The organism is Cutibacterium equinum (assembly GCF_028021195.1).
Classification (GTDB): domain Bacteria; phylum Actinomycetota; class Actinomycetes; order Propionibacteriales; family Propionibacteriaceae; genus Cutibacterium; species Cutibacterium equinum.
The window spans coordinates 2,415,925-2,473,595 of the sequence record NZ_CP115668.1; the positions used below are offsets into that span (position 1 = coordinate 2,415,925).

Here is a 57,671-nt window from a genome sequence, read left to right on the forward strand (position 1 = left end):
CTCTCGCACTCACCCCTATCTGGTTCGCCCTTCTGGGGGTCGGCTGGTTCTTCGACCACCACCGCGCCATCCGCGACGACACAGGAGACGACGTCCCGATTCGAAGGAGAACGGCTGAGCGATGAAAATAGACACCTTCCATTGGGATCACACCAGCCACTGGCTGGCGGATAATCAACCCCGGGCCCAAGGCACGATGGCACACCGATCCATACGTCTCGCAATGAAGTGCCTGGGATCAGGTCGTCCACCAGCCACGAAGATGTGGCCAGTCTCATCAGTCCGCCATACTTACCGACGCTGCTCTCCCCAGTCCGTTGACCACATCGCAATTTCTGACAGTTCGAAGGAGTTATGACACATGTCAAGATGTCCGTCGCCCTCACATGCCACCGTTGATCTGTCTGCCATCGCTGCGAACCTCGCCGTCGTCAGGAAACGAGCTGGCGACCGGAAGGTCCTCTTCACCGTCAAGGCCGACGCTTACGGACACGGCGCTGTCGAAGTCTCTCGCTATGTCGAAAAACATCACTGCGCTGATTGGTTGGCCGTCGCCACTGTCGCAGAAGGCCAAGAGCTGGTGGAAGCCGGCATCACACTGCCCATCCTCAAGCTCTCCCCCGCTGACCCCCGGAACCTCGATGCCGCTATCGCATCCGGCATGCGACTCACGGTGGTGGATTTCGACACCCTGGATGCAGTCAACTCTGCCGCTGGGAAGCGGGGAGTTACCGTCAAGATCCACATTGCCGTCGACAGCGGTATGGGGCGTATTGGATTGCGACCAGAACGACTGGGCGAGCTTACAGCCGCTGCGGATCGTGCCGAGAACACCGAGGTCGAGGGAGTTTTCACTCACCTGCCGATCAGTGACGTCCCCGAGGGAGCAGACTTCACGCGGCGGGAGATAGACACCTTCATGGAAGCCGTGTCCAAGGCGGAGGCAGAGCGGGGACCGTTCCCGCTGGTACACCTTGCCAATTCCGGCGCCATCCTTGGGCATGACCTGGGGAGAACGTCAATGGTGCGCGCAGGCATCGCCGGGTACGGATACGACCCCGACCCACACGCCGACCGCGCCGAATTGCACCCTGCCTTGTCGTGGGTGAGTCACGTCACCTTCGTCAAAACCGTCAATCCAGGCGACACCATTGGCTACGGAAGGACTTGGACCGCCAGCGAGACGACAAGAATTGCCACCATACCTGTCGGATACGCCGACGGGCTGTCCAGGGCGTTGTCGAACAAGGGGAGCGTAATCATCGGAGGCGCCATCCATCCCATCGTCGGGCGGGTGTGCATGGACCAGTCCATGGTCGACCTCGGCCCCAATTCAACTGTCTCCGTAGGTGATGAAGTGGTTCTCATCGGAACCCAGGGTGATGCAGTTCTGACCGCCGACGACATGGCCGAGCAGCTCGGAACCATCAGTTACGAGATCACCTGTGACATTTCGAAGCGGGTGGATCGTCTTTGGATCGGCGAATGATGGGCTGATCGTCGTTGGGCTGTATGGGTAGCGACGAGGCACATCCTCTCCTCATCTGAGCGCCCCGTTTGCCCCTTCTGCTCTCCGAGCCCCACGGCGAGCAAAATCCCCGCTTGGTGAGTGGTCGCGTCACATCTGGGCGCAAACACACCACCAAGCGGGGAAAATCATCACGGGGCCAGTCGCAGGTCTCCTGGCTCAAACCTGTGGCGCGACGAAGGTCAACCCGTCACTCAAAGTGATAATGCTGGACGACCTTGTCGACGCACGCGCGAGCCTGAGCTGCGTCGGGCATCTCGCAGAACACCCGTAGCAGGGGCTCGGTACCCGAGAACCGAATGATGATCCACCCACCGTTGGCGAAGTACACCTTGACTCCGTCCAGGTCGCTGATGTGATCAACCTCGAGGCCAAAATCAGGCAGGTCCTTGTCCTCGTAGATGCGCTTCTTGAGGGTCTCCTTGACCTCGGGGGCGAAGGAGAAATCATCCTCCACCATCTCGAGGCGACCGTAACGCTCCTCGATGTCGGCGTAGATCTGGGAAAGCTTCTTGCCGCGCTTGGCGATCATTTCCACCAGCAGGGTGCCCGCGTAGACACCATCCTTGCCCGCGATGTGCCCCTTGACGGTCAAACCACCGGAAGACTCGCCGCCGATCACAGCGCCGGTCTCAGCCATCTTCGACGACACCCACTTGAACCCCACTGGGACCTCGTAGCACGTCTGTCCATGGGCCTCGGCAACGCGATCAAGCAGGTGCGTGGTCGCGAGGTTGCGCACGCACGGGCCTTCCCAGCCCTTGTCCTCCAGCAGATACGTGTACAGCAGAACCAAGATCTGGTTGGGGTGCAGGAAATCTCCCTGATCATCGATGATGCCGAGCCGGTCAGCGTCACCATCGGTGGCGATGCCAATGTCGGCTCCCCGCTCGACAACCTCCTGGGTCAAGGCTTGCAGGGTCTTGGAGTTCGGGGAGGGCAAACGCCCGCCGAAAAGTGTGTCGCGACGCTCGTGAATCGTGTCGACATCGCAGCGAGCCGTCATGAGGATCGTCTGCAGGCACGTGCGGGAAACGCCGAACATCGGGTCGAGGACGACCTTGAGGTGAGCGTGTCGGATCGCGTCGAGGTCGACGTGGTCAAGGATCGCGTCGATGTACCAGTTCATCGAAGTCTGCACCTCAATTAACCCATCACGAAGGGCGTCAGAGCGGTGCATGCGTTTGATGTCGGCCGCGCCGAGGGAATTGGCACGACGCTGGATGGGTTCGGTGATCTCCACCTTGGCGTCGCGGCCGCCTTCCGTGAACACCTTGAGGCCGTTGTACGTCGCGGGGTTGTGGGAAGCCGTGACCGCAAGGCCGTAGGCGCAATCCAAGTCGCGGACAGTCCACATGATCATCGGGGTCGGAGCAGGCCGATCGATGATCCGGACGGTGAGCCCATTGGCCGCGAGTACTTCTGCCGCCCACCATGCGAACTCTGGGGAAAGGAAGCGCTGGTCATACCCGATGACGACCGGACGCTGTTGCTGATTCTCGTCGCGTATACGGTCTGAAAGCGCCTGAGCGACTCGCTCGACATTAAAGCGAGTGAAGGTATCCGCGATAATCGCTCGCCATCCGCCAGTTCCAAATTCGATCTCGTCCGCCATGATTCAAGCGTATGGTGGAACGCTGTGGATGCGTCGAGAGCGGCCTCAGTCGGCGGGATCCGCTCACCACACCTGCGCGATGACGGGATGGTAGTGAGCGGACCCCCTGTCGGTCAGTCCAGACGCCGGGCAGCAGAGCCCGGGCGGGTGACGATAGTCGACGCCTGGGAACCTTCCTCTGGGTATTCGTCGCGATACGCGGCGAGCCACTTATCGGCGAACTCCTTCGCCTCGGCGGACGAAACCAGCGCCCACACTGAGCCACCAAAACCAGCACCAAAGGAGGTCGATCCGACCGCCCCGAGATCTTGTGCGATGCGTGCCAACGCACTGGTCTGCGGAACCTGGTTGCCAAGAAGCTCCTCGGCTGCCAGCTGAGATTCATGGGCCATTCGGCCAAATCCCTCGAGGTCGCCACTCGCTAGCGCCTCGGACGCTCCCGGAATGATCCTTTCGGACTCAGTCAGGAAGTGGTCGAGCCGTCGAGTGAGATCCTCCCGATCCCGCACCACCTCATACAGCTTCTCGGCATCGGGATCGACCACAAGGGTATCACCGATGACCGCGTCATGCCGGCCAGTGCTCGAATTCCATCGACTGACAATCTCTCGAGTTGCCAAGGACGCCGCGTTGTAAAGGTGCCGGGCAGCTCCAGTCTTCTCAGCGGCCACCCCCGACACCATGACGACGAACGACATGTCCTCAGGGAACGGAACTCGTCTCTCCAATCGGATGGGGCAGAAGCGGAATTGCCCCAGCTGGCCGGCCTCACTGCACACCATTGCGGTGTGATCCTCTGAGCCGCCAAAAGTTCCCACGCCAGCGTCGCCAGCAAGGCCCTTGAAGGTCATACCGTTCTCGTGGCATGCCAAGTACCCCGCCAGGTCAACGTCATCGGTGATGTTGTCTTGCCAAGCAGTGGTGCCAGGCAACCCGTTGAAATCGGCGAGGCCAAGCACAATCGCGCTGACCAGAGCCGACGAAGAGCTCATTCCGCTGGCAAGTGGTAGGTCAGAGGTCAACCGGATCCTCGCTGGGGCCAGTTCGCCAAAATTGGCCGTCAGACGATCGAGCACGGCCTGGGCGTACCTTCCCCAGTGTCCTGCCGGCAGTTTTGGATCGCAGCCCGCCTTCAACGACAACTCACCAGGGGCCGCATCGGTCGATGCCGTGAGCCCCATGTCCCCTGACTCCACCGAAATCGTCACGCCGCGATCCACTGCGGCAACCAAGGTGGACCCACCGGCGTAATCAGTGTGTTTTCCGAGGACCTCGATCCGCCCGGGAACGAACCAACGCGTCACAGTCTCACCTCACGACCGCTGAGCGCGTCGACCACTGAAGCGATGTCCCCACGGTTCGACATGTCGAGAACCCCCGCTTCGACGGGAACAACCGCAAACCGCTCGCCATGCTCGACCATCCACCGCACCGCATCAACGATCTCGTACTCCCCACGCGCAGACTTCTCGATGGAGCGGCAGGCTTCGAAGATTCTCGGGGTGAGCAGGAAACAGTTCATCGAGACCAGCGCAGCTTCTCCGGCAGCGTCAACAACTTCGGGGGCCGGCTTCTCGATGATGTCAGTGAGCTGACCAGAATCGTCGGAATCCAGCAGTGCGAAGGCACGAATACGCTCCGGATCGATGTTGGACTGCTCGATCATGGCACGCTTCGTGAATCCGAGCGTCGCCGATGCGGGTACATCGCGGAGCCTGGCAACGGCGTCCTCGGGGTAGAAATTGTCCGAGTTCACAACGAGGACTCTGTCGTCCCCGGCGAAGTCCTCGGCGGCTGCAACAGCGTCAGCGGTACCGAGCGGCTGCTCTTGAATCGCGTATGTGATCTCGACTCGCGACTTCTCGCACGAGTCGTAGTAATCGCGAATCAGATCATGCTCCGGGCCGATCACCAGACAGAATTGGTCGAACCCAGCATCTGCGAGGGAAGAAATCACGTAGTCGAGGAACGGGCGCCCATCCAGGCTGATCATTGCCTTGACGCCGGCAGCTGCGGCGCTTGCCTGCTCTGCAGTGAGAGAGACCCCCTCGGCGGCCTTACGCATGCGGGTTCCTAGACCGCGCGCCATGATGACGACCTTGTGAGGAGCTTGCTGTGTCACGGGATCGTGTGTCATGTGGGCAATCCTAGGAACCGTCTCGTTCTGGCACGCAGCTGGGACGGCACACGGTCACCTCCGCTGATCTTTTCCATTTCTGTCCGCAGAGTACGCGCGACATCAATCACGTACCCTAGTGACATGGCTACCGGCAGCGAGGGCACCCCAGGCAAGGGCTCGTCATCGAGCAAGTACTCATCGGTAATAGCCGTGTTCATCATCCTGTTCTTCATCATGAAGAAGGACGGCGCCTTCAATGCGATCTTCGGTCTGGCGTTGTTCGGAATAGTCGTCATGTGGATCGTCCAGGCGCAGAAGGACAAGAAGAAACAACGCCCAACAGGTTGGGACTACGGGCACGAATCTGACACGGATGACCATGAACGGCCGATCCTGAGCCCCGACTCCTCGGAGCAGAAGGATGCCATTGAGCAGCGGCCCAGTCCTTCGGCGCAGACCGCTGACACGCTGTCGGATCTGTCAGATGACAGGTCGCTCAGTGATCACTTTTCCGCCCTGACCGCCGCGCTCTCGGGTAACTTCGACGGTTCCGAGGAACACGGCGAGTCCGTTCATCCTGACCACACTCGAGCCATGCCGGCACTAACAAATTCGCAGCCATCAGCGCCGACCACATCAGATCCCGACCAGGACGTCCCGAAATCGGTGGGGACATACGGTTACGAACCTCTCCCGTCCGACATCGCCGCCCCACGGTTCGATGCGGAGGGTCTCCCGGTTCCCGAAACTTCCTCCACCCCCCTTGTGCAGACCTCTCAGCCATCCGCGCCTCCCATGACCCCCGCAATCCAGCGGAAGTCCTCCTCTGCCACGGGCACGAAGCCCCCCAGCAGCTCCAGCCGGGCAAAAATCGTCGGGGATCATCGGTTCGGCGACATACTTTGCGGTTCGGCTGCCATTTCCCTGACCCATGAATCATCAACCATGCGCCCTCATGACGCCTCGGAGAACTACGGCTCGGGGCTGTGGACCTCGTCCCTCTTCTCTCAAGACTGATGGCCTCGACAAGCGACCGATCCTTCACCGTGGGGCACCCAGTATTCCCCCGGTCGCGAGGAGATCTGCGTGAATCTGTTGCGAGCCTTCCCGAGGTGACGGTTTTCGCACCCCGGTGAACCCATCCCGGTACCCTCCAAAGCTCCGGGATCACAGGCCGACAGCCACACATCACATCGGAGCGAGCACCCCTCGATGGCGCCGCCACAATGCCGACCTGATGGTGTCGAGAACAAGCTCTGGAGCCTCACGAATCATCGTTGGCGTCACGCGGATGACACGCCACCCGGCCCCGACCAGCAGGGCATGACGCCGAGCGGTCATCTCGTAATCTCGAGGCTTGCCATGAAAGGCGTAACCATCAACCTCGATGATGACCTTCTCCTGCTTGAACCAGAGGTCAGGGAACACCACGCGGCCGTTGATCCACAGTCTCTCGTTCGCTTTCCACCCGTTGACTCGGTACTGATGCAAGAGCGCATGAAGTTCGCGTTCCGCTACCGACCAGGGCCGATCGAGTAGCTGCCTCAGTACTTCTTTGGTGGTTCCAGGTGACGCCTTACGGGCCATACGGCGTCGGGCATCTCGGAGGTCCTCAGGATTCACCCATCCTGCGCGGAGGGTGGCCGTGGCTGCTTCCCAATCCCCTCGGAGGGCCAACCAGAAGCACGTGTAGGCATGACTCGTCCGGAACCCATTGTGATCGTCGATGATCGACTCGCACCCGGCCCGGTGGAACCGTAACCACCGTCTCCTTGGCAATCGAGGCATCGCATGCGGGATTATGACGTCGATCTGCGTGACGTCAAGGTCTCTCATACCCGCCAAGTAGAGAGCGGCACGCCCGGTAAAAACCGCATTCGGTCGCCACAACATGACGGCCCGAATCCAAGCGTCAGGTCGCCGCGCTGCCTCCATCGTCATGACGATTCTGGGCAGAGGTCTGACGACCCGCCCTTCTCGTGCAGCTTTCCGCGCCTGCCGCGCAACGCGGCCCACCGAACTGATTTTCGCTACGCCACCACTGGCCTCAAGAATGTCAACTAGCTCCATACTTACAGTTGTCGTCTCAGGTGGGCGTTTCCGTCACCCAATCTGAAATCTGTGGATAACTCCGTAAACACAATTGGGCGTTATCCACAGGGATCCTCACCAGTCGACACCCACTGGACTCATCCCCTCCTCGCCGAAAACCGTCGATCCGAGCGTGTCTCCCGCATTCCCATGCCAATGGCTCCAGCGTGACGACAGTTTTCATCCGAGTCCACGACAGAGCCGAGACCCTCCGGCAGATCACTTGCCCGGTGTTGCCGTCGTGCATCATTCCCGCCGGTCCTACTCGTTGACGAAAAATCCCGGCACCCCACCCAGTCCAGTCACGAGCCTGCAAAGTAGGCTTGCAACATGGCAGAGATGCGCATTGAGAAAGACAGCATGGGCGAGGTCGAAGTACCCGCCGAGCACTACTGGGGCGCCCAGACACAGCGTTCCCTTCACAACTTCGAGATCGGCCGTGACACCTTCGTCTGGGGCCGGGACATGATCCGTGCTCTCGGAACTCTCAAGAAGTCCGCGGCACTGGCCAACAAGGAACTGGGTGAGCTGCCGGGCGACGTCGCCGACCTCATCGTCAAGGCCGCTGACGAGGTCATCGCCGGACAGCTCGACGACGAGTTCCCGCTGGTCGTCTTCCAGACCGGTTCGGGCACCCAGTCCAACATGAACACCAACGAGGTCATCAGCAACCGTGCTATCGAGCTGGCCGGCGGCGAGCGCGGCTCGAAGAATCCGGTCCACCCGAACGACCACGTCAACCGCGGCCAGTCCTCCAACGACACCTTCCCGACGGCCATGCACATCGCCGTCGTGTGCGCCCTCAACGAGCGCCTCTACCCGGCTGTCCAGCAGCTTCGCGACACCCTCGACGAGAAGGCCAGGAAGTACGACGACGTCGTGATGGTCGGCCGCACGCACCTGCAGGACGCCACCCCGATCCGTCTTGGTCAGGTCATCAGCGGCTGGGTCGCCCAGATCGACTTCGCCCTGGACGGTATCCGTTACGCTGACTCCCGCGCTCGGGAGCTGGCCATCGGAGGCACCGCCGTCGGCACCGGCCTCAACGCCCACCCCGATTTTGGCCCGACCGTTGCCAGGTACGCGACCGAGGAGACCGGCATCGAGTTCAAACAGGCCGACAACCTTTTCGCCGCCCTGGGCGCCCACGACGCCTTGGTGCAAGTGTCCGGTTCGCTGCGGGTCCTCGCTGACGCCCTCATGAAGATCGCCAACGACGTCCGTTGGTACGCATCTGGTCCGCGTAACGGCATCGGCGAACTCCTCATCCCCGAGAACGAGCCCGGCTCCTCGATCATGCCTGGCAAGGTCAACCCGACCCAGTGTGAGGCCATGACGATGGTCGCCACCCGCGTCTTCGGCAACGACGCGACGGTCGGTTTCGCCGGTTCCCAGGGCAACTTCCAGCTCAACGTGTTCAAGCCCGTCATGGCTCATGCCTGCCTGGAGTCCATCCGCCTCATCGCCGATTCGTGCATCAGCTTCGACAAGCACTGCGCCTACGGCATCGAGCCGAACCCGGACAAGATCAAGGAGAACCTCGACAAAAACCTCATGCAGGTCACGGCCCTCAACCGTCACATCGGTTACGACCTGGCCTCGAAGATCGCCAAGAACGCGCACCACAAGGGCATCAGCCTGCGCGAGTCCGCTCTGACGGTTGGTGGCATGAGCGAAGAGGACTTCGACAAGTGGGTCGTCCCCGCTGACATGACTCACCCCAGCGCTGCCGAGTGATTTTCACTGACTGAACGGCTATCGAGCCGGTCACTGCATTGACAGTGGCCGGCTCGATGTTTTTGCTCCCACAACAGCACAAGCACCTCAGAAGCACGCTGAGCTCAGAAGCGAGGTCGCCCTTCACACGCCAGGGTGGGTTGCTCGTAATGGTGCGTGGCCTCTGGTCAAGTTAGATCGACGGGTGGGTTCCCGAAGAAGAACCCCCACCTGGGGTCTACGTGGCTGAGGCCCGGTCGGACCCCAACTGAAATCACCCCTTGACAGCGCCGGCGGCTAGTCCGGACTGCCAGTAGCGTTGCAGGATCAGGAACAAAACCACCAGCGGGATGACGCCGATGACAGAGGCCAGCATCACGGCACCCTTGTCCGGGGCGAAGTACGACATCATGCCGTAAAGGCCCTGGGTCACCGGTTGCAGACTCTCGTTGGTGATCATCATCAACGGCAGTAGGAAGTTGTTCCACGTGGCGACGAAAATGAACAGGAAGATCGTCACCATGGCAGGGGCTAGCAAGCGCAACACCATCGTGGAGAAGATCCGAAATTCGCCAGCTCCGTCGATGCGGGCAGCCTCCAGGAGCTCCGTGGGAACCGAAGAGTCGGCATAAACATTGCCGAGGAAGACGCCGAACGGGCTCACCATCGACGGGATGATCATCGCCCACACCGTGTTGACCAGGTGCATCTTGATGAACAACAGGTAGAGCGGGACGGTGAGCAGGGCGACCGGCATCAACAGACCAGTCATGATGACAACAAGCAGCACCCGGCGACCGGGGAACTGGAATTTGGCCATCGCGTACCCGCAAGCGACAGAAATGAACGTCCCCACGACGCCCGCGACGGTCGAGTACAACAGTGAATTGAGAACCCAACGTAGGAACATCCCCTTGGTCCAGGCCATGAGGGAATGCCAGTTGGCAGCCCAGTTGAACTCGCCAAAGGCAAACCCAGGGGTACTCACAAGGTCGGTGTTGTTCTTGGTCGAGGCAATGAGCAACCAGACGATGGGTAGCAAGAAATAGCAGGCTACGAAGGCCAGGATCACCTGCGTGATCGTCCGGGCCGTCTTGGAGGGAGCAATGGAGCGTGGCGGAAGCCCAGCCAGCGACGGGCGGTAACGGATGCCGTCTTTGGTGACGGCAGTCTTGTCGTGTGCCATGTCAGTCCGCCTTCCTCTGCACGAGGGCATAGATCATTGCGAGCACTCCGGCGACCAACGCCATCATGATGGATACCGCCGAAGCCGGTCCGGCTCCGCTCGGGCTGATGTTTCCGTTCATGGTGTTGTAAGCCATCATCATCGGGGTGTAGTCACGGGGCATCCAGGTGGCGACGGTGGCCAAAACAGTCGGCTCGTTGAACAGCTGGACAGTACCGATGATCGACAGCAGCACGGCCAACAGCGCTGCTCCGCGAACCATCGGAATCTTGATCTTCGTCATGATCTGCCACCCAGAAGCACCGTCGATGCGCGCGGCCTCGTAGAGTTCCGAGGGAACGGCCTGGAGGGCGGCCAAGAAGATCAGCATGTTGTAGCCGGTGAACGTCCACGTCGTCATGTTGGCCATTGACCCCAGGATGACGTGGGAACTCAGCAGGCTGAAGCTCAAATGTCCCGCGAACGGGGAGATTTCGGGCAGGTAGAGGTAGGTCCACATGATCGCGGCCACGAGGCCCGGAATCGCATAGGGGAGGAAGTAGGACAGGCGCCAGAATCCGGGGTGACGCACCAGATAGGAATCAATGACCAGAGCCAAAAACAAGGCCGCGAGGATCATGATCGGGATCTGGAAGACGCCAAAGAGCATGACGCGACCAATGCCGTGCCAGAAGGCCGGATTGGTGCACACTTCCTGGAAGTTCTGCAGGCCGACGAATTTCTCCACCATCCGGCCGCCACCGAACAAGCCTCCACCTTCGGCAACCTGCTTGTGGAAAGCCGCCCGGACACTCTCGATGATGGGGGCAACGAACACGATGATGAAGACGACGGTGAACGGCAACGCGAACAACCAGCCGGTCAGCGCCTCGTGTCTAGCCTTTCGACTGGCCATCGTGGATGAGGACATCGTGTCTCCTGTTGGGCAATCGTCACGGCGTGAATCGTCTCGCACCGTACATGAAGTGGTCGATGATCAACCACCAAGAACCACGTCTTCGCTGAACCAAAAACGTCAGAGAAGGCGGGGGCCGGGGCCTCCTGAACCTCAAGAGGCCCCGAGCTGACGAAAATCGTTATCCCGATCCGCCTTCGTCACGCGACGAATGGGATTTGGGGCCAGGGTCACTCCCGGCCCCAGTCGGCATCACTCGTTGACCGGCAAACCAGCATCCTTGAGTGCCTTGACCGAGGTGTCCTGGGCGGTCTGGAAGATATCGGCAACCTTGGCCTTACCGGCAGCGGCATCGGCGGCCTTCTCGCCCATCTTCGAACCCACCACGGCGAATCCTGGGATGTAGCCGAACTCAGGAGCAAGCTTCTCGTTGGCCTTGGCCAGCTCAGCCATCACATCCTGCCCGCCGAACTGCTTCTTCATCTTCTCGGGGGTGGTCACCTGACTCTTGGCAGCGGGGACCAAGCCCTGACTGGCGAGGTCTTTGACCTGGGTGTTGAACCAGTCGTTGAACTGCATCGCCTGGGCAGCGTACTTGCAGCCCTTGACGACGGCCACGCCGGAACCACCGTCAGGGCCCGTCAGGTCGGACCCACCGAAGGATGGTAGCTGAGCGACACGCCATTGGCCGGCGTAAGGTGTCTTGTCCAGCGGATCGAGCACGAAGCCGGTCTCCCAAGCAGCGGCAATGTTGCCGATGAGCTTTCCGCTGACGAGGTCCTTCGTGTAGGCGTCACTCCAACGGGGATCAGTCAAAGCGCTCTTGTCGTCTAGGGCCTGCTGCCAAAAATCGGCAACAACCTTGGTCTTGTCACCATTGGCGTCGACCTTCCACTTGTCGCCCTCAGCGGAGTACCAGACCGCTCCTGCGGCGGCACTCTGGGCGGACAGCATGCTCTGCGTCTCGTCAGGCTCGAACCCGAGGATGTACTTGCCCTTGGCTGCGGCCTTCTTGGCAGCAGCGAGCAACTCATCAGAGGTCTTCGGAACCTCGATGCCGAGCTTCTTGAACTCCGTCTCGTTGTAAACGTAAACCAGCGGGCCGGTGTCCTGGGGCAGACCCACAACCTTGCCGCCGACCGACATCTGTCCGTACGCACCGGAGAAGTGATCCTTGTACTTCTCGGCCTCGCCGGTGACATCTTCGACCAAACCCTTGACGTACATGTCCGGGACCTCGGCGTAACCGGCCTGCACCAAGCAGGGGGCGGTTCCGGCCTTGACGTCGGCCTCGAGCTTCGGCATCAACTCCTTGGCCTCGCCGGGGAATTTCGTCGTCTCAACCTTGATGTCAGGATGCTCGGAGTTCCACTTCTTGACGATGTCGGCAACCTTCGTCATACCTTCGCCGTCAGGCAGACGGTGCAGGTACTTGATGGTGACTGGGCCGGATGCGGCAGCAGACTGCGAGGAGCTCTGGCTCGGCGAACCGGAGCCCTCCGAAGGAGAGCCACAGGCACCGAGAACGAGCGTGCCTGCGACGATCGCAGCTACAGAAGCGATCCGACGAGTATGTCGTGTGATCATGTCAACCCTCTTCCTTGAGCGTCGGGACACGGTGGGCCCGCGTCCTCTGGGCGTTTACCGGCGTGGGTTGGAGACTGTCTTCGAGTGGGTCACCACGCCGTGTACACGTGTACAATACGGCATGTCGCTCCCTTCGACAAGTTGGGGGCACAATCGGAGCGTCACCGATGACGCCCCCGGGAACGAAGGAGAATTACCGATGCGCGAGGACACAGGTCGTCCCACGATGCACGACGTGGCGCGGGTGGCCGGAGTTTCTCACGCCACGGTGTCGCGGGTTCTCAACGGGTCCACCAAAGTGGCGCCCGCAACCGCCCGTGCTGTTGCTGACGCGATTGTCACGACTGGCTACGCGCCAAATCGCGCAGCCCGGTCGCTGCGGATCCAATCGACTGACACCGTGGTGCTGGTAGTGCGAGAAAACGTCAACGTCTTCTACACCGAGCCGACACTGTCTCCAATGGCATCCGGAGCGAACCTTCGCCTGTCAGAACACGGCTACCAAATGCTGCTGGCGCTCGTCGATTCTCCCCGCTCGGCGGAACGTGTCGGATCGTTGATTGCCGGGGGATCCTTCGACGCGGCAATTTTGGTCGCGATGACCAACGAAGATCCCCTGGTCACCCGTCTCATGACGACGAATATCCCCCTTGCAACAGCGTCCCTGCCCTGCCCCGGATCTGACATCCCATCGGTCGACACTGACAACGTCGGAGGGGCCCGGGCCATCACTGAACGGCTTGTGGCCACGGGTCGGTCGAAACTCGTCGCAATTGGTGGGCCGTCATGGGCCCCCGTCACCCAGATGCGTCTCGACGGCTTCCACCAAGGTGCGAAAAATACCGCCATGGGGCACACCACAGTCGACGGATGGACCCTTGCCGCAGGCAAGCGAGCAATGTCCGAACTCCTCGACCGCTATCCGGACCTCGACGGAGTGGTCGCGGCGTCCGATTTACTGGCCACCGGCGCAATTCGCGTCCTCAACGAGGCGGGTCGACGAGTGCCACAGGACGTGGGAGTCGTCGGATTTGATGATGCACCCGTCGCAGCGCTCAACGATCCTCCGCTGTCAACAGTGCGCACCGACGCCCGGGCCACAGGGGCTGCCCTGGCAGACATGGCCGTCGCGCAGATTCGCGGTCAAAAACTCCCGCAGCGCCACCTCGTGTTGCCCAACGATGTGGTCTGGCGGGAGTCCGCCTGACGGATCACACCACCGACGGACGCTGCAGATCGGTGTAATTGACCGCCTTCGCGTCAAGCAGCTCGACGAATGCGTCGAATCCATTCGCCTCCAACCAGTGACGCTCAGCCTCGGTGATTGGCACTCCCAACAGCCAGTGCACCTTGAGGTCACCGATTTCTACCCGGTCGAGCTGAGGGGTGGTGAATGGATGGCACCACATCAGGTGCGGGGTGGTGGAATTCGGCGCATACATCGACACGACGTCACCGAAGACGATGCCAGGGGCCATCGGCCAGTGGTCACGCAGTACCGCGAAAGCGCAGGATCCCAGAACCTTGCCCATGACATCGGAACCGGGAGCGCCCACCACCATGAGCTCGGCACGAATGTCACTACTGGTGCCGTCAGCGAGGGCGATGGCGTTCGGCTCGACGTGCAAGCTCACTGTCGACCAGGTCGACCATCCCGGCGCCGGCGCGTCCGCGAAGGACAGCACGTCGATGCGAACCTCCTCGGCGGCATCGACCATGCCGTCAGCGCGGGGAGTACCGCCGACTGCCTCGACGACAGCCTGGGCCACCTGAGGGCCGGTCGAGGGCATCTGCGTCGGTTCGGCCAAATGCTCAGGCAAGTCTTGTGGGTCAAGCGGTCGCTCTGCCGCCGGCTGGTCATCGCCAGGAAGGCGTGCTGCAGGGGAGACATTGTCGTCACTCATACCTCGATCCTGTCACGTTGAGAGCTCGAACGTATCCACGAAGGGGTTTTCTTGCCCGAAGTGGAAAGGTGGACGTGTTATCAAGGACACATCTGCCACCTGACCCCAGCCGCGAAGGGAGACCATGCCTCCGCTGAAATCCGACGTGTGGACATGGGACACTCTGATCCACATCCTCATCATCATCGCCCTTGCGATTGTTGCCCGGTGGTTGCTGCGCAAAGGCGTCGACTGGACGATTCGCTTCATGGTGTCGCGCTCCGAGAAGCGCGAGGCCACCATGCCCGGGCGCACCCGTCGTATCCTCGCCGAAGCGACCGGTGCAACCCTCGACAGACAGAATCAGCGCACCGCGACCGTTGGCGGGCTGCTGTCAAACGTCGGCGTCGCTGTCATCATCAGCGTCGCTCTGCTGTCGGGGTTCACCACCATCGGCATCAAAATCGCCCCGATCCTGACCTCAGCCGGAATCGTCGGCGTGGCGCTGGCCTTCGGCGCGCAGACCCTTGTCAAAGACATCCTGGCGGGACTTTTCATCATCTTCGAGGACCAGTACGGCGTCGGCGATGCTGTGAAGATCAACGAGGTGGAAGGCCTCGTCGAAGACGTTGGGCTGCGCGTCACCCGAATCCGCGACTGGAACGGCGCAGCCTGGTATCTGCGAAACGGGGAAATCACCAAGGTCGGCAATGTCACCCAGGGGTGGACGACCTCGTTCACCGACATCAAGGTCCATGCACTGGAGGATCCCAACCAGGTCATTCGCGTCATTCGAAAGGTTCTCGACGATCTCGCGGTCGAGTTCGAGGGCACCCTCCTCGACAAGCCCTTGGTCCTGGGCGTGGGAGACATCACCGGCGACACCATGACTTTCCAGGTGATGACGAAGTGCATCGCCAACCAGCATTACGACGTCCTGCGTGCCCTACGCCGCGAGTGCAAGGACGCCTTCGACACCGCGAGAATTCGCGGGGCCTTCTGATCTGACGGGCTATTTTCGTCAAAGCATGGCCCCCGTCGCCACCATCATGTGGCACCAACCACACAAACACCCTCGGACATGGTGTTGAACCTGCCCCGCGCCAGCAGTCCTTCCCGAGAGAACCCCACTCGCCGCGAGCGGCTCATGACGAAAAACCGCGTTCGACCGGCCAACAAGGGCGTGGCGAACTCCCTCCCCCTGCCCAACCGGGGAAATAGTTCACGCGACCAGGGACATGTCCGTCGTGGGCGTCCGTGTGGAGGTGGTTGCTTTCCTCGGCCCGAACGACGCCGGGAAGTCGACCATCATCGGCACGGCTCTGGCAGCTCAACCGCACACTGCCGACACGATGGACCCGGGTAGGGGAACTGTCCGCGGCTGTCCGTCAATGGTGATGTCGGAAGTCGAAGGGGCTCCTGTGTCGGCGCCGTGAACGAGGCCCAAAGGTGGCCCTGACGAGCCCGAATGCTCGCGGAGGGGAGGTCAGCGAACCAATCCCTCACGCACCGCCTGCTCCACCGCCGCACTCAACAAGGACCCGGCCTGAGCCATCGAAACCTCAGGATCTGCCTCGATGTCGGACAAGCAGATGATCCGTTGGAAGGCGCCACGCTTGTCCTCCGGCAGGTCACACTGGCCACACACTGCCCACACGGGGACTCCAGCGTCGAGAGCAATCTTGCGGATGGTGTCGGGAAGCTTCCCAAGAAGGGTCTGCTGATCGATCCGCCCCTCCCCTGTGATGACCAAGCCGGCGCCGGAGATTTTTGACACCGCCTTGGCCCATCCGAGCATTGCGGCTGCTCCTGGACGGTACTTCGCTCCCAAACAACGAAGCGCCCACCCCACTCCGCCAGCGGCACCGGAGCCAGGGTCGTCCCGGTAGGCGCTACCAATGGCCGCCTCCATGAGATCAGCGAGCCTGGTCAGGCCGGCTTCAGCGATCGCAATTCCTTCCTCGTCCAATCCCTTTTGCGGGCCGAAGACTGTGGCTGCACCATTCGGTCCCAGCAGCGGCGAAGTGACGTCGCACGCCACCGTCAGCTTCACGCCCGACAGTTTTCGATTCAGCCCGGACAGGTCGAGGCGCGATAGTTCTGTCAACCCCGCCGCACCGGGAGAAATGGGCGCCAACTTCTTGTCGAGCAAACGCACCCCGAGAGCTTCCAACATCCCCGCTCCGCCATCCGTGGACGCTGATCCCCCGACGCCGACGGTGATGTCGGTCGCGCCTCTGCGAAGTGCCGCCGCGATGACTTCCCCGAGCCCGCGGCTGGACGCCGCCAACCCGCGTCGTGGAGTCGGCGATCCAGAAACCCGGTCGGCTCGCTCCAAACCGCAACACGTGGCCATCTCGATGACGGCCTTGTCGTCACGCAGGGCATAGTCGACTTCAGCGAGATCTCCCGTCGCACCGTGGCACTTGACAGTGACGGCGTGAAACCCAGCTGCCAGGACGGCCTCCACGGTTCCCTCGCCGCCATCGGCAACCGGGATGGTCAGTACCTCGCGGTCCGGGTCGGCTGCTGAAAACCCTCGCTGTACCGCCCGACATGCCTTGCCGGAGCTCAAAGACCCCTTGAACGAGTCAACGGCCACCACCACGGGTGCATTCGGATCAGGACGCATGCCCTCAGCATGACACGTGAGCATGGAGTACTCCGAAGCCGGCTCCCTTAACCTTCGATGAACATTCCCCCACTTCGGCTCCACCCCCGTCACGAGATGTCAACGACACGCACGATGTCGGCACTTCTCGTCCCAACCCGTAAACTCGAAGGCATGGTGAATCGCGCCTACCTGTCCCTGAGCGTTCTTGCCCTCGTGCTGTGGGTGGCCGCGTACCGTCATTTACCCGGCTGGGCAGCTGGGTTGACGCTGGCGTGCGTTGTGCTTTTCTCCCTGTTCTGCGAGTGGTCTCGAGTACGCACCCTGGCCCGCATCGGTAAATCCCGCGGTACCAACCGCCAGAGCTCGCGCAGTCGTAACTTGTCCTGACCGGAGCGTTGATCAGCGCAACAGCACAGACTTTCGCGCCGGTTTCGGCGCATCCTTTCTCCACCACCGCCTTCGTGGCCCGCATGGTGGCCAATGTCGCGTAGGCTGTCTGCCGCCATGCCTGAAAAAAACGTCAACAGCCCCTCGGCGCTGCCCCCTGCCCTGCACCCAACCCCCGACGAGTCGGGGATGACCGTGCCGCAGTTACTCCAACACCGCATCGATGTGCTTTTTGAGCAGGTGCCGCTGGTCGCTGAGCTGGGCGAGGCCTTTACCCAGGCAGGGCACGATCTTTATCTTGTCGGCGGTTCTGTCCGTGACGCCCTCATGGGCCGTCTGGGACATGATCTTGACTTCACCACGGACGCTCGCCCTGACGAAACGGCGGCAATTCTTCGCAAACGCACCCATGCGACGTGGGACATCGGCCGAGCCTTCGGAACGATCGGCGCGCAAATAGACGACTGGGTGGTGGAGGTCACCACGTACCGCGCCGATGCGTACCACCCCGATTCCCGCAAACCCGAGATCGTCTACGGAGACACCCTGGAGGACGATCTCATTCGTCGAGACTTCACAGTCAACGCAATGGCGCTCCATGCCTCGACTCGAGCATTCTCCGATCCCTATGCCGGCCTTGCCGACATCGTGGCGGGAGTTTTGCGCACTCCCTTCCCGCCCGAGAGGTCATTCAGCGATGACCCGCTACGCATGATGCGAGCTGCTCGCTTCACCTCCCAACTTGGCTTCACCGTCACCGATGAGGTCCGTGCCGCCATGACTGCGATGGCCCCGCGCATCGAGATCATCTCAGCCGAACGCGTCCGTGACGAACTCTCCAAGACTCTCCTCACTGACCTCCCGCGAGAGGGTCTCGACCTCTTGGTCACCACTGGCATCGCCGACCATGTGCTTCCCGAGCTGCCTGCCTTGCGTCTGGAACGCGACGAGCATCATCGTCACAAGGACGTCTACGAGCATTCCCTCAAGGTTTTGGAACAGTCCATCGATCTCGAGAAACGCCGCGGTCACGAGCCCGACCTCACCGGTCGCCTGGCGGCCCTGTTGCACGACATCGGCAAGCCGCCGACGCGCCAATTCGAGCCCGGCGGCAAGGTGAGCTTCCACCATCACGACGTCGTCGGAGCGAAAATGGCCCGTAAACGTCTCAAAGCCCTCGCCTACCCCAGCCAGATCGTCAAGGACGTCTCAAAACTCGTCGAGCTGCACCTGCGCTTCCATGGATACGGCGACCAGGGATGGACGGACTCGGCAGTACGCCGTTATGTCCGTGATGCCGGCGACCAACTGGAGCGTTTGCACATTCTGACCCGCTCAGACTGCACGACCCGGAATCGTCGCAAGGCTGAGCGGCTGGAATTCGCCTATGACGACCTCGAGAGGCGTATCGCCGAACTCACTGCCAAGGAAGAGCTAGAAGCGATTCGTCCCGACCTCGACGGCGATCAGATCATGGCCATTCTGAACATCAAGCCTGGCCCCGAAGTCGGCAAGGCCTACAAGTTCCTCCTCAACCTCCGTCTCGACGAGGGTCCGCATACTCCTGACGAGGCAAAGGCCGCACTTCTGGCGTGGTGGGCCGAGAATGAGCACTGAACCTGACGAGGGCCACGGTTCAGCCCGGGCTGGCCAATTACCATGACAAACGTGTCACCTGCTTCCCGTTTTCGCCCAGTCGCATGGCTACTGGGGTTGTTGATGGTTCTTGCGACCGTCATCGCGGGACCTTCCCCTGCCCAGGCACGTACTGCGCCGGAATTGGTCAAGGTGGCGATTACTTCTGTCAGCCCACCGACCGGGGATCCCAAAACTCCCATCACCATCAAGGGAACGGTGACAAATACTTCCTCGGTGTCAATGACGTGGGTCCAAGCGTCGTTCTGGCGCTCCCAGGACCGCATCAGCGACACCCGGGACCTGTCCGACCTGCTGTCATCCCCCGCCACCGCCCCAGTCGGGATGCGGTGGTACCGGGAGCCCAACGAGGCGTCAATTTTCAACATCACCGATCCAGAGGCCAATCAGACCTTCAAACCAGGTGACAGCAAGTCGTTCACCGTGACTGGAACGCCCGCCCAGATGGGACTGACGTCACCCAACGCCGTGTACGCGATCGGTGTTCACGTGCAGGCGTCCCCTCAGAACCAATCGCGCCGAACTGTCGGTCGGGCGCGAATCCTGACGGTGCTCTCAGACACTCACACCAGCGCGAACCTCGCCCCCGTCATTGTGCTCTCGACCGTGCCGAGTCTCAGGATCGACGGCACCTTCGCCAACGAGTCGCTCGCGGATGACATCACCCATCGATTGAAGCCCCTTGCGGAGGCAGCACACACCCGTGACGCGACAGTTCTCGTCGATCCAAGTCTCATCGATGAGGTTCAGGCGATGGCCTCGGGATATCGCGTAGCTGGCAAAGGTTCAGCCACCGTCGAGGGCAAGGGTCAGCAAACAGCCAAGGAATGGCTCGACCTCGTCGAACCATTACTGACCACCAGTCAGGCATATCGCCTACCGTACGGAAATGCCGATGTCGTCGAAGCGATTCGGCAAGGCCACACGAACATCCTCCTGACGGTCAAACACGCTCTGAGCCCCTCGAATCCGGCCGCGAAGTTACCGTTGGCAGTCGTCGACCCAGCAGCTGAACTGGACCAGTCCTCGTTCAAAACTCTCTCCCGAGAACTGGCACCCGCCCTGGTCCTGACGTGTGCGGCGTCGGCTCGTGACGGCGTCGCCGAGAAGTCTGGCGTCAAGGTGATCGGTCTGGCCGACACCGCCCAAACTGACGGACATCCACAGTCCGGCAGCGATCCCCAGCGGCGCGGCATGTTGCTGTCCCAGGCGCTCCTCATGACTCACGAGTCGATCCCGACGGTCACCCTCGTCACCACCGTCGACGATGTCCAAGCCACCGCGCCGATCGCATGGCTGCATCTGCAAAACCTCTCGGCAGTCCTCACCGCAGCCAAGCCGGGCCTACATCTGTCGGGAACACGTGCCAAGAACGTCCCCCCGAAGGACCCTCGGTGGCGTGTCCAGCACGACATCGGGATCGATTCAGACGACTGGTCCGCCCTCGTGGGAGCCTCCCCCGAGGTGACGTCCTTGACCTCGGCGAAATTTGTCAGTAGGTCGTTGTCGTCGTCACTCCAGGATCGCCAGGCGTGGGCTACTGACGTCATGCGCCCGGCAGCAGACGCCATGGCCGGCAACGGTCTGGTCCTACATTCAGCCCCACAGTTCGTGATGTCTTCTTCGAGCAACGAATTTCCTCTGACGGTCACGAACTCGCTCGCACAGACGGTTCGCGTCAAGGTCGTCGTCTCGTCAGAAAACCCGCAGCGCATCGACATCCCGGACACCCAGGTCGTCACGATCGAGCCCAAGGAGACACAAACCATCAAGTTCGCCCCGAAAGCGAGTTCGAATGGCGTCGTCGAGATGCAGGCACACCTGTCGACCCCGTCCGGGCGCGCCTTGGGGTCCCAGACCACTTTCGTCGTCAAGGCGACTCAGATGGACGATGTCGGCTGGATCATCATTGTGGTCTCGGCCTTGGTGCTCATCATCGTCACGGGGCTGCGGATTCGTCAGGTGACCGCGAATTCTCGGCATCAGGGCCAAGACGACGGTGAATCCGACACCAGCGACCCCACCAGTGCGTCAACCTCCGATGACATTTTTGACGCCACGCCGTCCCCGTCGGCACCAGAGGATCGTGACGCTACCTCTGACGATGATTCTGAGCCTCACAGCCCCACCGATAAGGACAACCTCGCCGAGTGACAATCCCCGGGTTCGCGGCACGGATCGGTATCGTTGATGATGCCTATTCGGATCGGTCGGGCAGGAGGTGACAGTGTCTTTCGAGGACCCCGCAGATCGCGACGGCGATCCGTTTGACCCGGATACCCCTGCCGTAGATGACCTCCCCGACCTTCTCCCCGGATCCTTTCTGGGTGGGCGTTATCGCCTCGACCAAGAACTCTCCCACCCCGATTCCTCCCTCACGTGGCGAGCCTTCGACACCAAACTGCACCGCCCGGTCCTGATCCACGCCCTAGCCCCGCACGGTCGTCGCACCCCCGCCGTCCTGGACGCAGCCAGGCGAGCCGCTGTGGCCACCGATTCACGTTTCTTGCGGATCCTGGACGCCGTGGTCGCCGGACCAGATGAACCAGCATCCTGGGTCGTCAGCGAATACGCCCCGGGGAAGTCGGTCCAGGAGCTGCTGGAATCCGGACCCCTGTCGGCGTTGGAGGCGGCCTGGATTGCCCATGAAATCGCCGACGCGATGGCACCCTTGCATGCTCAGGGGGTCTTCCACGAACGCATCGACCCCGGAACGGTCCTCGTCACCTCGACCGGAAATCTCAAGATCAGTGGCTTGCTCATCGAGGCCGCGCTACATCCCCTGCCGGGCGACAATTCTCGTCCCTGGCCGGACCGCGAGGTCGCTGACGTGACAGATATCGGACGGGTTCTCTATGCCTGCCTGGTCTCACGCTGGCCAGTCGGCCGTGGACACCAACCATCCGCCAAGCCAACCTCGACGATGTCCTGGGGTCTGCCACCGGCCCCCACTGACCCTCATGGTTGGCTCACTCCGCGTGAGGTCCGCGCGGGAGTTTCCCCGGCCCTCGATGTCCTCTGCGACCAAATCCTGTCGCAAGTTCCGCGTTATGACGAAGTGCCATTACACACCGCGACGGAGATTGCGCGCTCCCTGCGCCGGACTCTCGGCTCTGCCGACGCTGCTGCGGACCTCGAGCGTCGCATCCGTTTCCCCGTGGGACCGGCTTCCCGTGCCGGACAGGACCCCCGTGCCGGACAAGAGCCGTGGCGGTCTGATGAACCCGTCGCGCCCGCATCGGGCCAGGATCAACCAGAACGAGCAGAAGAGTATGGACCCGATGACGAGGGGTACTGGTCCCCGGACGCAGCCGCCGGAGAATGGGGGCGACAGGCAAGACCCGTGCCGTGGTCGAGCAATGAAGAACCCCACACCACCCAGCTGCCCCCCGCAGGCCAGCAGCGGCCAACGGATTCCAGCGACGAGCCAGTATTGACCAAGCCACGCCCTCACAACCGACGATGGCCACCGGTGCTCATGGCTGTCGTTGGCGTGATCATGATCGTGTGTCTCATCGTTGCCGGGGTGCGTCATTCCGGCAGCACGGCTCCGGAGGCATCCAGCGAGCCGACGACCATCAAGGTGACCCACGTCCAAGAATTTGACCCAGCCGCGGATGGTGGCGACGCCAAGGAGAACCACGACGAGGTCGCATTCGCGATCGACGGCAACCCGTCGACGGTCTGGCACACGCTCGTCTATCACAACTCTGCCAAGCTCGGGAACCTCAAGCCCGGAGTCGGACTGGTCATCGATGTGGGCCGTGTCACCGAGATCGCGTCAGTGAACGTGCAGCTGCTCGGATCTGGCACGAACATTTCCTTGTGGCAACCGACGAGTGATGTCTCTTCCGGTGAGCCTCCCATGACGTCGATCAAGGAGTGGACCCAGGTTGCGGCGGTGCAGGGGGCCGGATCGACGGTCACGTTGAAGCCATCGGGCAAGACGAAGACCCGGCACCTTCTGATCTATCTGACCGAACTTCCTCCGAAATCTACCGCGCGGTTCCAGGGCGGGATCGCAGATATCACCGTCACTGGCTCCTGACGAGGTTTTTCGACGCCCCACGACCTGCCCCCACCCGGCCACTCTTCCGACGGGTGTGTTCTGGTCGCGACACCACGTGTCTGCCGACGGCCTTCCAACGGGACCGTCGTCGAGGGGTCATCTCCTGTCCCGGCATCCGCCACCTCAGTGACGAAAACACCCAGCCCGCCCCGCGACCGGTCCCAGGATTTCCCGACCTGGGCCCGAGCTGACATTTTTCGTCATGCGGTCTGGCAGGAGAGGCCAGTGGCGAAGGTCCGTGAGGGAAGGCCCACGAGGGAAGACGCGAGTGGGAAGGCCCACGAGGGAAGACGCGAGTGGGAAGGCAAATGATAGAAGGCTCGCGAGACAAGGCCCGTGAGACACAGGTCCGCTGCGAGAATCCCGGGCCAGGCAAGTTGCCAGGCCGCCGACAAAAGCGCGTGATCCCAAACGTGATGGTGCCCCGTGCTCGAAAGCACGGGGCACCATATGTCATCAGTCCTTCATAATCTACTCAGAGAATCACTCCTTGACGTCGTCGTCCATCCAGTCGAAGGTCTTGGTAACAGCCTTCTTCCAGTTGCGGAAGAGGCGCTCGCGCTCGTCGGCGTCCATCTTGGGCTCCCAGCGCTTGTCCTCGGCCCAGTTGGCGGTGACGTCCTTCTCGCCCTCCCAGAAGCCGACGGCGATACCAGCGGCGTAAGCGGCACCCAGAGCGGTGGTCTCGGCGACCACCGGGCGAACCACCGGCACGTTGACCTGGTCGGCCTGGAACTGCATGAGGGCCTCGTTGGCGGTCATGCCGCCGTCGACGCGCAGCTCGGTGAGCGGCACACCGGAGTCGGCGTTCATGGCCTCGAGGACCTCACGAGTCTGGTAGGCGGTCGACTCGAGCACGGCGCGGGCGATGTGACCGCGGTTGACGTAACGAGTCAGGCCGACGAGGGCGCCACGGGCGTCCGGCCGCCAGTACGGGGCGAACAGGCCGGAGAAGGCCGGGACGAAGTAGGCGCCGCCGTTGTCCTCGACAGTGTTGGCGAGAGCCTCAACCTCCGGGGCAGTCTCAAACATCTTGAGGTTGTCACGCAGCCACTGGACCAGGGATCCAGCAACGGCGATCGAGCCCTCAAGGGCGTACACGGCGGGCTGGTCGCCGATCTTGTAGCAGACGGTGGTCAGCAGGCCGTTCTCGGAGAAGATGGCCTCCTCGCCGGTGTTCATCAGCATGAAGCAGCCGGTGCCGTAGGTGTTCTTCGCCATGCCCTTCTCGAAGCAGGCCTGGCCGAAGGTGGCAGCCTGCTGGTCGCCGAGGATGCCGGAAATCGGGGTGTCGATCAGCAGGCCGTTCTTGCGGCCGTAGCCGTAAACCTCGGAGGAAGACTTGATCTCGGGGAGCATCGACTTCGGAATGCCCATGACCTCACACATCGAGTCGTCCCACTCGAGGGTCTTGACGTTCATGAGCATGGTGCGGGATGCGTTGGTCGGATCAGTGACGTGCACGCCGCCGTCGGTTCCACCGGTCAGGTTCCACAGCACCCAGGTGTCCATGTTGCCGAAGTAGAGGTCCCCGGCTTCGGCCTTCTCGCGAGCACCCTCGACGTTGTCGAGAATCCACTTGACCTTCGGGCCGGAGAAGTAGGAGGCGAGGCCCAGGCCACAGATCGGCTTGAAGCGGTCAGCGCCTTCGTCGCCAGCCAGCTCGTCACAGATCTTCTGGGTACGGGTGTCCTGCCACACGATGGCGTTGTAGATCGGCTCGCCGGTGTTCTTGTCCCACACCACAGCGGTCTCGCGCTGGTTGGTGATGCCAACGGCAGCCAGCTGGTGACGGTTGATGTTGGCCTTGGACAGCGCGGTGCCGACGACCTCACGGACGGCCTCCCAGATCTCAATCGGGTCGTGCTCGACCCATCCGGCACGCGGGAAGATCTGCTCGAATTCCTTCTGTCCGACGGCCACGATCTGGCCGGAGTGGTTGAAGACGATGGCGCGGGTCGAGGTGGTGCCCTCGTCAATGGCGAGTACGAACTTCTCGTCGCTCATGATTGTTGCCTTTCTTGTCTACGTTGACTTGTGAGGGGTTACAACTGATGTGACATCAGTTCTGGCGTGACGGTAGGAAACCGGCTCAGTGCCAGAAAATGTTGTAGGTGAGGGCAGCGAGAACGCCACCGATCATCGGGCCGACGACCGGAACCCAGGCGTAGCCCCAGTCGCTGCTGCCCTTGCCCTTGATCGGCAGGATGGCGTGGGCGATACGAGGAGCAAGGTCACGGGCCGGGTTGATGGCGTATCCGGTGGGGCCACCGAGGGAGGCACCGATGGAGACGATGAGCATGGCAACGGCGAGCGGGCCGATGCTCACACCGTTGGTGAAGCCGGAGATGAGGCACCAGAGGACCAGGACCCAGGTGCCGATGACCTCAGTGATGGTGTTCCACAGCGGGTTGCGGATGGCCGGGCCAGTGGCGAAGGTGCCGAGCTTGAGGGCCGGGTCGCAGTCCTCGTCGTAGTGCTGCTTGTAGGTGAGCCAGCAGAGGACTGCACCAACGAAAGCACCAGCGAACTGGGCGAGGATGTAGATCATGATGTTGGTGGCGCTGGCGGGGATTCCGTCGGCCAAGTCCATACCGGCCATGGCCTTGCCGACGGTGACGGCCGGGTTCAGGTGTCCACCGGTCTTGTAGGCCGCGTAGACACCGAACATCACGGCGAAGCCCCATCCCCAGTTGATCTGGAGGGAACCGGGACCGGGGTTGCCCTTGGACTTGGGAAGGAGGTTGTTGGCGACGACGCCACAACCCAGCAGAATGAGGATCATGGTGCCCAAGAACTCAGATCCAAAGATCGTCGCGGCGGGCACCGCGGTTTCGAGAAGCATGAGGACTCCTTCGTCGTGGTGTCATCCGTTGACACCGATTTACTCGCCGGTGGCGGTCAATCCCGTAAGATTCTGCAAACGGGGACCGTCGTCCCGGCCCTGTGGGGCTTGGACGTGGCTCAGTCAATCATCGACAGCGCCAGAGAATCGCAATTCTGCACTTACGTGCATGGCAAGGGGGCAGGCATGAACGAATTGTCCAATGACGTGTGGACAGCAGCGTCCATGTATTACATGCAGGGAGAGACCATGGATGCCATCGCCAGCCATCTTGGCACATCCCGCTCCACGGTCTCTCGCCTCCTCAAACAGGCACGCCAATCCGGAGTTGTCCGTATCACCTTGTCAGAGCCGACTGGGCTGCGTAGCGGCCTCGATTCCACCTTGACGAGGATGTTCGGAGTCAATACCACTGTCGTCCCGGTGAAATCAGGAACGACCGAGATTCACCGTTTGGATCAGGTAGCCAGGATAGCCGGCCAGATGGTCACCGACATCGTCGATGACAACTCCTCGATCGGAGTCGCCTGGGGAACAACCTTGGACGCCGTCACCCACTACGTCGTCCCCAAGGACGTCAAGGGAGTGCGGGTCGTCCAGATGAATGGGTCGGCCAACCCCGCCAATTCGGGGATCCCTTACGTTGGATCAATCCTTTCCAGGATGGCTGCCGCATTCGGTGGAGAGGTCGTTCATTTCCCGGTCCCGGCATTCTTCGACAACGCTTCGACAAAGGCTGCGATGTGGCAGGAGCGCTCCGTTCAGGCAGTACTCAAAGCACACCGGGAACTCGACCTCGCCGTATTCGGTGTGGGAGCACTTGACAGCCCGGTGCCATCCCACGTCTACTCCACCGGTTACATCACCGATGAGGAAAAGGCGAATTTGGTGCGTTCCGGAGTTGTCGGCGACGTCAACACCGTATTTCTCAAAGCAGACGGCGCCTATGACGTCGAGTTCAACAAGAGAGCAACCGGACTGGCTCCATTCCAGTTGCAGCGAATACCGCGTCGGCTCTGTGTCGTCGCTGGTCGCGCTAAGGCCATCGGACTGCTGGCCGCTCTGCGAGCCAGGGTGGCAACCGACCTCGTCGTCGACGATGCCACTGCTCGCGCGGTCCTCGATCTCATGTGAGTCGCCAATCCTGTGCCCATGAGACGACCCCTGCTTGCTGTGGGGCTCTTCCCCATGTGCGGGGTCGCCAGTATCAAGACCTCGCCGTCCCCAAGGTGACGTCGGCGGTGGCCTCTTGAGAACCACGAATGTAGCTGATCTTGACCTTCTGTCCCGGCTTGAACGACCTCACCAGACCAACCAGGGACTCGCCAGACGCGATATCGGTGTCGTCGATCTTCGTGATGACGTCGCCACGCTGCAGCCCGCCCTCGTCGGCTGGCGAACGGGGCGAGACCGTGGCAATTCCAGCTCCGAGAACTTGGACGCCATCCTTGCTGGCAGCGGCGTCACGCACGGAGATGCCCAGGAAGGCGTGAGTTGCCTTTCCGGTGTCGATGATCTGATCGGAAATCGATTTGGCGAGATTCGACGGGATGGCAAAACCGATTCCAATATTGCCCGACGACTCAGATCGGCTTGACGAGAGGCTGGCAATCGACGAGTTGATCCCGATGAGCTCACCGTTGGCATTGATGAGAGCACCACCTGAGTTACCCGGATTGATCGCTGCGCTGGTCTGGATGGCGTTCGTGACGACCACACCCGAAGACGAATCTCGAGATCCCTGTAAATCTCGTGGACTATGACGATTCGAGGTGGTAACCGGACGGTTGAGGGCACTGATGATTCCGGTCGTCACCGAACCCGACAAGCCAAGTGGATTGCCCACGGCCATCACAGGAGACCCGACGGTCAACGTGCTGGAATCAGCAAAGTTGATCGGCTTCATGGATGTCGGCGGGTTCTTCACCCGGATGACGGCCAGGTCCGTTGATGGATCGGTGCCAACCACTGTGGCCTCGTAGGTCCTATTTCCCGTGGAAACCGTCAGCTGACCGCCCGAGACAGCGTCGGCGACGACGTGATCATTGGTGACGATGTTGCCGTTCGTGTCGACGACAACCCCAGACCCCTGCCCACCGCCAGTACCCATCCTCACCGTGATGGCGACCACGGAATCCGACACGGCGGATGCGGTGGCCGTCCAGTCTGGAGCCGAGGGCGAGCCCTGAACCACCTTGGTGACGGTGTTGGGCGACGCAGAACTCGACGTCGCAGCCGGGGCGTCATTTTTGGTCAGGGAACGATCGACGAAAGCTCCGGACACGCCGCCAACCGCTGCCGCGAGCAGGGCGACGAGGACAATAGTCCCGCCACGGATACCTTTTCGGCCCGATCGCGGCGAGCCCTGGGACGAGTCGGGGTTTTTGTCACCAGCCCTCGGGTCCGGCTGCTCAGCAACGTCCCACGAAGCGTGGTGAGTGGTTTGCGAAGTCCCTTGGGGCGTCCAGGAATCGCCACTGCGCGACCAGTAGGACTCCTGCGACCAGTTCTGACGGTTGTCGTCGAAACGAGCCCCACCACCCTGGAAGGGATTGGGGTCACGCGGATCACGGGGACTATTCGTCGACTCACTCATGACTCCAGTTTCCACGACCCGCCAGGTAGTCGGCGCACTGTCCAGCAACGAGGTGCCGTCAACGGGGAAAAATCGTGGCTCAGTCTCACCTCCCCACAGGACGGATCCGACCTTGGTCAGGCATCACGTGGATTGCATCAACCCTCAGTCAGAGAAGTACCCACTGCACCTCTGTTCATGCCCATCCTCGGATGTCCAGCCCGATTCGTGGGTGAGAATCCCGCCCTGCGCACCTGATTCCCACCGGGAATGTCAGAAACCCTTTGTGCGCTGGATAGGTTGATCCTTGAACCAGTCACCGACCAGGAGGCGCCATGACCGCCCAGCCCCTTGTGCCCAATACCATCCTCGGCGATATCTCGCTGTCCGATTCCTCGGAGACCAACACCGTCCAGCCCTCCACCGAGAAGGTCGGCACCGATACCCGAGGCACCGACGAGCCCCGTGACGTCATCATCGTTGGTTCCGGTCCGGCTGGATACACCGCTGCTGTCTACACCGCGCGCGCTGGCCTGAACCCCCTTGTCTTCGAGGGATCGATGGACGCCGGCGGCGCCCTCATGCAGACCACCGAAGTCGAGAACTACCCCGGTTTCTCCGAGGGCATCATGGGCCCCGATCTCATGGCCCAGATGCGTGCCCAGGCCGAGAGGTTCGGGGCCGAGCTCGTCACCGACGACGTCACCGAGGTCGACCTCACCGGTGAGATCAAAAAGGTCGTTGACACCGATGGAAACACGCACCAGACCCGCGTCGTGATCCTCGCCATGGGATCGGCTTACCGCAAACTCGGTCTCGAGGACGAGACCCGACTGTCGGGTCGTGGCGTGTCTTGGTGCGCCACCTGTGACGGGTTCTTCTTCACCGGTAAGGACATCGCCGTTATCGGTGGCGGTGACTCTGCTGTCGAGGAGTCCACCTTCCTCACCCGCTTCGCCAACTCCGTGACCCTCGTCCACCGGCGTGACAAATTGCGCGCCTCCCAGATCATGGCCGACCGCGCCGAGGCCGATCCCAAGATCACCTTCGCGTGGGACAGCGAGATCGTCGCCATGCAGGGTGAGTCCAAGCTGGAGTCAGTGACCCTGCGCGACACCAAGACCGGTGAAGAGCGTCGGCTCGAGGTGGCGGGCGTCTTTGAAGCCATTGGACACGACCCGCGCTCCGAGCTGGTCCGAGGCCAGGTCGACCTGGACGACGCCGGCTACGTCGTATGCGCGGAGCCGTCCACCCGCACCAACCTGCCGGGAGTTTTTGCCTGCGGTGACCTGGTCGACTCCCATTACCAGCAGGCCATCACTGCGGCTGGGTCCGGGTGCCGTGCTGCCCTCGACGCCGAGAGGTTCCTGGCCGAGCTGGGACGCTGATGACTCGACGATTTTCGCCGCATTGCTTCGCGAGGGTACGAAGCAATGCGGCGAACTACTGTTCCTGGGGAGACCGAAGCGCGTGCTCTGACGGCGAAAAACACCGGTCGGGCACGGCGGAACGCACTGCTGCGAACCGAGCCTCCTTGAGATGACAGTTTTGGTCACCCGACCTCAGGACAGACCCTTGCCACTTACTGCCAGGCGACCAAACCCAACCTCGACGTGAAAACCCTTGGCTGACCGGAGACGGGATCGGTGAATCCCATCTGCCAAGCCTGTAGCTGCAACGGATGACTGAAGTCATCCACTGGGATGTCCAGAAGTACCGGGTAAAAGGGGTCATTGACGATAGGAGCGCCCAGACGCTGCATGTGGAGACGAATTTGGTGGGTGCGACCAGTCCTGGGCCTGGCCTCGTAGAGGCCCAGCCCGTCGTGTTGGGCCAGCAACGTGACGTCTGTGACAGCATTCGGCTCGCCCGGGATCTCACGAGCCTGCAGGATGCCTCGCTCCTTGATGATTCGCGACCTCACCTGCCAGCCGTTTTTCGTCACCACGACCCCATCCGCAGCACAATCGCGCACCACGGGGGCCACCAACCGGTACTTCTTGAACACCTCCCGGCGCGCGAACATCTCCTGGTAGGGCCTACGCCACTTCCGTTCCTTGGTCAGCAGCAGAACCCCCGCTGTAACCCGGTCCAGGCGGTGAGCCACGGTCAGTTCAGGTAACCCCATCTGGGTCCGCAGCCGGACAACCACCGACTCAAGAACGTGCTGTCCTCGCGGAATTGACGACAGGAAGTGCGGTTTGTCGACGACGAGGATTCGATCGTCGTCGTACAAGATCCCGATGCCAGCCGGGACGGGGGTTTCCACGGGAAGATCACGATGGAAGAACACAAATGTCTGTGGAGTGAAGGAGGAGCTCCTCGTGAAGGCAGATCCGGCTTCGTCGACGAATCTCCCCTCGCCGAGCATCTCGTCAACTCGGTGCTCACCTACCCTGACGAGCTTTTCCACCAGATAGTCGCGCATCATTGGCCAGGGCCAGCCATCAATCCCTCGTGTGGCAGCCACCCTGCGACATTCTCCGTGATCGGGAGTGCGAACCCACGCCGATTCCAGGCCGTGACGTTGCGGAAGAGGCGATCGAGGCACCGTGCCAGCCTACGGGTACAGCAACGCCGGCCCAAGATTCCCATCAGACTCGGTTCACAAAAATCCCGTCTCGGGGGATGCCAGCTCAACGCAGTGTTTCAAACGCCCGCGAGGCGCGATTTTTGGGTTCTCCAACGTGCGCCAGCGACCCCAGATGCCGACCACGGCGGGAACCCGACAGACCACACGATCGATATTCGGCCCGCGCAGTGCTGGGACATCGGCGGCGTCACCGTCATAGCCTTGGCCGTTACCGTCATCGGCCTGATCAGAAACTCCGCCCACCTCGTCAGCGGACGCTGGTCGCGCAGAGGACGCAGCAGAATGATCGGCTGACTGCATGATCTCGTCTTCTGATGAGACACGACGACCGGGCCCGGGATTTTTGGTCACCGGGTCCGGTCGTCGTCACGTCTGTGGATGGAGGCCCCGAAGCCTCCGGGTGAAGCGGCTCAGTCCAAGGGCTCACCGGCGACGCTGAACGCCACCGGGGTTTGTGCCTCGACAGTGCGCGAAACCGTGCAGTTCTTGTCTCGCGACATCGCGACGACGCGGTTCACCAGTCCAGCCGCCTCACGACCCTCGTCGGTGTCGGGGAAACTGAGCTGAAAGTCGACCGAGACATCACCCAGAGATGCTCGGCCCTCCTCGTCGCTCACCTTGGTGCCCATGACGGAAACAGTGAACTGGGTCGGCTCGCCGCGACGGCTCGTCACGGTGTCGACGTCGATGGACGAGCATCCACCGATAGCTGCCAGCAGCAACTCCACGGGGGTGAACTCGGCGTCCTGACCGGAGCCGAAACGGATCTGACCGCCGCGCGCATTGGTGGCGGTGTAATGGCCCTCACTACGACGGACCAGGGAAACCTTCTTGGTGGCGGATGGCATGACTCCTCCTCAGCCCACGAACTCCTCGATAACCTTCACGAGCGCCTTCTTCGTCTTGCCGCCCTGCAGCGACTTGACGAGCTGGCCGCCCTGCCAGACCTGAATCATGGGCAGAGACATGATCCCCTGCTCGGCTGCGATCCGGGTATTGGCGTTGGTGTCGACCTTGGCGAAAACCATCCGGTCGCCATAAACCCCGGCCAGCTCCTCGATGATCGGGGAGAGCTGTTTGCAGGGGGCGCACCAGTCAGCCCAGTAGTCGACAAGGACGGGCTTGGCAGCCCCGAGAACCTCGGAGGCAAAGGTCGCGTCGGTGACCTCGGTGACGTTGTTCATGACAGCCTTTCTAGTTCGACCAGATGAGTCTAGGTCGCGGTGGCTCGAAAGGCACCCCCAGTTCATCGTCGGCGAGCGGTCGCCCGGCCCAGCCTTGCGACGCACCGACGGCACCCAGCAAGAAGGCACACGGCAAAAACAGTCCGGGCGCAAAACTGCCGGCCCATCACTGTGCACTTGCGTGCAGGTTTGATGGTGCGCACCAGCGTGCAAAGGATCACTGCAGAGCCTGCTCCGCGGCACTGGCGTCGACCACGAGGTCTGTGCACAATCCCCCGCGCAATACGGTCCCTACGGCCTCAGCCTTTTCGACTCCCGACGCAACAGCCAGAACTCGTCGAAGACGCGACGGACCATGAGCATCGTCGCTCACCTTCACACAATCCACATCCACTGAAATCGTGCGCGAATCCAGTTCCTCATCGACCACCTCGCCGTGGAGGTCGACATAGTGGCTCATGATGTCTGCCCTGGCACCTTTACGACGCAACTCCGCAATACCGTCCTTGGTGACGTGGCCCGCCGTCACCAAGATCGAATCAGTACTGACAGCTCCGGGTGAATACACGACGAGATCAGCCTTCTGGGCAGCCTGCAGTGGGCGTGAGACAGATGCGTCCTTGCGCAGCATCTCTCCCAGATCTGCCGACCCTACGATCGTCGGGGCTTGCAACGTCAGCGATCTGCCTGGCCCAAGTTCGGCCATCCGCACGACAGAACGTCCCACCAAGTCGTTTCTCGTGACGGCAACACCGCCGTTGGTCTGGGGGACGACGACATCGGGATTCCAACCAGACCCCAAATGCTGAGCCAGACGAGCCGTCGTCCGCCCCCAACTCACCGCGACGACTCGCGGCTGGGGTCGCCACTCGGACAGCCGCTGAGCCGCCATCCGAGTGACGAGGTCCAAGGTCAGTTCGTTACTGGCCTGGACGGGCACGACGATGGCCGTTTGCAACCCGAAGGCGTCGACCAACTCGGTTTCGAGCCGGTGATGCCGGGCGAGAGGGTGATCAATGGTGATTTTGACCATCCCTGTGCGGCGAGCCTCTTCGAGGATCCTGCCGACCGTCCAACGGCTCATGGAGAGTCGCTGGGCGATCGCGGCGTGGGTCATCTGCTCGAAGTAGTACATCTCCGCGACGTGGAGCATCTCCTCGTCTTGGCTCGTCCGGCGTCGGTTCGACATCGTCATGCCCCGCTCCGTGTCACAACACGGACTTGGCGACCTCAGCAACGTGGTCGGCGGTGAATCCAAACTTCTCGAACAGCAGGGTTCCGGCAGCAGAGGCACCGAAGTGCTCCAAAGAGACCGAAGCACCCTTGCAGTCGACATATTTCGACCATCCCATCGCGATACCAGCCTCGACGCTGACGCGAGCGGTCACGGAGCTGGGCAAAACCGATTCGCGGTACTCCTCGTCCTGCTCGTCGAACCACTCCTGGCACGGCATCGAGACGACGCGGGTCGCGACCCCGTCGGCCTCCAGCTTCTTCTGCGCCTCGAGGGCGACCGCCAGCTCAGATCCGGTTCCGATGAGGATGAGCTTGGGCTCGGAGCTGGCCTCGGACACCACGTAGGCTCCCTTGGCGACACCCTCAGCCGAGGCGTACTCGCTGCGATCGATCGTCGGCAGGTCTTGGCGCGACAGCACCAGACCGGCGGGACGGTCGGTGTGCTCCAAGATGGTGCGCCATGCCACCGCGGTCTCGTTGGCATCGGCCGGACGGACGATGTCGAGACCCGGAATGGCGCGGTAGGCCGCCAGATGCTCGACCGGCTGATGAGTGGGGCCGTCCTCACCGACGCCGATGGAGTCGTGGGTCCACACGAAGATCGACGGGACCTTCATGAGGGCCGCAAGACGAACCGCAGGACGCATGTAGTCGGAGAAGACGAAGAAGGTTCCGCCGTAGCACCGGGTCAGACCCGACAGAGTGACGCCGTTGACGATGCCGCCCATGGCGTGCTCGCGCACTCCAAAATGGAGAGTACGACCGTAGGGACCACCCGGATCCTTCTCGGAGCAACGGTCCTCGGGCAGGAAGGAGTCAGCCCCCTTCATGGTGGTGTTGTTGGAGCCGGCGAGGTCTGCCGATCCGCCCCACAGCTCGGGAAGCTGAGGACCAAGAGCGCTCAGAACGGCTCCGGAGGCCTTGCGGGTGCTCATCTTGCCGGGCTCGAAGGTCGGGACCTCGAGATCGTCGGGCAGCTTGTGGGCAAGCATCCGCTCGAGAAGGTCGGCGCCGTCAGGGTTGGCGTCGTGCCAGACGGCGAACTTCTTGTCCCATGCCTCGCGCAGACCCTTGCCACGCTCGGCGAAGGCCGAACGCACCTTCTGGACCATGTCAACGTCAATGGCGAAGGGCTTGTCCTCGAAACCGAGCTCCGCCTTGAGGGCGCTGACGCCCTCGGTGCCGATTTTCGCGCCGTGCAACTGGGCCAGACCGGCGAGCATCGGAATCGGCCAGCCGATAACGGTGGTCAGACGGATGAAGGACGGTTTGTCGGTGACGGCCTTCGCGTTGTCGATGGCCGCCATGAGGGCCTCGACGTCCTCCTCGTAGGCGGTGCCACCGTTGGTGAAGTCGACGTGCTGAACGTGCCAGCCGTAGGACTCGTAACGAGCCTCGACGTCCTCGCCGAACGCGATGGCGGTGTCACCCTCGATGGTGATCCGATTGTCGTCATAGAACACGATGAGGTTGCCCAGTTCCTGGGTCCCGGCCAAAGACGACGCCTCAGATGCGATGCCTTCCTGCATGCAGCCGTCGCCGGCAATGGCGTAGACGAAGTGGTCGAAGGGGCTGGTTCCGGGAGCGGCGTCCGGGTCGAGCAGGCCGCGCTCACGGCGGGCTGCCATGGCCATGCCGACGGCGTTGGCGACACCAGAACCGAGTGGTCCGGTGGTGGTCTCGACGAATTTAGTCAGGCCGTACTCGGGGTGGCCCGGTGTCAGGGATCCCCACGTCCGCAGGGATTCCAGATCTGACAGCTCGAGGCCCAGACCGGCCAAGTAGAGCTGGGTGTACTGGGTCAACGAGGAGTGTCCGGCAGACATGATGAAGCGGTCCCGGCCGAGCCAGTTCGGGTCTGACGGGTCGATGGCCATGACCTTGTGATAGAGCAGATAGCCCAGCGGAGCCAGGGAGATGGCGGTTCCAGGGTGTCCATTACCGGTCTTCTCAACGGCGTCGGCCGCCAGTACTCGGGCGGTGTCGACAGCGAGCTTGTCGGTGTCGGTCCACGTCAGTTCGGTTGCCACGATGTTCCTCTCGTTTTGGCTTGTTGGCCTGTTCTGTGTGATGTGTTGTCGCTCGTCATGGCGATGAGTGGGGGTTCAGGTCCTCACTGGGCATCCTATGCGCAACCGCATTGTCATGCACTTGTGAGACTACGAGTGTCACAAGTGTGCAGAACTACCGGCTCATCAGTACTTGCCTTGGTCTCACTGGCCCGTTCGTGCGGGTTTCAAAAACGTCGGCGAACCCGGAGCGAGGTTCGCCAGGAGTTCCTTCGACGGGTACCTGTCATCCTGGTACGTCCGCTTGTATCCGGAGTCTCCCCGGGCGGAGGTGAGAACGCCGGTGAACTGCCTGAGCTCTTGTCGGGCCTGAGCCAGTTCGACGATACGATCCGCCTGATCCTGAGCACCGTGATGCTCCCGCAGTTTCACCCAGGCATGGGGATGTTGGTGAATTCAGGCAGCTGACGCATCAGTGTGCCGTCAGATTTTGGCAGCAATGACGGTCGAGGACGCGAAGTCCACCCCGATGCCAAAGACGTCGCTGGCGTTGACGCTCGCATCGGCAATCGCTGTGGGAACAATTGCCGTCAGCGCCTCGATGTAGTCACTGGGATGCGGCAGGGCGAAGTCTGGCGGTAGTTTTCGACCGTCTGCTGCACTGAGTACCCGATCCATGGCGCCATGGGGATATTCGTGGCCAGAAGTGTTCATCTCGTCACTGTCACCACCTCTGACGATGACTGTTCGGCCCGACAGCGATGCCAAAATCCGGCACCATGGTCCAAGATGGGTCAACACAGGGCCCTGGCGACAAGGAGAATCCATGGCACCGCGCGTGGCCATCTGCGGCATACACATCGAGTCGTCCACCTTCACCCCACACATGACGACGGCTGCGGACTTCACCGTGCTGCGTGCCGACGACTTGCTACAGCGGTACCCGTGGATCACCCACTCCCCCATTCCGGGAGCTGAACACGCCGAGGCCGTCGGCGAGGATCTCTCGATTCCGCTGGTACGGGAATGGTCAGAGGCCGTGGAATGGGTTCCGGTGCTGCACTGTGGAGCGCTACCGGGCGGCCCAGTGGAGCCCACGGCGTACAGCGCCTGGCGTGAGGAAATCGTCGACGGCTTGCGTGAGGCCGGCCATCTCGACGGCATCCTTTTCGACATCCACGGGGCCATGAGTGTCCCTGGGGTCGACGACGCGGAGGGGGATCTCATCAGAGCCATTCGGGAAGTCGTCGGTCCTGAGGTGATGGTGTCGGCGTCAATGGATCTGCATGGGAACGTCTCCCGGGCATTGTTCGAGAACTGCGATCTTCTCACCTGCTACCGGATGGCTCCTCACGAAGATGCATGGATCTGCCGGGAGCGGGCGGCGCGAAACCTGTGCGAGTTGCTCATTTCTGACTCTCCGAAGCCGCACAAGGCTCTGGTGCACGTTCCGGTGCTGCTGCCGGGAGAAATGACGTCGACACGCATTGAGCCGGCGAAGTCGCTGTACGGCCGCATTCCCGAGGTTGAGCAGCGCCAAGGGATCCTCGACGCCGCAATCTGGATCGGGTTCGCGTGGGCTGATGAGCCGCGCAACAAGGCGGCAATTGTCGTCACCGGAACTGATGCCCACGCGGTTGAGGAGGCCGCCCTGGAACTGGGGCGGGAGTTTTGGAAGGTGCACTCCGACTTCGTGTTCGTGGCGCCGACTGATTCCTACCCGTCTGCACTGGATGCCGCGATCGCGAGCGACAAGAGACCCTTCCTGCTGTCGGATTCTGGTGACAATCCCGGGGCTGGTGGGGCTGACGATGTGACGGTAACCCTGGCTGAGCTCTTGGGACGCCCCGAGATCCAGGATGGACCAGTAACGGCCCTTCTGGCGTCAATTGTTGATCCGGCGGCAGTGGCAGCGTGTGCCGAGGTTGGCGTCAACGGCCATGTCGACATCGAGGTCGGCGGGCACCTCGACTCCCGTGAGCCCGGACCGCAGCGCGTCGTAGGAGTTGTCGAAAATCTCGTCGATGACCCGCGAGGCGGGCTCACGGCAGTGGTCCGTTCCGGCGGTCTAACGGTCATCGTCACCACCAAGCGCAACCAGTACACAACCAATGAACAATTCCATCGGCTGGGCATGGATCCGCGTGATTTCGACGTCGTGACCGTCAAGATCGGGTACTTGGAGCCCGACATCTTCGATCTCGCGGCGGACTGGATTCTCACCCTCACGCCAGGTGGGGTTGACCAGGACCTCGTGCGGCTTGGCCACCGTCGAATCGACCGGCCCATGTATCCGTTCGACCCTGACATGGCTGATCCGCAGCTCATAATCGTCACTGGGTGACGCTTTTCGTCATCCACGCGCCTTGCCCGTCGTGTCGTCAGACGATGCAGAACGACCGGACCCGCCCTCGTCGACAGCCTGCAACCCAGTGTGTCACTGCCACCGCGGACAAGTCCGGGTGTCTCTCATGATCCGCGACGTCAGCGAGTGGATGCCTTGTCAATGGCCTCCCACAAGCCGTTGAGATAGGTGATTCCGAGAGCACGGTCGTACAGCGGGTAGCCCGGTCGGCCCATCTCCCCCCAAATCATCCGACCGTGATCGGGGCGAATATAAACGTCTGGGCAGTGATCGTGAATGGCCTTCATGATGGCATACATGTCCAAGGACCCATCGCTGGAAAGGTGAGCCGCTTCTTTGAACTTCTTGTGTCCCAGGAACTTGACGTTACGAACATGAGCCGCGGCGATTCTCCCCATGTCTCCGTACTTCGTGAAAATAGCAGGAACATCATTGTCAGGATTTGACCCAAGAGATCCCGCACAGACACACAGCGAGTTGGCCGGAGAATCGACTAGATCGACAACCTTCTGTAGATCTGAATCACTGTGAACGATACGAGGAATCCCAAAAATGTCCCAGGCGGGGTCGTCAGGATGGACAGCCATTCGAATACTGACCTTTTCACAAGTCGGAACAATTCCCTCCAAGAAGTAACGATAGTTGTCGCGTAGCTGGTCAGGCGTCATGTCGGTGTACTGAGCCATCACCTCGTCGAGATCAGCCAGTCGCTCGGGCTCCCAACCAGGCAGCGGAAAGGCCGACGAATCCAAAGTGGACTTGACAATGTCTTGAGGAGTCAGACCCTCCAACTCTTCATGGTCGTAGTACAGGCAGGTCGAGCCATCCTCGTTGCGGTGGAACAGCTCAGTGCGAAGCCAGTCGAAAACCGGCATGAAATTGTAGACGACAACCTTGACCCCATGGCCTGCGAGATTCTCCAGGGTCTTGCAGTAATTGGTTATGTAGGTGTCACGGGACGGCTTGCCGAGCTTGATGTCCTCATGGACGTTCACCGACTCAATGACCTCGCACTCCAGGCCAGCCTCATTGACCTTATGGACGTAGGACGAAATTTCATCCTCAGACCATACCTCGCCGACCGGAATCCAATCCATTGCGCCCATGATTCCACTTGTCCCAGGAATCTGACGGATGTTCTCCAAGGTTATGGGATCGGTTTCCGGACCGTACCACCGAAATGTCATCTTCATGATTTCGAAAACTCCTTGTCGAGAACTTCCCTGACAGCACCTGGGGCGGCCGTCAGACGGGTGAAGAATTGTTCAACGACCGCCGCCAATGGCGTCGTCGTCAGGTCTACACCGAAGATGTCGGCACGGCGCAGAATCGGGGTGATGACCTTGGGATCCTGGTCCCCTAGACGCACCCCTGACACAATGGGTTTCAGGTCATCAAGCAGAGGGTCTGGCGAAAGATCGACCGGCTTGCCGTCATCGGCGATGCCCATGAGGTATCGACACCAGGCGGCGAAGATGAATGGGATCGCCCGCAATGACGCGATATCCAGGGAATCGTCGGCTAGATAGGACTTGACAGTCTCTCCGAATCGGATCGGAATCTTCTGCGACGAATCAGTAGCAATTCGACTTGGAGTGTCGCCCAAGAATGCGTTCGGGAAACGTTCCTCCTCGACCTCTCGGAGGAATTCCTTGGGGTCGACGATCCCGGGATCACTGACGACCGGTAGTCCCTCTTGCCATCCCAGACGGTGCACCAGACCAGCGAGACCGGGATCCTTGATGGCCTCGTCAATGGTGGGGTTACGCAACAGCACGCCGGTGACAGCCAGAGCAGTGTGTAGCGGATTCAGGCAGGTCGTCACCTTCATCCGCTCGAACCGGTCGCAGGTGGCGCGATCGGTGAAATGAACTCCGGATCTCTCCAGTTCTGGGCGTCCGTTGGGGAAGCGATCCTCGATGACGAGGTATTCGGCTGGCTCAGTATTGACGAATCCCGCTACCCCGGAATCGGAATCAATCGACATGTCCTCAAATGACATCGATGCCAGTTGGTCGGCGACCTTCTGCGAGGGGGCAGGGGTGATCTTGTCGATGACCGAGATCGGGAAGGCGACTTGCTGCGATATCCACTCTACGGCGGCGTGGTCGATAATTCCCCTTTTCGCCCACTCCGCTGCGATCGTCAGCACTGAGGTGCGCAGCTTGTCCCCGTTGTGGGAGAAATTGTCACAAGAGACCAGCGCAACCGGAGTGCCACCGGAGTGGAAGCGCTGCACCAGCAGGGCCGCCATCAGGCCCATCGTCGTCGACATCTTCTCGGACATGGGGTCGCGGCTCAGATCCTCGATGACGGCCTTCTGGAAGGAACCGTCGTACCCTTTGAGCTGGTAGCCCTTCTCCGTAATCGTCAGGGTGATCATCTGCAGGCTCTCAGCGCACGCAATCTCTGTGATGCGACGAAAATCGTCAGCACGCCGGTAGGCCAGTCCTTCACTGATGGAAGCGATGACCTCGAAGTCCGTGTGGCCGTCGGCATGGGATGTGACCCCCAGGGTCAGCAGGTCATGGTCAGTGAGTCCACGATCGAGGCGCTACGCACTTCGTGGCGCGACAGCGGCGATGCCGCACTGCCCGGCTCCAGAATTCATGATGTCTTGCGCGAGTCGGGCGATATGGACACGGAACAGGTTGCCAGGACCAATATGGATCCAGCGCGGATGATCATGGGCTTGACTACGCATGTCGTCGACATCAAAGGTAGGAACGCTGATGCCGGCCTGCGCCAAGGTGCCCCTACGCAGCGAATCGAGATCCAATTTCATGACATCTCCTCCAGATCAGAGCCCGAAGACGTGGGTGGGCTGCTCCACGACGAGCCGGTGAGCAATCTCCAACGCCTCGTCCAGGTCCAGGCTGCCCGAAACCACCAGCTCGGCGAGGTGGGAGGCATCCAGACGCCGGCTCATGTCGTGGCGTGCCGGAATTGAGCAGAAGGCGCGGGTGTCGTCGATCATGCCGCTCACTCTGCTGAACCCCGCCATCTCAGTCGTGGCGTGCTTGAACCTCATCACCGACTCGGGAGCGTCGATGAACCACCACGGCACTCCGATGTAGAGGCTTCGGTACCAACCGGCCAGCGGCGCGATTTCCCGCGAGTAAAGGGTCTCGTCGATCGTGAACACGACCAGCTTGAGGTCGGTGTTGCCAAATTTGTCGAGCAATGGGTGCAAGGAATCGACGGCTTCCAGAGCCAGCGGCACGTCAGAGCCGATGTCAGCCCCGAAGCGTCGAAAGGCGGCAGTGTCGTGGTTGCGATACACCGCTGGGTGGACGGTCATCGCCAAGCCGTCCTCACTGGCCATTCTCGCCTGATCGGTGAAGAGATGCCGACGCAGCAGGGTCATCTCCTCGACAGTGGCCCGCCCCGCGACCGAGTCGGCAAAAATCGCCGCTGCACGATCGTGGTCGAGAATGACGGTGCCCAGGTCACGGTGGCTATGGTCACTGGAGACCGCCCCGTGACCCTTGAAGTAAGCACGACGTCTCTCCATGGCCGCGGTGAATCCATCGAGGGTCGTCGCGTCGCAGCCGCTCACCTCTGACAGCTTCGCAAGGAGGTCCGTCCAGCCTGCGGCCGCCGGCTCCAAGTACTTGTCAGGGCGGAAGGTGGGAGCAACACGACGAGTAAAAAGTGTCGTCAGATGCCAACCGGGCGTGGCCGTCAAGGCCATCGCAGGGGTCGTCGGTGGTTGCGATGAAGGTGATGTCGAAGGTGCCCATCAGGGCGCGAGGACGGAAGTCCGGCTGAGCGATGCGCTCAGCGACAGCATCATAAATCCGATCAGCGGTCTCGGCGCTAGGCCGCTCGGTGACGCCAAAAATGCCGACCAGCTGGTCCACGAGCCAGTAACGCATGGCCGTACCAGCAAAATCGCGCCAGTGCTCACAGAGGATACGGAAGGCCTTTCTGTTGTCCTCCTCGCTCATCGACTCGCGCCCGACACCGAGATCCCCAAGATCGACGCCATTGGCGTGAAGCAGACGATTCACGTAATGGTCTGGGGTGATGAGCAGACTCGTCGGATCTGAGAACGCCAGGTCATCGGCAATCCACGACACCGGAACATGACCATGGGGAGAAATAATGGGCAGTCCCTTCGTGGATCGGTAGATTTCGCGCGCAGCGGCCAGGGCAGAGGGCTCCTGTGGCAGCAGGCGGTCATCGGAAAGGGTGAGAGTCGGCGTTGACATGACACACACTGTGCCGCTTGACGGCATGCCTTGAAACCCGTTGCCGTCACTTGCCCCACATCGTCAACCAGATTCGCGCGCAACGAAGGACACCGGGACGACGTCCTCGCTGGGAGCCTGATGCTCATGGCGGCTCGGCCTCTCCACCGTGTCGAGAAGCCGATTGACGGCCACCACGCCCATCTGGAACTGGTTGACGCGAATCGTCGACAGGGCCGGTGAGACCAGCGCCGAGAAGGGAATGTCGTCGAATCCAATGACCGCCACGTCGCCAGGAACCTTGACCCCACAAGCCATCGCTCGTCTCATGAAACCGATGGCAATGAGATCGTTGTAGGCGATGACGGCCGAGGTCGGATGGGCCTTCCACATGTCGAAGACCTCGATGCCACCCCTGATGGTTGGTGTTGGGCAGGCAAGTTGATGGACCGTCACCCTTCCGTTTCGCCGCGCCCGGTCGAGCAAACTGCGCCACCTCACTCCGGACTGCCACGATGCCGTGGGCCCTGCGAAATAGGTCACCGTGAAGCGTTCATCAGCCACGAGGTGGGCGAGGGCATCCCCAAGACCTTCATCGGCGGCCGGCGTCACCGACGACACCCCGGGCACCTTGCGATTGACGGTAATCACCGGTTTCATCCCGGCCAGGTGCCGCAAACCAGCATCGGACATACGCGAGCCGGCAAAAATGAAACCGTCCACGGTGGCCAAGGATCGTTTCGTCGTCTCGGACTCGATATCGGAGGACTCGTTGGAGTCGATGAGGACAACCATGTAGCCGCGTTTACGGGCGCCAGCGAAAATTCCCTTGACGGTGGCACCGAACACCGGGTTCATGGCGTCAGCAACGCATGCGGCGACGAGATGGTGAGTTCGGCTCGTCGATACTCTGGGCACCTCGTCCTGACGGTAACCGAGCTCGCGGGCAGCGTGAAAGATCCGTTCCGACGTCTTGACGCTCACTCGCCCCGGACGAGAAAATGCCCGGGACACAGTGGACGGAGCAACGCCAGCAGCCCGCGCGACGTCGCTGATGGTAACCGGTGTGGTCGACCTCTCGCCTGCCTCTACCGCCGGCTCGCGTGTCTCATGCCCGAGATACACAGGGTGCAAACGGTGGCAAAGGATCGCAGTTCCCGGTGTCCCGGTGCGACTCTCTCAGCAAGGCGATGTTGCCTGTCCACAATGCTACGACGATGATCGTCGCAGCCCCGGGAAACATAGAGGGTTGTCAATGTCGACCAGTACAACGAAGAGTCAGAAGGCTGAAGCAGTCAACGCTCGCGATTTCGATCTTCGCGACATGATCGGCTACGCGCTTGGTGACGTCGGAAACAATTTCACCTTCAACCTGGTGAATTCTTTCCTGATGATCTTCTACACCAATGTTTTCGGCCTCAAGGCCGCCTTGGTGGGCGCGCTGTTCATGTCCGCCCGACTGATCGATGCGTTCGTCGACATCATGGTCGGCCGCCTTATTGACAATGCCAAGATGACCAAGCGCGGACGGTTCACCCCATGGGTCATGCGGATGAAGTTCCCACTCGCAGCCTCCGCAATTCTGCTCTTCCTCCCGGCCGCTGGGCACCTCCCCATGACGACGCGAGTCATTTACGCCTTCGTCACTTACCTGGCCTGGGGCATCTTCTACTCCTTCGTCAACATCCCTTATGGATCGATGGCTTCGGCCATCTCAGGCACGCCGCGCAACAAAACCTCACTGTCCACTGCTCGTAGCATCGGATCGGCTTCCGGCGCCGCCATCGTCAGCTATGTCGTGCCACTCATCATGTATGGCAACAACTCCCGCCAGATCAACCCGCACCGGTTCTTCATAGGGGTCACGATCTTCGCCATCCTCGGTCTGTTCTGCTATGTCGGTCTGACGATGCTCACCGTCGAGCGGATTCGAATCGATAAAACCAAGCCTGTCCCACTGGGTAGGATGTTCTCCGAGATGGCCCATAACAAGGCCCTCGTCATGTTAGTCATCATCGACATCCTCGTCGTCATCAACCAGAACCTTTCCGGCGTCACCCTGACCTACCTGTTCAATGATTACTTCCAGAACAAGACAGCAATGTCCATCGCCCTGGTTTTCAATTTCACGACAGTCATCCTCGTGGCGCCTTTCGCGCAAACCCTCGTACGGAAATTTGGTAGAAAAGAATCCGCTACGGTGGCATTATTCTTCGCTGCGGGCATATACGGCGCTACGCTCATCATCCACACCCACAACCCCTGGATCTTCCTCGTCGGTCTGTTCTTCGGGTCTCTGGGCGCTGGTGTGTTCAACCTCATGGTGTGGGCCTTCATCACCGACGTCATCGACGCTCAGGAGGTCATGTCAGGGGAGCGCGAGGACGGCATTATTTACGGTGTCAATTCCTTCGCCCGCAAGCTCGCTCAGGGCATCGCCGGTGGTTTGGGTGGTGCCATGCTGACGATGATCGGCTACCAGTCTTCCTCGCAGGGTGGCGCGGTTCAGTCTGAGTCGGTCGCCAACAACCTGTACACCCTTGCCACCGCCATCCCGACGGTCTGCTGCCTCGGCGCTGCCCTCCTCCTGCTGGCATACCCGCTCACCCGCGCCAAGGTCATCGCCAACGCCGACGAACTCGCACGTCGTCACGAAGCCCAGGCCGAGCACAACGCCTGATCCCACCATCACGGAGGCACATCATGGACACGCTCATGAGAATCACCGATCACTCGACGACCCCGTCGGGCATCAAATTGACAATCGACGAGAGATGGCGTGCCTCGGTCAGATTTGTGACGCAGGCCATCGCCCACGTGCGAATTTTTGACATCGCGGGCCCCCAGCTTGACCGCACCTGGAGCATCAGCCTCGGCCCCGATGTCACCGAGCAAACAGGGTTCGGCCCCGACCACCTGCTCGACCACTCTCCCGCCCCGGCATGGGAAGGCCATTCCCGCGACGTCGCACCTATTGAGGATGTGGAAGTGGCAACGACCGTCGCCGGCAGTGCAGCAGAGGTCGCCAGCCATCCCGAGTTCTCCGGCGTCTATGCCGACGAGCCCGTCGATTCGCCCGACCCCGATGAAAAAGCCTTCATCGTTGGCACAGACTGCTTGAGGGTCATCATCCGGGACTGTCCGCTGCGGATGACTTGGCAACGTCGAACCGACGACTGGGTCACCGTCAGCGAGGATCGTCCCACCGGCGCCTACGAAATCGGATCACGAACCGGCCGGGTGGCCCATCATTGGGTTCGAAATGCCGACGACCGCTACTACGGACTCGGCGAGAAAACCGGCAACCTGGAACGCACCGGGCGCATTTTCGACATGCGCTGCCTGGATGCCCTTGGTTACGACGCCGGCACCACTGACCCGCTGTACAAGCATGTCCCTTTCCTCATGACTCGCACCGCCAACGGTGCCCTCGGCATCTTTTACGACAACCTCTCGGCGTCGCGGTTCAACCTGGGAGCGGAGGTCGACAATTATCACCGCCCCTTCACCTCCTGGCAGACCTCACGGCGACATCGATTACTGGGTGATGACCGCCGAGCATGTATCCGGCCTCACCCCGCAGATTCTTCGCCTCACAGGCGACCCGGCCTTCCTGCCGCGTTGGGCCCTGGGTTACTCAGGTTCGACGATGCACTACACCGATGCGCCCGACGCCTCCCACCAACTGCTCACATTCATCGACCTGTTACGGGAGCACGCCATCCCGTGCGATTCGTTCCAACTGTCGTCGGGTTACACCACCATTGGGCCGCGTCGCTACGTCTTCACCTGGAACCGTGACAAATTCCCCCAACCCACCGAGACAACCGGGAAGTTCCGTGACGCCGGCCTTCACCTGGCGGCAAACATCAAGCCAGGTCTGTTGACGACGCACCCTTTGTACTGCGAGGCGGCCGATGCGGGAATTATCGTCACCGACTCGCGCACCGGCCGGCCCGTCACCTCGATGTTCTGGGGAGGTCACGGCAGCAACGTCGACTTCACCAATCCGCGCGGCGTCCAGTGGTGGAAGGACAATGTCCGCAGCCAACTCATCGACATGGGCGTCGAATCCACCTGGAACGACAACAACGAGTACGAATTGTGGTCCGAGGACGCCACCTGTGACGGTTTCGGTCACCCGGTGGAGCTCGACCGGATCCGCCCGGTGCAGGCTCTGCTCATGAATCGCGCATCCTATGAGGCCCAGTGCGAGGCGGCTCCCGGCGAGCGCCCGTTCCTCATCTCCCGCTCCGGACCGCTCGGACTACAGCGGTATGTCCAGACGTGGAGTGGCGACAATTCCACCTCTTGGCGCACCCTGAAGTACAACACTCGGATGGGTGTGGGGATGAGCATGTCCGGACTGGTCAATTTCGGCCACGACGTGGGCGGTTCCGCCGGAACCGCCCGTCCCAGTCCCGAGCTTTTTGCCCGCTGGGTGGCCAACGGCGTCATGCATCCGCGATTCACCATTCATTCCTGGCACGATGACGGCTCGGTCAACGAACCGTGGATGTACCCGGAAATTACCGGCATCGTCCGGAGCATGATCCGTCTGCGTTACCGGCTCATCCCTTTCCTCTACACCTTGTCCTACCTGGCTGCAGAGCGGCGCGAGCCCATTGTCAACCCCGTGTTCACCCTCGATGACGCCCTTGTCGAGGAATCTGACGACTTCGTTCTGGGCCATGACCTCCTGGTCGCATCCGTCGTGGAGGAAGGGCAGGCCACTCGCACTGTCACCCTCCCCGACGTCCCCGGCGGCTGGTTCGAATTCGACACCGGCATTCACCATGACCCAGGGACGGTTACCCTCGACGCCCCACTGGACCGCCTTCCTTTGCTGGTTCGCGCCGGGGCCGGGATCCCGCAATGTACCCTTCCTGAACCCTCCGACGAGATCATCACAACCCAGACTGTCGAAAACTCCCCGCACCACGTCGTTCTGTACCTTCCTGACCGCGAAGGCCACTCGGAGGGATTCTTCTTCGATGACGACGGCCACACCGATGGTTACCGCAAGGGGCACGGGTACTGGTTGACCTGGACCGCCGATCACGACGACACCACCGTCACCGTCCACACACACGTAGAAGGGGACTACCAGCCGCCGTGGACAGCGATGGATTTTGTCCTGAGACCCGGAGATAACCGCACTATCAAGGTCATCACCGAGGCCACCCCTTCAGCCCCAAGTCAGCACGCCACGACAGAAAACACCCGGAGGTCATGATGCTTCGCCCCCAGACCACCCCCACCCGAGAGACACAGTGTCTGTCTGGAATGTGGGACTTCGCCTTCGACGCCGAGGATCACGGTCAGGCCGAGGGATGGTTCGCCCAACGGCTGCCTGAGCGCACCGAGATGGCGGTTCCGGCCTCCTACCAGGACCTCTTCACCGACCCCGGCGCCCGTGATCATGTCGGCCCGGTGTGGTACCAGCGCGACGCCCGAATCCCGCGAGGCTGGGCTGACGACCGCGTCGTCATTCACTTTGAGTCCGCCACTCACGCCGCCACGGTCTGGGGCAACGATGTCGAGGTCGCCAACCACGTCGGCGGGTACCTCCCCTTCGAGGCCGACATCACCGACCACGTCCGCGCGGGCGAACAATGCCGGCTCACGGTGCGCGTCGACAATCGGCTGTCCTTCCAGACCATTCCGCCGGGAATCGTCGTCGACTCCCCCGAAGGCCCGAAACAGAGGTACTGGCACGATTTCTTCAACTACGCCGGCATTCACCGAGACGTTTGGCTGTGTAGCCGCCCGGCCGCCCACGTCGAGGATGTCACCATCACCACCGACATCGACGGGGACGACGGAATCGTCACCTGGAAGGTGGTCTCGCAGAATTCTGACTCCTTGACGACCCAGGTGACGATTTTTGACGCCGAGGGCAACGAGGTCGCTCAAGCAACCGGCGCCTCTGCGACCACCCGCATCCCCTCGGCCCACCTCTGGCAGCCAGGACAGGGCTACCTCTACGAGGCCGAAATCTGCCTACTCAACGGACAGCGCGTCGTCGATTCCTACCGCCAAGCTTTTGGTGTGCGGACGGTTCGTGTCGACGGAAATCGCCTCCTCGTCAACGGTGAGCCCATCCACCTACGAGGCTTCGGGATGCATGAGGATCACCAGACCATCGGCAAAGCCCACAACGATGCCCTCATGCTGCGCGACGCCGCGTGCCTGGAATGGATCGGGGCGAACTCACTGCGCACCTCTCATTATCCCTACTCCGAGCACGTCCTTGACTACGCCGATCGTCACGGATTACTCATCATCGACGAGACTCCGGCAGTCGGCATGAACATGGGCCTGGGAGGCGGCATTTTTGGCGCCCAGGGTTACACGACTTTCTCTGCGGAGACCATCAACGACCAGACCCAGGCAGTTCACGCACAGGTCATCCGCGATCTCATTGCCCGTGACAAAAACCACCCCAGCGTCATCATCTGGTCCATCGCCAACGAGCCGGAGTCCGAGACCGAGGCAGCAGAAAACTACTTCCGACCCCTCTTCGACGTCGCCCGTGACGCCGACCCCACCCGCCCAGTGAGTTTTGTCAACGTCATGCTCGCCCCATACGGAAAGTGCCGGGTCTCGCAATACTCCGACGTTCTTCTCCTCAACCGCTACTACGGCTGGTATGTCGACACCGGTGACCTGGCCGCCGCCGAGCGTCACTGGCGCGAGGAAATGGCCGGCTGGGCCAGCGAAAACAAGCCGATCATCATCACCGAGTACGGCGCCGACACCATGCCCGGCCTGCACCAGATCCCAGCTCAGCCATGGAGCGAGGAGTACCAGGTCGAGGTCCTGGAGATGAACGAGCGGGTCTTTGACTCCTTCGACGCCGTCATCGGCGAGCAGATCTGGAACTTCGCGGACTTCGCGACCACCAGCGGCACCATGCGCGTCGGGGGCAACCGCAAGGGCATCTTCACCCGGGATCGTCAGCCCAAGATGGCCGCCTTCCACCTTCGTAAGAGGTGGCGCGGCATCGAGGACTGACTCGGGACCACCCGTTGGACGGTCGTGGGCGCCCGTGCCCTGACGCCCATCCCCGCTCACCCCTGATGCCCGTCTGGCCAATCTTCATTGAAACCTCACAACTCGGGGAACAATGGATTCATGGCCACCCAAGCTCACACCGAGTCCGTGAATCTCAGATTGGCGCTCAACGGCCTGCCGCTGCCGACAGCCTCGCGCGCCTCCGATATCGACGTCGTCGCCCCCGTCCTTGCTCGTCAACGGGAACTCAGACGAGAGCTCCCCGAGTTGCTCTGCCCGGCTGATCGACGCATCCAGACATTCATCGACCGTTACCTCGGCGAGGACTCCCCCATTCATCCCCGCCTGCCCGAAACAACCCTGACCCTCGATGAGCCCGGTCTGGCCCGGGCCCTCTCCCTGCCTGTCGACGGTGACGAGTTCGCCTCCGACCTGGTCGCGAGCTATCGGGTCGCCAACGGCGTGTTGCACAACCCGCGCAACGACCGCCGCACCACCGCTGGCGTCTTCCACGTCGCCGAAGGCGGGCTGGCAATCCCCGACGACAAGAAGGCCGTCCCGATTGACGTGTTTGCTCGTCTCCTTGATCTCGCGTTCCAGGCCCCACCGGAACACACCCTGCTCCCCTACTCCTCCACCCAACCCGTGGAGCGTCAGGCTCACACCTGGGTCTCCCTGCTGCTGCGCCCGCTCGTGGTGCCCGAGATTCCGGGCTTCTTCTCGGAGCGTCGGATGGAGATCCGCTTCTTCGCCCCCGGCGGTCTGGTCTCCAATCTCGATTTCGTCGAGGGGATCTTCGGCAACGCCGGCGATCCGCTGCTACCGGGCAACGATTCCGCCCTGGCCCCCGCCGGATGGACCGGCCACAGCGGTTGCGTCATCCTGGCCCCCCACCTCAATCTGGTCCGCAAGGTGGACCTGGGACTGCCCCACATCGACCAGGCGACCGACCGTCAGCGTCGCGACGGCATGTGCTGGTCCGACGAGTCCGAGCTCTACAACGAGGGCAAACCGTTCAAGCTGTGCGCCCGCGACGAGTCCGGAGTCATCCTCACCATCGTCGCCGACAACTACTTCGGTTACTGCAAGAAGGAGGTCAAGACCCAGATCTCCTACTCGGCGAACCTCTTTGGACTGGCCGAGGAGGAGCACTCCGGCGGTGCCCGCGCCTACCGTTCCCACAACCAGGGCCAGGAGTACGCCACTCCGAGCTGCCAACGGACCGTCGAAGACGTCGTCGCGGACGACCCGGACGACTTCGAGATGCTCGACAAGGGCCATGCGAAGGTCCGCGGCATCGACAACGTCCTATTGGTGCCCGGCGGAACCAAGTTCAGCCTGCGCGATGGCACCGTCTCCTGGGACAACGGTGCACAGTCCATCCCGATGCGAGCCGATACTGAGTATGTCTCCCCAGACGGTTACCGCATGAGCATGATCCACAACGAGGCCGACAACCAGTGGTACCTCAAGGGCACCTACGGTGACTCGACGACCCTGCACAAGTGCTGCACCGTCTCCGGTGGCGGCAAGTCGGAGATCTCCAAGGCCATCTCGGACACCTTCCTGCAGGGCAACGCCTACGTCCCGGACTTCGAGGCCGACATGGACGCCGTCGAGGACATCCTGCATCGGGACTTCTCGACCCGGTTTGCCGATCCCAAGCTCAACGGCAAGGACCATCGTCCAATTTTGTCGCCGCGGCGTTCCGTCGGGTCAGTCATCAAGCTGCTCACCCCGTCGTCGGATTTCACCGATTGGTACAACAAGTGGATCGACTCCATCCCGTCGTTCCGCAAGGAGCTCATTTTCACCATCAAGCGCTACTACAAGCCGGAATGGGGTGACGACTGGCGCTCCCACTTCACGGTCGCGCCGACGAACGGTCGCCACGGCAACATGGTGCGACTCGACGGGCAGAAGATCGTCGTCAGTATGGCTCGGGTCGGTTTCCAGCCCGACGGGTCGTGGCGTCTGTTCACCCTGCGCCACGACTACTCCCCATCTGTCAAGGTCCAGACCGAGGACGACATGACGGCATCCGTCGTCACCTCACCCGGCATGGTCACCGGTCCTGAGGACCTGTCACGCAAGGTCGTCGCCAACTGTGAGGCACTGCTGTTCCAGCGTCCTGACGACGCCATTCACCGCGGCTACGACACCCAGACCGAGCACGACATGAGTGGGCATGACCTGTTCATCTCGAATTATCAGCCCCTGACCCGCGAGGACGTCACGGCAATGTGTGACGACGTGGTGGCCTTCTCGAAGTTCACCAAGCCGATGCGCGAGTTCCTGTCGAATTTCGCCGACTCCGATCCTTCCGAGGAACCGAAGTACGTCGTCTCCAGTGCTGATCCGCGTCTTATCGATGGGGTGAGGTCGCGTAACCCGCGTTACCTGCAGATTCGTCCCGACATCGCACAGCCGCGTGAGACGGCCATCGCGAACCTGGCCAGCCACCTGTATCACGGCCGCCGGGTCAACGAACCGTTGCCGCTGCCGGTCGACATCGTCGCAGCTGGACGACGCAACAACCCGCCTGAGGACAAGATTCCGGCTCTGTGTGCCTACAACCCGTTGCACTACATGGAGCTGCCGGAACTGTTCATGGAGTTCATCTCGTCGATGACCGGCAAGAGCCCCTCGACGACGGGTGCCGGTTCGGAGGGTGCGCTGACGAAGGCCCCGTTCAACGCCTTGCCGGCGGTTTTTGACCTCAACTCCTCCTTCTTGTCCTTCGTGCTGTCGGGTTATGACGGCTGGCTGTCCTCGGCTGGGTTCATCGGACCCAACGTCGAGGTTGCCCACGACATTTCGCTGCTCGTGCCGGAAATCTTCTCCCGGATGTCGCCGGAGGAGAGGGACGCGAGAACCCTCATCGAGGGCGGGTACCTGGAGAAGATGGAAGACTTCGAGAAGGATGGCGAGCTCATCCTCGCGTCGCGTCTGGGCTACCGCATGACCGAAAAGTTCATGCGCGCGTACTTCGGCCGGATCTTCCTGCATCCCGACACGGTCTTCACCCCGGAGATGCTGCATCCGGAGCTGCAGGACGCCGAGATCTTCGCCGATTCAGTGCGGACGATATCGACGACTCACGCCCGGGTAGCCAAGGCCTACTTCGATGACGGGACGGTCTCCCTGGCTGTGCCTCCGATTCGAGCCCTGCTCGAAATCATGGCCACCGGGACCTGCGCAGAGGGCTGGACCCTGGACGATCCCCAGCTGCGAGAAATGTTCACTCGCGAGTCGGTGCTGGCCTCTGACTGGTACGCCGAGCGCCTCGACGCGAAGCAGGCCGAGGACATCCGACGCTCCGAGATGGGCATCGCACAACTCGAGGAGTTCATGGCTGACCCGCGTAACGCAGCCGCCTGCGAGGAGATTGACGCCCAGGATCGCCTGGATCACGTCCGCGGCTTCCACGACCGGGCGGTCAGCAAGGAATACCGCCAGCAATTGGTGGGAACCATCGGCCGACAGGTCAACTTCCGCTGAGATTGACGGCCCCAGGTGATGTCACCTGGGGCCGATCTGTCGGTGCCGCTGTCCAAAAACCCCGAACCCACCACCTTCGCGACCACCATCGACCACGATGAGGACGTGGACATGATCGATCTGACGGCGGCGGGGTTCGACGAGTGGGTCAGTGTCGAAAACCATCGGCCCGACGACACTCCCGCCACTTTCTGGCTTCCCGCTACCCAGCTGGTGACGCCGCAAGTCATCGACCGTCGCATCAACCACACCCACCAGGCACTGCTGACCCAGCGTCATGAGGGCAAGGCCGGTCACGGTCACCATGTCGCGGCGGCTCCCGGTGCGGTTGCCCGCCGCGTCGCCATGTCTGCGACGCAGTTGGGAATTGTCGCCAGGCTCGTCGTACCTGTGGTTGCAGCACGAACTCTGGGCCACGATGTCGATTTTCCCCGCCTGGAGGACGTCTGGTTCCAGGATGTGCTTCAGGCCCCGGTTCCGGTGTCGATGGCCTGGCAACCGGGGCCGGCGAAAATCACCGGCTCGGCGGTGGAGCGGATCACGGATGCCTTCATCGCGGCTGGGCTGAGCAAAATTGTTGCCCGCGACAACCTCGCGTCAGCAGTCAGCACCTCGGTGGTCATGATTTCGCGCTGCCGTCCCGATCTACGTCAGGCCGCCATTGACGCTGCGAACGAGTTGTTGATCATGGTCGATCCTCGGCCTGGGATCACCGCCGGTCCAGGGTTCAAGCGACGCAGTTGCTGTCTCTACTATCAGGTCAGTGGCTCGCGAATCGCCTGTTGCGGAGACTGCGTCTTGGTCTGAGTGACGATCGCCGGCGGTTCGTGATCATGGCGCGCAGAACCCGTCGGCCATCGCAACCGTCCGACGTCAGCTGGAGCCAGTCCGTTACCGCGCAGCCACCCGAACCAGCGTTCCGCCCAGCTCTCCTCGGTCTTGACTGTCCTACGCAGATCCAGCCTCATCCGTCGAACGGGCCCCGCACACATGTGGTCGACTTCTTGAAATCCCCATGATTCCAACCAGGTTGTCGGCGCAAGACGCCTGTCAACGTATGGGCCGACGACACCACCGGCCTCAATGACCGGAACTGCCCCATGCAGGCGTGCTGCCAGGAACGAGATGCGCACTCGCCCCCAAGAAACGTCATGCCGATGGGGTAGGAACCCCACCAGAACCGCACCCCCGGGTGTGCGGGGAATTTTCGACATGGGGTGTTCGGCGGGAAGGCAGGATTCGGGTGCCACGAGGATGATCCCGTCGAGTTGGTCTGCGTGTCGGCTCGCGACCCCGAAGAACCCCCACGCTCGGCAAGCAGCGTCAGCCCAGTCAGGAAGAGGTGAGTCGACGTCGATCCCCCAAGGACGAAGTTTTCCGGAAACACCCGGCGATGCGGCATCTTTCCTCGTCAGAGTCGTCAAGTGTCTGATCCGCACGATGCCTCCTCCGATGAGCCCACGCGTGGCCTGTGGCGATGACGGCACCAACAGGCTTTTCCGCGATGTCCTGTGGGTGACATAGACCACACTCGTATGAGTGTCATTCTAGGTTTCCAGGGTATGGGTGGGGCACAGTGGGAGGGTGAGCAGTACAGACGACTTCACCAGGCAGCCTGTCCCTTCCGCCGATGACGTGCGCATCGAGGCTGCCGCTGCTGCTCCCAAGACCGCCGCAGCCCCCGCGAGCCGGCGCGTCGACACCACATTCGACAAGTTCCACGACCGTTACTCCCTGCGGACCTTGGGCTTGAAGACCTCACCGGTTCGCGCCCTCTTCGCGGTGGCGAACCGTCCCGAGGTCGTCTCGCTGGCCGGTGGCATGCCGAATATCGCTGACCTTCCCCTCGATGTCGTCGGCGCATCGTTGAGAGAGCTCGTCGACACGCACGGCTCCGTCGTCATGCAGTACGGATCGGGGCAGGGCGAGCCGGATTTTCGCGAACACATCTGCGAGGTCATGGCCGTCGAGGGTCTCATCGCTGACCCCGATGACGTCACCGTCACCTGCGGTTCCCAACAGGGACTCGACCTCGTCACGCGAATTTTCTGCGACCCGGGTGATGTGATCATGGCGGAGTCCCCGTCCTACGTCGGAGCCCTCAACACGTTTGCCTCGTACCAGGCCGACGTTGTCCACGTTGACATGGACGACGACGGCTTGGTTCCAGAGTCGCTACGCGAGAAGGTGGCAGCCGCCCGTCGTAGCGGCAAGTCGGTGAAGTTTCTTTACACGATTCCCAACCACTCGAACCCGTCGGGGATTTCCCAATCGGTCGAGCGGCGGCGTGAGATCCTGGCCGTGGCTGACGAGCTCGACCTGCTCGTCGTCGAGGACAACCCGTACGGTCTGCTCAATCTCGACGAGGATCCCTTGCCGACATTGAAGTCGATGGATCCCGACAACGTCGTCTACCTGGGCTCGTTCTCCAAGACCTTCGCGCCGGGATTCCGCGTCGGATGGGTGCTCGCCCCGTCATTCGTGCGCGACAAGTTGGTCCTCGCGCAGGAGGCGGCAACCTTGTGCCCGCCGGTCTTCTCCCAGTTCGCGATCTCCAGTTACCTGACCCATTGGGACTGGCGCGGGCAGATCCGCAGCTTCATCGACATGTATCGCATTCGTCGCGACACCATGCTGGCCTCCTTGGCCGAGCACATGCCCGAGGGGACGACGTGGACTCGCCCCTCCGGCGGATTCTTCGTCTGGTTGACGATGCCGGGGGCAGTTGACTCGGCGGCCATGCTTCCTCGCGCTGTCACCAAGCTCGTTGCCTACACCCCGGGGACGGCTTTCTATGCCGACGGACGTGGACAGCGCAATATTCGGCTGTCGTTCTGTTACCCGACGCCTGAACGGATCAAGGTTGGCGTCGAGAGGCTGGCCGAGGTAATGCGTGAGGAACTCGAGATCGCCGAGACCTTCGAGCTGGCTGACGGCCGGCGTCGTAGTCGCGATCTTGGGCCTGGGCCGAACCTTGCGTGATGTCCAACGGACCGTCGGGAAGTGTATGAGGACTCTGCCCTCCGGGGTCGACGCTGAGCTGTCTGGGCTGACCGGGGTGACCAGGCCGGTAGGGCTGGCCGGGCCTACTGAGCTGATCGGGCGGTTGCCAGGTAACCGCGGTGTGCGCGTGGCTTTCGATGCCTGAGTCCTTCAGGGGCGGCGTGCTGCATCGTAACCGCGGTGTGTACGGGGCCCTAAACTAAAAACAGACGATTTATCGATTTATCGGCGAATCGATAGGACGCACCCGTCTGCGATACAATTGTGAGCCCTGTCTGATCGTCCGAGGAGGGTCGGTATCCCCGTCACCGTCTCGACGCTGGTTCAATGGTTCCATGTTGCAACCAGTCGTCGTCCTCGCAGGGGGGCTCAGCCACCAGCGCGACATTTCGTTGAAGTCAGGTCGGACCGTCGCCCAGGCATTGCGGCGAGTCGGACATGAGGTCGTCGAGACCGATATTGACTCCTCCCTCATCGACACCCTGCGAGCTAACGAGGGGGCCGTCGTCTTTCCCATGCTGCATGGCGGTCTGGGAGAGAATGGCGCCCTCCTTGAGGTCCTCAAGCTCATGGGTATCCCCTATGTGGGGTCAGGACCGGCGACCTGTCGCATTTCCTTCGACAAGTCCATCGCGTCGCGCGCTGTTGCCGCCGCTGGTGTCGCCACCCCGCAGCAGGTAGCTCTCCCCCACGACATCTTTCGAGAGCTCGGAGCTCGGACGATCATCCGGTCGATTACGGAACGCTTCGGACTTCCAGTCGTTGTGAAACCAGCTCGCGGTGGGTCCAGCTTGGGCGTCACGAAGGTCGAAGACGCAGCTGACTTCGCCCAGGCCGTCGCCAATGCCTACGCCTATGACGACATGGCAGTCGTTGAGGAGTTCATTGCCGGTACCGAAGTTGCGATTGGCATGATCACGACCTCTGAGGGAACACAAGTACTGCCTGCCGTGGAGATCCGCCCGGCGGGAGGTATATATGACTACTCAGCGATGTACACAGGAGGCGAGACCCGTTTGACGGCTCCAGCCGACATCAGTGATGAGGCTGCCCAGTTCGTAGCTGAGACGGCCCGAATCGTCCAGCGGGTGCTTGATTTCTCTGGTATCTCTCGAGTCGACGCCATCATCGATGAGGCTGGCCGTCCCGTCTTCTTGGAGGCTGGCGCTGCTCCCGGGATGACGGCCACATCCTTGGTTCCTGTCGCCCTGGAAGCTGCCGGACTGGATCTCGGAGAGGTGTGCTCTCATCTTGTCACCGACGTCTCCCGTAACCATGGTTAAGGGCACTACGACTTCACAGACCAGTCCTGCCATCCGCGCCAAACAGGCAGTGATCATGGTCGTGGGTATCGCGGTTGCCGGTGTCATGGTCGTCCTCGGTCTATGGCAAATGAACGTCTTCGAGTCTCAGCGGGACAACTCCACCCAGGCACGTATTGATCAGCCTGTCATCACGTGGGACAAAGCTCCCACGCGATCTGAGGTTATGACCCAGTATGGCCGCCGAGTGCGGATTACCGGCACCTTCGAACCGTCGACGGCCACGTTGGTTGGCACGTCATGGCCAGTCAGGGCTGTCGAGGGCGTACGTCTCACCTCCGGAGAGACGATCGCCGTCGTCAGAGGAGAGATTTCTCAAGGCCAAGAAGTTCCCCCGGCTCCCACGGGAACCGTCACATTGACGGGTGTTTTGGCCGCGTCGGAGTCCGCAAATGAGCCTCACAACCCACAGATGCCCGCCTCCACACTGCCGTCACTTCGCTTGGAGGTGCTGACCCAAACGTGGCCGCAGCCATTGGTGC

40 protein-coding genes and 5 pseudogenes (2 of these 45 only partly in view) are annotated in these 57,671 nt (G+C 61.7%); 21 read left to right on the plus strand and 24 right to left on the minus strand.

What is annotated here, in order from left to right; translation table 11 throughout:
* Positions 1 to 125, plus strand: the 3' end of a protein-coding gene (locus O6R08_RS10930) for an amino acid permease (protein WP_271418124.1). 1,381 nt of this gene lie to the left of the window's left edge; only the last 125 of its 1,506 coding nucleotides appear in the window; its start codon lies beyond the left edge, outside the window; it ends in the stop codon at positions 123 to 125.
* A 236-nt stretch (positions 126 to 361) separates the two neighbouring features.
* The gene (alr, locus tag O6R08_RS10935; protein ID WP_271418125.1) at positions 362 to 1,489 is read left to right on the plus strand and encodes an alanine racemase; all 1,128 of its coding nucleotides are present in this window, start codon (positions 362 to 364) and stop codon (positions 1,487 to 1,489) included.
* Positions 1,490 to 1,718: 229 nt separating this feature from the next.
* Here the strand turns inward: alr and O6R08_RS10940 are convergent, their stop codons facing one another.
* From O6R08_RS10940 to O6R08_RS10950, 3 genes are all read right to left on the minus strand, one after another.
* Positions 1,719 to 3,143 (minus strand): phosphoglucomutase/phosphomannomutase family protein, encoded by a 1,425-nt coding sequence (locus O6R08_RS10940; RefSeq protein WP_271418126.1) that lies wholly within the window; start codon positions 3,141 to 3,143, stop codon positions 1,719 to 1,721.
* A gap of 113 nt (positions 3,144 to 3,256) precedes the next feature.
* Complete coding sequence (locus O6R08_RS10945; RefSeq protein ID WP_271418127.1) at positions 3,257 to 4,447, minus strand: galactokinase family protein; 1,191 nt, start codon at positions 4,445 to 4,447, stop codon at positions 3,257 to 3,259.
* Positions 4,444 to 5,280 (minus strand): nucleotidyltransferase family protein, encoded by an 837-nt coding sequence (locus O6R08_RS10950; RefSeq protein WP_271418128.1) that lies wholly within the window; start codon positions 5,278 to 5,280, stop codon positions 4,444 to 4,446. The genes O6R08_RS10945 and O6R08_RS10950 overlap by 4 nt, the downstream gene beginning before the upstream one ends.
* Positions 5,281 to 5,403: 123 nt before the next feature.
* Between O6R08_RS10950 and O6R08_RS10955 the strand changes: the two genes are divergently transcribed.
* Positions 5,404 to 6,279: a hypothetical protein gene (locus O6R08_RS10955; protein ID WP_271418129.1), complete on the plus strand. Its 876-nt coding sequence runs from the start codon at positions 5,404 to 5,406 to the stop codon at positions 6,277 to 6,279.
* A 171-nt stretch (positions 6,280 to 6,450) separates the two neighbouring features.
* Here O6R08_RS10955 and O6R08_RS10960 read toward each other — a convergent pair whose 3' ends face one another.
* Positions 6,451 to 7,332: an endonuclease domain-containing protein gene (locus O6R08_RS10960; protein ID WP_271418130.1), complete on the minus strand. Its 882-nt coding sequence runs from the start codon at positions 7,330 to 7,332 to the stop codon at positions 6,451 to 6,453.
* 351 nt (positions 7,333 to 7,683) lie between these two features.
* Here O6R08_RS10960 and fumC point away from each other — a divergent pair, with 351 nt between their 5' ends.
* Positions 7,684 to 9,090, plus strand: a complete 1,407-nt coding sequence (gene fumC / locus O6R08_RS10965) for a class II fumarate hydratase (protein WP_271418131.1) — start codon at positions 7,684 to 7,686, stop codon at positions 9,088 to 9,090.
* 253 nt (positions 9,091 to 9,343) lie between these two features.
* Here the strand turns inward: fumC and O6R08_RS10970 are convergent, their stop codons facing one another.
* From O6R08_RS10970 to O6R08_RS10980, 3 genes are all read right to left on the minus strand, one after another.
* Entirely contained in the window at positions 9,344 to 10,255 is a 912-nt protein-coding gene (locus O6R08_RS10970) for a carbohydrate ABC transporter permease (protein ID WP_271418132.1), read from the minus strand.
* A 1-nt stretch (position 10,256) separates the two neighbouring features.
* Complete coding sequence (locus tag O6R08_RS10975; protein WP_271419386.1) at positions 10,257 to 11,150, minus strand: carbohydrate ABC transporter permease; 894 nt, start codon at positions 11,148 to 11,150, stop codon at positions 10,257 to 10,259.
* A gap of 252 nt (positions 11,151 to 11,402) precedes the next feature.
* Entirely contained in the window at positions 11,403 to 12,713 is a 1,311-nt protein-coding gene (locus O6R08_RS10980) for an ABC transporter substrate-binding protein (protein ID WP_271419387.1), read from the minus strand.
* A 250-nt stretch (positions 12,714 to 12,963) separates the two neighbouring features.
* Here O6R08_RS10980 and O6R08_RS10985 point away from each other — a divergent pair, with 250 nt between their 5' ends.
* Entirely contained in the window at positions 12,964 to 13,944 is a 981-nt protein-coding gene (locus O6R08_RS10985) for a LacI family DNA-binding transcriptional regulator (protein ID WP_271419388.1), read from the plus strand.
* A 4-nt stretch (positions 13,945 to 13,948) separates the two neighbouring features.
* On the opposite strand, the gene O6R08_RS10990 is transcribed toward O6R08_RS10985, so the two are convergent.
* Positions 13,949 to 14,641 (minus strand): suppressor of fused domain protein, encoded by a 693-nt coding sequence (locus tag O6R08_RS10990; protein ID WP_271418133.1) that lies wholly within the window; start codon positions 14,639 to 14,641, stop codon positions 13,949 to 13,951.
* A 124-nt stretch (positions 14,642 to 14,765) separates the two neighbouring features.
* Between O6R08_RS10990 and O6R08_RS10995 the strand changes: the two genes are divergently transcribed.
* On the plus strand, positions 14,766 to 15,623 hold the full coding sequence (locus O6R08_RS10995; RefSeq protein WP_271418134.1) for a mechanosensitive ion channel family protein: 858 nt from the start codon (positions 14,766 to 14,768) through the stop codon (positions 15,621 to 15,623).
* Positions 15,624 to 16,106: 483 nt separating this feature from the next.
* Here the strand turns inward: O6R08_RS10995 and O6R08_RS11000 are convergent, their stop codons facing one another.
* Positions 16,107 to 17,276, minus strand: a complete 1,170-nt coding sequence (locus O6R08_RS11000) for a glycerate kinase (RefSeq protein ID WP_271418135.1) — start codon at positions 17,274 to 17,276, stop codon at positions 16,107 to 16,109.
* 90 nt (positions 17,277 to 17,366) lie between these two features.
* Here O6R08_RS11000 and O6R08_RS11005 point away from each other — a divergent pair, with 90 nt between their 5' ends.
* Both O6R08_RS11005 and O6R08_RS11010 read left to right on the plus strand, forming a co-directional pair.
* Positions 17,367 to 17,621, plus strand: a complete 255-nt coding sequence (locus O6R08_RS11005; RefSeq protein ID WP_271419389.1) for a hypothetical protein — start codon at positions 17,367 to 17,369, stop codon at positions 17,619 to 17,621.
* Positions 17,622 to 17,738: 117 nt separating this feature from the next.
* Positions 17,739 to 19,238, plus strand: coding sequence for a CCA tRNA nucleotidyltransferase (locus tag O6R08_RS11010; protein WP_408640108.1), 1,500 nt, complete (start codon positions 17,739 to 17,741; stop codon positions 19,236 to 19,238).
* Between the two features lie 26 nt (positions 19,239 to 19,264).
* Here the strand turns inward: O6R08_RS11010 and O6R08_RS11015 are convergent.
* Positions 19,265 to 19,501: pseudogene (locus tag O6R08_RS11015) on the minus strand (DNA-binding protein); the annotation flags it as partial.
* Here O6R08_RS11015 and O6R08_RS11020 point away from each other — a divergent pair.
* Positions 19,500 to 21,431 carry a DUF6049 family protein gene (locus tag O6R08_RS11020; RefSeq protein WP_271418137.1) on the plus strand — a complete coding sequence of 644 codons (1,932 nt, stop codon included), beginning with the start codon at positions 19,500 to 19,502 and terminating at the stop codon, positions 21,429 to 21,431. The pseudogene O6R08_RS11015 and the gene O6R08_RS11020 sit on opposite strands and share 2 nt — an antisense overlap.
* 73 nt (positions 21,432 to 21,504) lie before the next feature.
* The gene (locus tag O6R08_RS11025; protein ID WP_271418138.1) at positions 21,505 to 23,325 is read left to right on the plus strand and encodes a protein kinase family protein; all 1,821 of its coding nucleotides are present in this window, start codon (positions 21,505 to 21,507) and stop codon (positions 23,323 to 23,325) included.
* A 504-nt stretch (positions 23,326 to 23,829) separates the two neighbouring features.
* On the opposite strand, the gene glpK is transcribed toward O6R08_RS11025, so the two are convergent.
* On the minus strand, positions 23,830 to 25,353 hold the full coding sequence (gene glpK, locus O6R08_RS11030; RefSeq protein ID WP_271418139.1) for a glycerol kinase GlpK: 1,524 nt from the start codon (positions 25,351 to 25,353) through the stop codon (positions 23,830 to 23,832).
* A gap of 85 nt (positions 25,354 to 25,438) precedes the next feature.
* Positions 25,439 to 26,191: an MIP/aquaporin family protein gene (locus O6R08_RS11035; protein WP_271418140.1), complete on the minus strand. Its 753-nt coding sequence runs from the start codon at positions 26,189 to 26,191 to the stop codon at positions 25,439 to 25,441.
* Positions 26,192 to 26,377: 186 nt separating this feature from the next.
* On the opposite strand from O6R08_RS11035, the gene O6R08_RS11040 reads away from it, so the two are divergent.
* Positions 26,378 to 27,325 (plus strand): sugar-binding transcriptional regulator, encoded by a 948-nt coding sequence (locus O6R08_RS11040; protein WP_271418141.1) that lies wholly within the window; start codon positions 26,378 to 26,380, stop codon positions 27,323 to 27,325.
* Between the two features lie 73 nt (positions 27,326 to 27,398).
* On the opposite strand, the gene O6R08_RS11045 is transcribed toward O6R08_RS11040, so the two are convergent.
* Entirely contained in the window at positions 27,399 to 28,448 is a 1,050-nt protein-coding gene (locus tag O6R08_RS11045) for a S1C family serine protease (RefSeq protein WP_271419390.1), read from the minus strand.
* Between the two features lie 653 nt (positions 28,449 to 29,101).
* Between O6R08_RS11045 and trxB the strand changes: the two genes are divergently transcribed.
* On the plus strand, positions 29,102 to 30,154 hold the full coding sequence (trxB, locus tag O6R08_RS11050) for a thioredoxin-disulfide reductase (protein WP_271418142.1): 1,053 nt from the start codon (positions 29,102 to 29,104) through the stop codon (positions 30,152 to 30,154).
* A gap of 194 nt (positions 30,155 to 30,348) precedes the next feature.
* On the opposite strand, the gene O6R08_RS11055 is transcribed toward trxB, so the two are convergent.
* From O6R08_RS11055 to O6R08_RS11475, 6 genes and pseudogenes are all read right to left on the minus strand, one after another.
* Complete coding sequence (locus tag O6R08_RS11055) at positions 30,349 to 31,194, minus strand: pseudouridine synthase (RefSeq protein WP_271419391.1); 846 nt, start codon at positions 31,192 to 31,194, stop codon at positions 30,349 to 30,351.
* Between the two features lie 575 nt (positions 31,195 to 31,769).
* Positions 31,770 to 32,207: an OsmC family protein gene (locus O6R08_RS11060; protein WP_271418143.1), complete on the minus strand. Its 438-nt coding sequence runs from the start codon at positions 32,205 to 32,207 to the stop codon at positions 31,770 to 31,772.
* 9 nt (positions 32,208 to 32,216) lie between these two features.
* The gene (locus O6R08_RS11065) at positions 32,217 to 32,543 is read right to left on the minus strand and encodes a thioredoxin family protein (RefSeq protein ID WP_271418144.1); all 327 of its coding nucleotides are present in this window, start codon (positions 32,541 to 32,543) and stop codon (positions 32,217 to 32,219) included.
* Positions 32,544 to 32,760: 217 nt separating this feature from the next.
* Complete coding sequence (locus tag O6R08_RS11070) at positions 32,761 to 33,732, minus strand: sugar-binding transcriptional regulator (protein WP_271419392.1); 972 nt, start codon at positions 33,730 to 33,732, stop codon at positions 32,761 to 32,763.
* 19 nt (positions 33,733 to 33,751) lie between these two features.
* Positions 33,752 to 35,809: a transketolase gene (tkt, locus tag O6R08_RS11075; RefSeq protein WP_271418145.1), complete on the minus strand. Its 2,058-nt coding sequence runs from the start codon at positions 35,807 to 35,809 to the stop codon at positions 33,752 to 33,754.
* A gap of 178 nt (positions 35,810 to 35,987) precedes the next feature.
* Positions 35,988 to 36,569 (minus strand): annotated as a pseudogene (locus tag O6R08_RS11475) (ribulokinase); the annotation flags it as partial.
* Between the two features lie 45 nt (positions 36,570 to 36,614).
* Here O6R08_RS11475 and O6R08_RS11085 point away from each other — a divergent pair.
* The gene (locus O6R08_RS11085) at positions 36,615 to 38,132 is read left to right on the plus strand and encodes a M81 family metallopeptidase (protein ID WP_271418147.1); all 1,518 of its coding nucleotides are present in this window, start codon (positions 36,615 to 36,617) and stop codon (positions 38,130 to 38,132) included.
* 140 nt (positions 38,133 to 38,272) lie between these two features.
* Here O6R08_RS11085 and uxuA read toward each other — a convergent pair whose 3' ends face one another.
* From uxuA to O6R08_RS11105, 4 genes and pseudogenes are all read right to left on the minus strand, one after another.
* Entirely contained in the window at positions 38,273 to 39,346 is a 1,074-nt protein-coding gene (uxuA, locus tag O6R08_RS11090; protein ID WP_271418148.1) for a mannonate dehydratase, read from the minus strand.
* Positions 39,343 to 40,938, minus strand: a pseudogene (locus O6R08_RS11095) (mannitol dehydrogenase family protein). The gene uxuA and the pseudogene O6R08_RS11095 overlap by 4 nt, the downstream one beginning before the upstream one ends.
* Positions 40,939 to 40,953: 15 nt before the next feature.
* Positions 40,954 to 42,367 (minus strand): annotated as a pseudogene (gene uxaC / locus O6R08_RS11100) (glucuronate isomerase).
* Between the two features lie 63 nt (positions 42,368 to 42,430).
* Positions 42,431 to 43,471, minus strand: a complete 1,041-nt coding sequence (locus tag O6R08_RS11105; RefSeq protein WP_271418149.1) for a LacI family DNA-binding transcriptional regulator — start codon at positions 43,469 to 43,471, stop codon at positions 42,431 to 42,433.
* A gap of 130 nt (positions 43,472 to 43,601) precedes the next feature.
* Between O6R08_RS11105 and O6R08_RS11110 the strand changes: the two genes are divergently transcribed.
* The 5 genes and pseudogenes from O6R08_RS11110 (at position 43,602) to O6R08_RS11130 (ending at position 53,671) form a co-directional block, all read left to right on the plus strand.
* Positions 43,602 to 45,026, plus strand: a complete 1,425-nt coding sequence (locus O6R08_RS11110) for an MFS transporter (RefSeq protein WP_271418150.1) — start codon at positions 43,602 to 43,604, stop codon at positions 45,024 to 45,026.
* A 23-nt stretch (positions 45,027 to 45,049) separates the two neighbouring features.
* A pseudogene (locus O6R08_RS11115) lies at positions 45,050 to 47,582 on the plus strand (glycoside hydrolase family 31 protein).
* Positions 47,579 to 49,363, plus strand: a complete 1,785-nt coding sequence (uidA, locus tag O6R08_RS11120; RefSeq protein WP_271418151.1) for a beta-glucuronidase — start codon at positions 47,579 to 47,581, stop codon at positions 49,361 to 49,363. The pseudogene O6R08_RS11115 and the gene uidA overlap by 4 nt, the downstream one beginning before the upstream one ends.
* A 120-nt stretch (positions 49,364 to 49,483) precedes the next feature.
* Positions 49,484 to 52,864, plus strand: coding sequence for a hypothetical protein (locus O6R08_RS11125; protein ID WP_271418152.1), 3,381 nt, complete (start codon positions 49,484 to 49,486; stop codon positions 52,862 to 52,864).
* Between the two features lie 105 nt (positions 52,865 to 52,969).
* Complete coding sequence (locus tag O6R08_RS11130) at positions 52,970 to 53,671, plus strand: (2Fe-2S)-binding protein (RefSeq protein ID WP_271419393.1); 702 nt, start codon at positions 52,970 to 52,972, stop codon at positions 53,669 to 53,671.
* On the opposite strand, the gene O6R08_RS11135 is transcribed toward O6R08_RS11130, so the two are convergent.
* Positions 53,620 to 54,303, minus strand: a complete 684-nt coding sequence (locus O6R08_RS11135) for a hypothetical protein (protein ID WP_271418153.1) — start codon at positions 54,301 to 54,303, stop codon at positions 53,620 to 53,622. The two genes, O6R08_RS11130 and O6R08_RS11135, sit on opposite strands and share 52 nt — an antisense overlap.
* A gap of 196 nt (positions 54,304 to 54,499) precedes the next feature.
* On the opposite strand from O6R08_RS11135, the gene O6R08_RS11140 reads away from it, so the two are divergent.
* The 3 genes from O6R08_RS11140 to O6R08_RS11150 form a co-directional block, all read left to right on the plus strand.
* Complete coding sequence (locus O6R08_RS11140; RefSeq protein WP_271419394.1) at positions 54,500 to 55,846, plus strand: aminotransferase-like domain-containing protein; 1,347 nt, start codon at positions 54,500 to 54,502, stop codon at positions 55,844 to 55,846.
* Between the two features lie 356 nt (positions 55,847 to 56,202).
* Entirely contained in the window at positions 56,203 to 57,150 is a 948-nt protein-coding gene (locus tag O6R08_RS11145) for a D-alanine--D-alanine ligase family protein (RefSeq protein ID WP_271418154.1), read from the plus strand.
* Positions 57,143 to 57,671: the 5' portion of an SURF1 family protein gene (locus O6R08_RS11150; protein ID WP_271418155.1), read on the plus strand. 188 nt of this gene lie beyond the right edge of the window; 529 of the gene's 717 nt are visible here — the first part of the coding sequence; its start codon is at positions 57,143 to 57,145; the stop codon falls past the right edge of the window. Before O6R08_RS11145 ends, O6R08_RS11150 begins: the two co-directional genes overlap by 8 nt.

What these genes read in the sequence shown, in the direction of transcription:
- O6R08_RS11040 (WP_271418141.1), top strand. Translation starts at nt 26,378, where the DNA reads ATGAACGAATTGTCCAATGACGTGTGGACAGCAGCGTCCATGTATTAC.
- glpK (WP_271418139.1), bottom strand. Translation starts at nt 25,353, where the DNA reads ATGAGCGACGAGAAGTTCGTACTCGCCATTGACGAGGGCACCACCTCG.
- O6R08_RS11035 (WP_271418140.1), bottom strand. Translation starts at nt 26,191, where the DNA reads ATGCTTCTCGAAACCGCGGTGCCCGCCGCGACGATCTTTGGATCTGAG.
- alr (WP_271418125.1), top strand. Translation starts at nt 362, where the DNA reads ATGTCAAGATGTCCGTCGCCCTCACATGCCACCGTTGATCTGTCTGCC.
- uxuA (WP_271418148.1), bottom strand. Translation starts at nt 39,346, where the DNA reads ATGAAGATGACATTTCGGTGGTACGGTCCGGAAACCGATCCCATAACC.
- O6R08_RS11070 (WP_271419392.1), bottom strand. Translation starts at nt 33,732, where the DNA reads ATGTCGAACCGACGCCGGACGAGCCAAGACGAGGAGATGCTCCACGTC.
- O6R08_RS11085 (WP_271418147.1), top strand. Translation starts at nt 36,615, where the DNA reads ATGGCACCGCGCGTGGCCATCTGCGGCATACACATCGAGTCGTCCACC.
- O6R08_RS11125 (WP_271418152.1), top strand. Translation starts at nt 49,484, where the DNA reads ATGGCCACCCAAGCTCACACCGAGTCCGTGAATCTCAGATTGGCGCTC.
- O6R08_RS11000 (WP_271418135.1), bottom strand. Translation starts at nt 17,276, where the DNA reads ATGCTCACGTGTCATGCTGAGGGCATGCGTCCTGATCCGAATGCACCC.
- O6R08_RS11005 (WP_271419389.1), top strand. Translation starts at nt 17,367, where the DNA reads ATGTCGGCACTTCTCGTCCCAACCCGTAAACTCGAAGGCATGGTGAAT.
- O6R08_RS11060 (WP_271418143.1), bottom strand. Translation starts at nt 32,207, where the DNA reads ATGCCATCCGCCACCAAGAAGGTTTCCCTGGTCCGTCGTAGTGAGGGC.
- O6R08_RS10985 (WP_271419388.1), top strand. Translation starts at nt 12,964, where the DNA reads ATGCACGACGTGGCGCGGGTGGCCGGAGTTTCTCACGCCACGGTGTCG.
- O6R08_RS11010 (WP_408640108.1), top strand. Translation starts at nt 17,739, where the DNA reads ATGCCTGAAAAAAACGTCAACAGCCCCTCGGCGCTGCCCCCTGCCCTG.
- O6R08_RS11110 (WP_271418150.1), top strand. Translation starts at nt 43,602, where the DNA reads ATGTCGACCAGTACAACGAAGAGTCAGAAGGCTGAAGCAGTCAACGCT.
- O6R08_RS11065 (WP_271418144.1), bottom strand. Translation starts at nt 32,543, where the DNA reads ATGAACAACGTCACCGAGGTCACCGACGCGACCTTTGCCTCCGAGGTT.
- uidA (WP_271418151.1), top strand. Translation starts at nt 47,579, where the DNA reads ATGATGCTTCGCCCCCAGACCACCCCCACCCGAGAGACACAGTGTCTG.
- O6R08_RS10975 (WP_271419386.1), bottom strand. Translation starts at nt 11,150, where the DNA reads ATGGCCAGTCGAAAGGCTAGACACGAGGCGCTGACCGGCTGGTTGTTC.
- O6R08_RS10995 (WP_271418134.1), top strand. Translation starts at nt 14,766, where the DNA reads ATGCCTCCGCTGAAATCCGACGTGTGGACATGGGACACTCTGATCCAC.
- O6R08_RS11145 (WP_271418154.1), top strand. Translation starts at nt 56,203, where the DNA reads ATGTTGCAACCAGTCGTCGTCCTCGCAGGGGGGCTCAGCCACCAGCGC.
- O6R08_RS11055 (WP_271419391.1), bottom strand. Translation starts at nt 31,194, where the DNA reads ATGCGCGACTATCTGGTGGAAAAGCTCGTCAGGGTAGGTGAGCACCGA.
- O6R08_RS10940 (WP_271418126.1), bottom strand. Translation starts at nt 3,143, where the DNA reads ATGGCGGACGAGATCGAATTTGGAACTGGCGGATGGCGAGCGATTATC.
- fumC (WP_271418131.1), top strand. Translation starts at nt 7,684, where the DNA reads ATGGCAGAGATGCGCATTGAGAAAGACAGCATGGGCGAGGTCGAAGTA.
- O6R08_RS10955 (WP_271418129.1), top strand. Translation starts at nt 5,404, where the DNA reads ATGGCTACCGGCAGCGAGGGCACCCCAGGCAAGGGCTCGTCATCGAGC.
- O6R08_RS10970 (WP_271418132.1), bottom strand. Translation starts at nt 10,255, where the DNA reads ATGGCACACGACAAGACTGCCGTCACCAAAGACGGCATCCGTTACCGC.
- O6R08_RS10950 (WP_271418128.1), bottom strand. Translation starts at nt 5,280, where the DNA reads ATGACACACGATCCCGTGACACAGCAAGCTCCTCACAAGGTCGTCATC.
- O6R08_RS10990 (WP_271418133.1), bottom strand. Translation starts at nt 14,641, where the DNA reads ATGAGTGACGACAATGTCTCCCCTGCAGCACGCCTTCCTGGCGATGAC.
- trxB (WP_271418142.1), top strand. Translation starts at nt 29,102, where the DNA reads ATGACCGCCCAGCCCCTTGTGCCCAATACCATCCTCGGCGATATCTCG.
- O6R08_RS10960 (WP_271418130.1), bottom strand. Translation starts at nt 7,332, where the DNA reads ATGGAGCTAGTTGACATTCTTGAGGCCAGTGGTGGCGTAGCGAAAATC.
- O6R08_RS11020 (WP_271418137.1), top strand. Translation starts at nt 19,500, where the DNA reads ATGACGTGGGTCCAAGCGTCGTTCTGGCGCTCCCAGGACCGCATCAGC.